We start from the raw sequence: 56,106 nt of genomic DNA, 5'->3' as shown, positions 1-56,106 counted from the left end.
ATCGACGCGCTGCGCGAGCTGCCGCGCAACGTCGCTTGGCAGTGGTTGTGGCCGCGGCGCATTCGTTCGCATGACTGTCCGCATCATAGCAACGCACACGCATTCCGCCAGTACGACCCGGCCGATCCTCGCGGACGTTCGCCGCCGTCCCTCTTGCGCACCGCGGCATTCTTCTTCATGATCGCTGCAAAGGCGGCTGCGTCGGCAGCGCGCTTCTATCCGTCGGCATGCCTGTCGATCCGCGTCGCCGGACGCACGATCAAGGAGACTACGATGTGGTATTTCACCTGGGTTCTCGGCGTAGGTGTGGCTTTGGGCTTCGGCATCATCAACGTGATGTGGCTCGAGACCAATGGCAAGTTCGCCCGCGACCCGCAACACCCGGATGCGCCGCTCCCTGAGGACCGGCCTTCGTGACTTTGCTGGTGTTTTTTTGCGGTCATGCGGGCACCGGCAAGACCACGCTCGCGAAACGGCTGATCGGTCCATTGATGCAGGCAAGCGGCAGCCCGTTCTGCCTGCTCGACAAGGACACGCTCTACGGCGGCTACAGCGCCGCCGCGATGGACATGCTGAGCGGCGATCCGCACGACCGCGACAGCCCGCTATTCCTGCAGCATCTGCGCGACCCCGAGTATCGAGGCCTCATCGATACCGCGCGCGACAATCTCGAACTCGGTATCAGCGCGCTGGTGGTCGCGCCGCTGTCGCGCGAAGTGCGCGAGCGGCGGTTGTTCGATCGTGCATGGCTGGGTGTCGCGCCGCAGGTCGAACTGCGTGTCGTGTGGGTCCAGACGTCGGAGGAGACGGCGCGGCAACGCATTGTCGCGCGCGCCGATCCGAACGATGCGTACAAGCTCGCGCACTGGGACGAATACCGGCAACGCCGCTTCGAACCGGCCGGCGCCGCGGCCGTCGATCTGCTGAAGTTCGACAACACCGCGCCGACCGCTGCGGACGATGACGCGCTGGTGGCGCGGATCGTCGCTTAGGGGTACGTGATTCGCCGTGAGGGGCGCTCTGAAGGCTCGCGGTTTGGAGCTGAGGTTTCGCGGCGCTGTTTCGAATTTTCAGGCTGATACCGCGTGCTGCACCGTAGCTTCAGCGCCGCGCAAAACTCCCCACCTCGCAGCGAACAAAAAAATGCCCCGCAAAGCGGGGCATTTCCACAATGTCGACAACCAGGCGGCGACCGAGCCGCCACGGCATCACACGCTTCAAACCGTCGCCAGCGCCTCCAGCGACTGCCCTTCATACAGCTTGCCGAAGCGGTTGCCGAGAAACTCCGTCAGCGACACCTGCTCCTGACGCACGAAACCTCGTTGCGGCAGCTTGCGCTCGCGGAACAGATCGAGCACCGCGCACATCGCGCCGGCGGTGGTGATCTGGATCGCGCTCATCGGCACGCCGCAGACGGTCTTCGCGAAGATCTTGCGGGTGAACACTTCCTGCACCAGTTGCCCGTCGCGCATGCCGCTCACCGTGATGAACACCAGCACGACGTCCTGCGCGGTCGACGGCACCGAGCGGCGCATGATCGTCTTCAGCGTGTCGCGGTCGCTCGACAGACGCAGGTCTTCGAGCAGGAACTGCATCAGGTTGCGATGGCCCGGATAGCGCACCGACTTGTAGTCGAGCGATTCGACTCGACCCGACAGCGTTTCGCACAGCGTGCCGAGGCCGCCGGAGGTGTTGAACGCCTCGTATTCGGTGCCGTCGAGCGAGAAATGTTCGAGGCCTTCGAGCGGCTGCACCCACTGCGTGCGGCTGTCGCGAATCGCTTCGCAGGGCTGACAATATTCGTTGATCAGACCGTCGACGCTCCACGTCAGGTTGTACTTCAGCGCGTTGGTCGGGAATTCGGGCAGCGCGCCGACGCGCATCTTCACGTCGCGGATTTCGCTGAAGCGGTTCGCGAGTTCGTGCGCGGCTATGCCGATGAAGCCCGGCGCGAGACCGCACTGCGGCATGAACGCGTGCTCGGCGTCCTCGGCGATCGCGCGAATCGCGTGGGTCGCGCGCACGTCCTCGGTCAGATCGAAATAATGCACGCCCGCGCCCTTCGCCGCCGACGCGACGTTCACCGCGAGGTAATACGGCAGCGCGTTGATCAGCACGTCGAAGCCCTCGATCGCGGTACGCAGCACGGCGGCATCGGCGGAATCGACGCGGCGCGTCGGAATGCCCTGGGCGGCGAGCTTGTCGAGCGCGTGCTGATCGCGGTCGAACGCGACGACTTCGTAGTCACCGGTTTCGCGCAGCATATGGGCAATGGTATGGCCGATCAGGCCTGCGCCAACGATAGCTACCTGCATCTGTTTTCTCCTTGTTATCCGTGTGCTGTCTCTGAGCTGGAAAGTGCGCCGCGTCTTGCGCGCAGCGCCTACGGGCCGAACCCTTGAATGACAGTGTAGGCACAAGCAAAAACAGTTCATACGCGCAAAATGCTGCGGTATGACCAACAGGTTCGACGTTATGACGAACCCATCAGGCAATTCGTCGAAAAAGCGTAAAAAAGCCGTTAACGTGCAAGCGAGGCATACGGTGGCAACGGCGGTGTCGTCACACCGTGCCGCGATCGATCTTGCGCGCCAGAATGATCGACGTCGTGGTCCGCTCGACCCCTTCGAGCCCGCCGATCTGATCGAGCAGATCGTTGAGCCGCTCGGGCGAGTCGGCGCGCAGCCACGCGACGTAGTCGAACTCGCCGCTCACCGCGCACAGCAGTTGCACCTCGGGCATCTTGCCGAGCCGCTTCTGCACGGCCGGCCCATGTTTCGGCGCAATGATGATGCCGACATACGCGACGATGCTCGAATCGAGCACGTCCTGGCCGAGCCGCACGCTATAGCCGGCGATCACGTTGCTGCGTTCGAGCCGCGCGATGCGCGCGATCACCGTGGTACGCGCAACGCCCAGTTGTCGCGCGAGATTCGCGACGCTTTCGCGCGCGTTGGCTTGCAGAAGCGCAACGAGGTTGCGGTCGAGGTCGTCGAGCTGGTCGAGGCGCGGAGGTCTCATCGATGGGATCGGGATTGATGGGGAATGCGCGGATTATCGCGCGTCTGACGCGGCGGCGGCGCTATGTCGCGGTGCGTTGTCACATCGGCGCGGCACACTGTCGGGTGGCCACATGTGGGCCGCACAGGTGAGCCGCAACCCTGCAAGTCGACGCGAGTGGACGCGCGCCCACTCAGATCGATGAAGTCCGCGCAAGCCGTTTCCCTTTCGTTTCGGTTGTAAGCGTTTGTCGCACAGGAAACGGATTGCACGGATATCGTGTTACTAATAGCGGCGACGGGCGAATGCGGCAGCCGGTCGCCGTGCGCCGCCATTCGCCGCCGGCACGTGACGACTACCCCGCCACGCGTCGTGTCCCAATACGAACAGACATCAGGAGTTTCGATGAAAAAAGCACTGGTAATGCTGGCTACGGCCGTTTCGATGGGCGGTGCGTTCGCCCAAACCGCCGCCCCCGCTTCCGCACCGGAGAGCACCACCGCGGCGCCCGCCGCCAAGGCCGGCCACGAGCGCAACGTCGAAGACCGCATCGCCTATCTGCATTCGCAACTGAAGATCACGCCGGCGCAGGAACCGCAATGGAAGGCATTCGCCGACGCGATGCGCAGCAACGGCGAAACGATGGGTCAACTGTTCCAGCAGCGCAAGGCCGCCACCAACGTGACCGCGCTCGACGACATGAAACAGTACGCAACGATTGCGCAGGCCCACGCCGACGGTATGAAGAAGCTGGTCGACGCGTTCGACCCGCTGTATAGCAGCCTGTCGCCGGAACAGAAAAAACTCGCCGATGCGACGTTCCACCGTGGCGGCCCTGAAGGCGGCCGTCCTCATGGACATCATGGCAAGGGCAAGGCCGGCAAGCCGGCTGCCGAAGCCGCCAGCGACGCAACCGTGAAGCCGTAAGCAGCACTGCGCGACCGCGACGGACATGACGACGTCGCGGTCGTGCCTCCCGCACTATCGATCGAACGTGGTTGGGGATCGAAACGGCCCGCTGGCGCCATCCATCTGGCATGATGCGGGGCGCAGCGCTCGGTCCGTCTGATTCGATCGGCGCGACGCTCGACGCACGCCTCGCCCTCGTGCGACCCGGCACACCCTCCCCAACTCTTCCCTGCTTCATGACCGATCTCAGCAATCTCGATCTGCGCAACGATCCGCACGCGCAACGCGTCGTCAAGGACGAAACGGTCCACGTCGAATTCGCCGCCGCCGAAGGCCAGTTGATGAGCCTCGAAGGCCCGAACCGCTACGTGCGCGGCGATGCGCTGATCACCGGTTCGACCGGCGACCGCTGGGTTGTGTCGCGCGAGCGCTTCGACGCCAAATACCTGCCCGCCGATGCGGCCGTCACGCACGGTGAGCCCGGTGCCTATCGCAACCGTCCGGCGGTCGTGCTTGCGCGTCGGATGGACGAAGCGTTTTCGCTCGCGCGTTCGGCGCAAGGCGGCGACGTGCTGCGCGGCGCGGCCGGCGACTGGGTCATGCAATACGCGCCCGGCGACTACGGCGTCGTGCAGGCCGCGCGTTTCGCGAAGGTGTATCGGCTCGCGGATTGAGCGGGCTGTGCCCTACGTCTAAAGCGGTTTCAACCGGCATCGGCCGAATCGGCTGAACGCGCCCGATCGGCTCGCTTCAAACCGCGTCGAACCGCTCCATTGAATTTCACGCGAATTCGTCGCCGAGATCCACCGTGACCTCGCGCGGCACCACTTCGCCGTTCGCATACATCTCTTCGAGCGAGCCGAGGCTTGCTTCGACGTACGCCCGCAGCACCGCAAAACTGCGACCGCGCAACCGCGCCGGCATCACCCGATAACGCGCGAGCGCGGCCGGCGCAATCGCCACCGTCATCTCGATGCGGCGCGCGGTCGAGCCAAAGCGCATTGCAACCCAATGAACCGTCAGCGTGGGCGTGCCGTCTTCGGCAGCACGCTCGATGAATTGCGTCTGCTCGGGAAACAGATCGCTGATGACGCGCGCGAGCTCTTCGAACTCGGGATGCGCACAGTCGTATTGGTAAGCTTCCATGGAGGCGGCCGGGAAAAAGTGTCCTGATGTCGTACCGGGGGGACCCCGGAACGTAGGCGCATTTTAGAGAAAGGCTGGCGGGATAGCGAGGCGGGCGGGATTGCCTGGCTCGTTGCTTGCCGGTTTGTTGGCCTCTGGTTCGCTACCCGCCCGTTCGCGATATGCGGTTTGTTCCCAGCCGGTGCATTGCCTGCCGGTTTGCTGCCCGTCGGTTCGCTGTCTGTCGGCTCACTGCCAATCGTTCAGCGCCGCTTCAAGCCGCGACCGCCACCGGTCGTCGATAAACCCGAATCAACCATCCGGCGATGAACACCGCCGCCACCGCGTAGATCGTATCGACCGCCGCGAGCGGTAGCAGCCGCGCCTGCGACATCGCGGCAGGCACGTCGATCAGCGCGTGCAGCACGATCGCAAGCGGCAGGATCGCGCGTCGGCCGGCGCGCACGCCACGCCACATCAGCACCGACAGGCCGATCTGAAACACCAGCGCCGCCACGCGTTCGAGCGCGAAGATGCCGGCCAGTTGCGGCGTCAGACTCGCGAGAATCAGATGGACGCGCATCACCGATTCGGGCGGCAGATTACCGAGGTAGCTGTCGAGGCTGCCGCGGTTTTCCATCACGGCGAACACGAGCCACTGGAACTGCACCACCACGCCGACCATCCACGCTTCCGCGCCGCCGTGGCCGAGACCGTAGCCGAGCGCGGCACCGTCGTCGGCACGCAACGCGGCGGTGCGCTCGGGGGCGCTTCGGCTGGCGCGGGTGCGAGTGCGAGCATGGGCGCCGATGCGTCTGCGCTCGTTGGCGTTGGCGTTGGCGTTGGCGTTGGCGTTGGCGTTGGCATCGGTATTCACGCGAGCTTGCTCAACGGCCTGCATATCGACATTAACGGCAGCATCCGTACCGTCGTTCGCCGTCGCCTTCCAGCTCACCGCCGGCCGCGTCGCGCGCCTGATCAGCAGCCGCATGCCGAGAAAGCGCCCCACCTCCTCACAGATGCCCGCGACCAGCGCGCCATACACGACGAACGCGAGCGGCTGCGACAGAAACGCCGCCGTCGTGGCGTTGCCGCGCAGCAGATAGTCGTGCAACGCGCGCTCGATCACCATCGCAAACAGCGCGAACACCGCGACGCCGGCGATCGCGTCGCGCGGTCTCAACGCGAGCGGCCGACGCAACTGCCGGTAGATCAGGAACGGTAAGACGGCGATGACGAGCGTGGCGAGCGCGAGGCTCGCGAGGGTAAGCGGTGCGACGACCATGAGTGTCCTTGCGGAATTGCTTGCAGGCTTCCTGCCATATCCGGCGCGCAACCGCTGCGCGCCGCAGCCCCGAATGATCGCAGATTGCTCGCGAATCAGCGCGCAGTCGATGCACGCACGATCAGTTCGCCCGCCAGCAGGCAATCGCGCGCGCGGGTCTGCGCGCCTTCGATGCGTTCGTGCAGGAACTCGACCGCCCGATACCCGATCTCGTAGGTCGGCTGACGGATCGTCGTGATGCCGGCGAGTTCGGCCCAGTCGGGGTCGTCGATGGAGAGAAGCGCGACGCGGCTTTGCCAGTGCGCGCCGTAACGCGCTTTCAGATGCAGCGCGAGCCGCAGCGCGACCGGCGCGTTGGCCGCGAACAGCGCGACGCGGGGTGCTGGGGGGGCGGGATGATTGGCAGGATCATCGGTGGCGTGCCTGCCAGGACCGTCGGCCGTGTCGTCGACGGAAGCCGTAGCCTTAGCCTTAGCCGCAGCCGCAGCAACGGCCGAAACAGTCGACGCAGCGGTAGCTGCAGCGTTCGCCGAAGCGGCACCGTCGGAGTCGCTCGCCGCCTCGTCGATCGCGTCGCGTGCTGCGCTGCCCGTTGCGTCTCCTGCCGCGTCGCCCACCGTCAGGCTCCCCGCATCGATCGCCCGATCCAGCTCCGCGAGGCACCGCTCGACCTCCACGTCATCCGCGAGATCGAGCATCAGCGTGTGAGCGCGCGCGCGGCCGTCATCGCGCATCGCACGCTCGAACGCCCGCACACGCAAGAGCCGCGAGCTGACCTGCTCGAACGGCTGCACGACGAACCAGATTTCGTCGAAGCCCTGCTCGAGCAGATGCCGCGCGCCGAGTTCGGCCGCGGCGCGGTTGTCGAGACCGACCATATCGGCGACCAGCCCTTCAACCTGCCGATCGACCAGCACCGCGGGAATCCCGCCATCGCCGACCGGCCGCAAGGTCTCCTCGCGCACGCCGAGCGCGTTGACGATCACGCCTTCCACCCGATACGTGGTCAGCAGTTGCAGATAGCGCCGCTCCATCTCGACTTCGTTCGCCGCGTGGCAGATCAGCGGCATCAGGCCCAGCGCGTGACACGCGGCCTCGACGCCTTGCAGCACTTCCACCGAATATGGGTTGGTCAGATCGGCGACCAGCATGCCGATCAGCCGGTTGCGGCCGCGCTTCAGGCCGCGCGCCATCTGGTTCGGCTGATAGTCGAGTCGCGCGATCGCGGCTTCGATGCGCGCGCGCAATTCCGGCGACAGCGCGCTCATCTCGCCGTTCAGATAGCGCGAGATGCTGGTCTTACCGGTGCCGGCTTCGCGCGCGACATCGGTGATCGTCGCGCGGCGCGTGGTGGTGGGTGGACCGTTGGGAGGGGTATTGGGTGGCGTGGCGTTCATGGGTTCATCGCTGATATCGATCTGCTGGCGAGGGGCGCCAGGCGATCCGCTTCGGCGCGTCGGTCACAGCACGCCGCGCGAACCGCGTCGAGCGTGTGTCGGGATTCAACTCGTTGCTCAAGTGTGTCTCCCAGCAGATGCCGAGGTTCGCTCGTGTCGGTCTGCACGCGAATCGCGCGCCACCTCGCCGCAAGCGTAAACAACACAAGCACAAACGAGGGCGTAAAACGCAAGCGCACCGCGAGCTGATTCAGGCACACGCACGTCTCCGCGCGGCGTAGCGGTGCAACGCAACGTACCGCCGCGCGACACCAGGCCGCCCCACCGCACAACTCACTTCGCGAGCACCTCGCGATTGACGATATTCGTCGTCAACGTCCCCGCGAGCGCGGCCACCAGATTCTCCGCCGCATTGCGCGCCATCGCGTGACGGGTCTCGTGCGTCGCCGAGCCGATATGCGGCAGCGCGACCACGTTCGCCATGCCCAGCAACGGCGAGTCGGCCGGCAACGGCTCAGTGTCGAACACGTCGAGTCCCGCGCCGTGAATCGTACCGTTTTGCAGCGCCTCGATCAGCGCGGCTTCATCGACGGTCGCGCCGCGCGACGCGTTGATCAGGATCGCGCTCTTCTTCATCGCGCGCAACTCGGCCGCGCCGATCAGATGCCGTGTCTGCGGCGTCAACGGCACCTGCAGGCAAACGAAATCCGACTCGGCCAGCAGTTCGGCCAGCTCGACGCGGCGCGCGCGATACGCCTGTTCCGCATGCGGATTCGGATGACGGTTCGTGTACAGCACCTTCATGTTGAAGCCGAGCGCCGCGCGTCGCGCGACCGCACCGCCGATCCGCCCCAGCCCGACGATGCCGAGCGTCTTGCCCTGCACGTCGAGCCCAAATTGCGCGGGCCCGATGCTCGCTCGCCACTGCCCCGCCTTGACCCACTCGGCCAGTTCGACCACGCGCCGCGCGGACGCGAGGATCAGCGAGAACACGGTATCCGCGGTCGATTCGGTCAGCACGTCCGGCGTGTGCGCGAGCACGATGCCGCGGCGCGTGAGGTCGTCGACGTCGAACTGGTCGTAGCCGACCGAAATCGTCGACAGCGCCTTCAGGCGGCTCGCGCCTTCCAGCATCGCGGGCGTGATCTGCACACTCGCGCCGATGCCGCCATCGGCATCGCGCAGCGCCGCGACAAACGTATCATGCCGTGATGGATCGACCTGCACGATCTGTGCATGCTGTTGCAGGTACGCGAGCACATCCTCGGGCAGCGACTTCCAGGCGACGATCTTCTTCATCAGCTAATTTTCCTTGCGACGGTGGGGCGAGCGGGTTCGCGCGCTTCGGCCGCGGCCGGCTTGACGGCGAGCGTCAGGATCACCGCGGCGACGAGCGCCACGCTCATGAATGCATACGATGCGGCCGGCGTGCCGGTCGCGCCGTTCAGATAGCCGACCACGTACGAGCCGACGAACGAACCGAGCGCGCCCATGCTGTTGATCAACGCCATCGCGCCGCCCGCGACGTTCCTCGGCAACAGCTCCGGCACGATCGCGAAGAACGGACCGTAGGGCGCGTACATCGCGGCGCCCGCGATCACCAGCAGCGCATACGAGATCCAGAAGTGCGACGAACCGAGCGCATACGACGCCGCGAACGCGATCGCGCCGACCAGCAGGAACGGCCACACGAACACCTTGCGGCGGTTGAGTTTATCCGATGCCCACGAAGCCGCAAGCATCGCGATCGTCGCGGCCAGATACGGCAGCGCCGACAGCCAGCCGGTTTCGACCATGCCGAGCGACGAGCCGTTCTTCAGGATCGACGGCAGCCACAACACGAAACCGTACACGCCGATGCTCCAGCAGAAATACTGCGCGCACAGCTTGATCACCGCGGGCGTGCGAAACGCCTCGCCGTAATTGCGCACCGGCTTGATCGCGGCCTGCTCGGCGCGCAGCGTCTGCGCGAGTGCGTCCTTTTCCTGCTGCGTGAGCCACGACACCTGCTCGGGCTTGTCCTTGACGAGGAACCACCAACAGATCGCCCAGACGATCGCGGGCGCGCCTTCGGCGATGAACATCTGGCGCCAGCCGAACGAATGCACCAGATACCCGGACACGACCGACATCCACAGCACCGTGACCGGATTGCCGAGAATCAGGAACGTGTTCGCGCGCGAGCGCTCGCTCTTCGTGAACCAGTTGCTGATGAAGATCAGCATCGCCGGCATCACCGCCGCTTCGACCACGCCGAGCACGAAGCGGATCGCCATCAGCGACGGAATATTGCTGACCATCCCGGTCAGCGCCGCGCAACCGCCCCACAGCACGAGGCTCCAGAACACCAGCTTCTTCACGCTGCGGCGCTCGGCGTAGATCGCGCCGGGAATCTGGAAGAAGAAATAGCCGAGGAAGAACAGCGCGCCGATCAGCGACGCGAGCCCTTTGCTGATGCCGAGATCCTGGTTGATGCCGGCCGCCGCCGCGAAGCCGAAATTCGCGCGATCCAGATACGCGAGGCTGTAGGTAATGAACACGATCGGCATGATCGTCCACCAGCGGCGAATCGCAAGCGATGAGGTCATGAGTGTCTCCTTGTAAGGCGTCCCGAAACGATGATGAAAAAATCGGCGCTGCGGGCGCTCTTGTTGTTGTCGAGGTTGTTGCCAAAGTTCATTGCCGACGCGGGTCGCGAATGTCTATCGCTATCGCGACCCGCGCGGGGGTGCAGCCGTTGCCTCCCGATGCCTGCAGCGCTGCTGCGGGCGGGACCGGTTCGCTCAGGTTCCAGTCAGGGCCACGCCCGAATCACGTTCGCCGATCACGTTCGCGAATCACATTCGCCCATGCGTCAAGCCGCACTCGCGATGCGCGTCACGGCAGCCAGCTCCAGCGCGTCGAGTTCGGCCCGACTCGGCAGGCCTTCCGAATCGCCGATCACCTGAATCGCAAGCGCGCCGATCCGGTTGCCGCGCGCGACCGCCTGCGCGAGCGTGCGGCCTTCGAGCAACGCGCTGATCACGCCGACCGCGAAGCCGTCGCCCGCGCCGACCGTATCGACCACGTTCGCGACCGGCTGGCCGACGATCGTCGCGGAATCGGTCGCGGTGCGGTAATACGCGCCCTCGGCACCGAGCTTGACGATCACGCCGCGCGCGCCGCGCTCCAGATAGAACCGCGCGATGTCCTCCGGCTGCGTGTAGCCGGTCAGGATCTCGCCCTCGCCGATGCCGGGCAGCACCCAGTCGGCCAGCGCGGCGAGCGCGTTCAGACCGTCGACCATCGCATCGCGCGACGGCCAAAGCGTCGGGCGCAGGTTCGGATCGAACGAGATGGTCTTGCCTGCCGCACGCATTTCGCGGGCCAGGTGGAACGCGAGTTCGCGCGAACTCGCCGAGATCGCCGGCGCGACGCCGGTCAGATGCAGATGGCGCGCGGACAGCACGTAAGCGGCGACGTAGTCGTCCAGCGACAGATGGCTCGCCGCCGAGCCCTTGCGGAAGTATTCGACCGCCGGATCGCTGCCGTCGACGGTCTTCGACTTCAGCTGGAAGCCGGTCGGATAGCGCGCGTCGGTGCTCACGCATTGCTGGTCGATGCCCTCTTTCGACAGCGTGTCGCGCACGTACTGGCCGAACGAATCGGCGCCGACGCGGCTCATCCAGCCGACCTTGAAGCCTAGCCGGGACAGGCCGATCGCGACGTTCAGATCGGCGCCGGCGACACGCTTCGTGAACTGTCCCACGCCCGCGAGCGGACCGGTTTCGGCGGCGACGAACATCGCCATCGCTTCGCCGTAGGTGATGACGTCGAGGGCGGAATGCGGGTGGGTCATGCGGGGCTCCTGGTGGCGCTGTGTGCCGGGTGGCGCTGTCGGCGGCGGTTGCCGCGCAGTTGCTACGCTGCCGAGTGGCTCCGGGTGAGCGCAGTGCCGGTTACGGGTCTTACGGGTGTTACGGTGATACAGGTCGCTTCGCGCGACGTTGCCTTGTCCCGGGTTTGCGCCGCGTGGCGCGGATACTGCGTGTGTCGTGGGCCGCTGCCGATCGGTGTTGCCTTCTCGACGGTCGCGGTTCGCCGTGTGTCGCGCGGGTGGACGGTGATCCACGGCATCGTGCCGTTGCATCGATCCGCACACTTCCGTGTGCCACCCGCCAGCGCTAAACCTGCGCGAGCCAACCCACGTAATGCGCGGCATCCTGATCGATTCGCGTCGCGTCGAACGGAAACTCGATGCCGCGCGGCACATCGCGCGGCAAGCTGTCGAGCACCGCGCGAAATCGCGCGTCGTCGGCGGCCGGCGCGACCGGGAAGCGTCGCGCGCCCTCGCCCGCCGCGGTCTTGCAATGGATGTACTCGACATGCGGCGCCAGCCGTGGCGCCAGTTCGAGCGGGGCGACGTCGAGCCACGCCCAGTTGCCGATGTCGAACGTCATGCCGAGCAGCCCCGCGCGACCTTCGCGGGCAAGCGCATCGAACAGCCCGAAAAACTGCGCGGGCGAACCGCCCCGGGCCAATTGCCCGTTTTCGACGACGAGCCGCGCAGTCGCTCCATCCGCCCGTTGCGCGCGCCCGGCCCGTTCCGCCAGATGCGCGGCAATCGCCGCACCGTGCGCATCGCCAGCGAAACCACCGAGTTGCAGCTTCACGAAACGCGCGCCGAGCGCGGCCGCTTCATCGAGCGCGAGACGCAGCGCGCCGTCATCGAGCCGGCCATCCGGCGTGTACAGCTCAGCGGGCGTGGAGAACACCGACCACAGCCCGAGCTCGCCCAGTTCGACGCCGAGCGCGCGCAGCTGTTCGGGGTGGGCATCCGCCTCGCTTGCGAACAGCTCGCGGCGTACTTCGAAACCCGCCGCGCCGGCCCGCTTTGCCGCTTGCGCCCACTTCAGATGACCGTCGGCGCGCACCGCGTTCATGCCGAAGGCGCTGGCCACAATCACGATCTCCATTGCATAACCCTGTCGAATCCACTCATTCTGCCGCGAAATTCGCTCTTGGAACCGGTTCCAAAAGCGTTTCGAAAAAAAGCGCCGAGGCGCTTACGATGCCCGAATAGTGCGCGGGACCGCCGCCGCGCACCATAGAGGAAATCCCCAGGCAATCCCTAGGTGAAGGGGCATGGACTAGGTGGATAGCGGGCGGATTCACGCCGCGCCCACGGGTTCACGGCTGGCCGCCGCCGACAAGTCGCGCATTCATCGCCGGTTTGCTCGCGCTTCTTTCGCGCTTCCTGATACTCGCGCCGTTCCTGGTCGGCCCAACGCCGCCTCCCCTGCGTGCCGCAAACGCATGCCCGCGCCCGCCCTCAGCGCGGCTCGGTGCCGTTGTCCGCCAGACACATCGCCAGAAACTGCTCGACCACGCGTGACGGCGCGCTCGCGTGCGGAATCAGGATGGACAGCCGCCGCGTCAGCGGCTCCGGACTCAGCGACAGCAGCCGCAACGCGCCGTTTTCGTGCCGCATCGACATCGCCGACACGAAGCCGACGCCCATGCCCGCGCGCACCGCCTCCTTCACCCCTTCGACGCCGGCAATCTCCAGCGCCACCCGCATCGGCACGCCGGCCCGCGCGAATTCGCGCTCGATCGCCTGCCGCACGCCCGAGCCTTCCTCGCGTAGTACCAGTGGATACGCGCCGAACGCCGCCAGCTCGATGCGCCCGCCGTGGTCCTCACCACTGTCCTGGCCCTGGCTCTGCTGCGCGAGCGGATGCGAGCGCGGCAGGATCGCGACGATCTCGTCCTCGCGCCACGCATGCACGGCCGTATCCGGCGGCAGCCCCTCGCCGGGCGGGCCCTCGACCAACGCGATATCGACCGATCCAAGCGCGCCGACGATGTCGGTCGTGTTGCCGTCGGCGGTATGCACGATCACGTCCGGGTAGCGGCGATGGAATTCCGCGATCAGATACGGCAGCAGGTAGCTCGCCGGCGTCGTGCTCGCGCCGATCCGCAGCGTGCCCTGTTCCAGGCCGCGCAGCGCGTCGCGATACGCATGCGCCTGGCGGTAGGTGTCGCGCAAGCGCGTCGCGTAATTCGCCAACTGCTCGCCGGCGGGCGTCAACCGCACGCCGCGGCCGTCGCGTAAATACAGCGGCTCGCCAAACTCGTCCTGCAACTGGCGCAACTGGCCCGACACCGCCGGCTGCGACAGATGCAGCGCCACCGCCGCACGGCTGATGTTGCGATGCTCGGCGACAGCGGCGAACGTTATAAGTTGATCCGGGGTCATCTCGCTTAAATATCAATTCAACCGATACTTCACATTCTAAATCATGATTTTTCATATCGATATATCTAATTTAGGATTAGGCCCGTTGAAGTCATACCTCAAGCCGGGCTCCCGATCATGTCCACCTCCGCCGCACCACTCACCGCAGCCTCCCACGTACACTCGACGCGCGGCCAGCTCAACGGCGTGCTGTTCGTCGCGCTGTTCGCTGCCGCCGTTACGCGGATCGCCGCGATTCCGGCCATCGCCGGCCTCGGCCTGAGCCCGCTGATCGTCGGTATCGTGGCCGGCGCGATCTACGGCAATGCGTTGCGCGACGGCATGCCGGCCAGCTGGGCGGCCGGCGTCAACTTCTCCGCGCGCAAACTGTTGCGCATCGCGGTCGCATTCTTCGGGCTGCGCGTGAGCCTGCAGGAAATCGCCCAGGTCGGCCTGCCCGGTCTCGCGGAATCGGTGCTGATCGTGGTCAGCACGCTCGTGCTCGGCACCTGGGTCGGCATGAAGGTCATGAAGCTCGATCGCGACACCGCGCTGCTGACGGCAGCCGGCAGCGCGATCTGCGGCGCGGCCGCGGTGCTCGCGTTCGAATCGACGCTGCAGTCGACGCCGCACAAGAGTGCGATGGCGGTCGGCAGCGTGGTGCTGTTCGGCACGCTGTCGATGTTCCTGTACCCGGTGCTGTTCAATGCCGGCTGGCTGCATCTCGATACGGTCGGCGCGGGGCTCTTCTTCGGCGGCACGATCCACGAGGTCGCGCAGGTGGTCGGCGCGGCGAGCAACGTGAGCCCGGAGGCGACCCATATCGCGACGATCGTCAAAATGACCCGCGTGATGCTGCTGGTGCCGGTGCTGCTGGTGGTCGGCCTGTGGGTGAACCGTGCGGCACGCGGCGACCGGCATACCGACGGCGCCGCCGGCCACGCACCGCGCAAGCTCGCGATTCCCTGGTTCGCGCTCGGTTTTCTCGCCTGCGTCGTGATCAACTCGCTGCACGTGCTGCCGGACCACGCGACCTCGACGCTGAACCTGCTCGACACCTTCGCGCTGACGATGGCGATGACCGCGCTCGGTATCGAAACCCGCATCTCGCAGATCCGCGAAGCCGGACCGCGCGCGCTGACCACCGGCCTGATTCTGTATGTCTGGCTGATTGCCGGCGGACTGGGGATCACATGGACCGTCCAGCACCTGTTCGGCTAAGCCGCGCCCGCCCTCATCGCCACCCCGCCGCGCGCGGGGTTTTGCGCATTCTCGCGCCCCATCCGGGCCGATCCCACGGCATACTCGTTGCTGCGAACTTTGCTCCCGCAACCCGCCCCCGTGCGGCGCCGCTCTCACCGTTCACGCGCCGCGCCCGGGCGACCGGAATGAGGATCGATCGATGAGCCTGGAACTGTATTACTGGGATGGCCTGCAGGGCCGCGGCGAATTCGTGCGGCTCGCGCTGGAGGAAGCCGGCGTCGACTATGTGGAAGTCGCGCGCGGCAAGCCGTCGAAGGGTCTCGGCACCGAGGCGATGATGGACGTGCTGCAAAGCCCCGACGAACCGTATCCGCCGTTCGCGCCGCCGTTTCTGAAGGACGGCGATCTGGTGATCTCGCAAACCGCCAACATCCTGTTCTATCTCGGCCCACGGCTGAATCTCACGCCGGCGGTGCAGAGCCTGCGCTACGTCGCGAACGGCCTGCAACTGACGATCGCCGACGTCGTCACCGAAGCGCACGACACCCATCACCCGCTCGCGAGCAGCCTCTACTACGAGGACCAGAAAGACGCCGCGAAAGTGCGCGCGCACGACTTCATCGACCATCGGATCCCGAAGTTCATGTCGTACTTCGAGCACGTGCTGAAACAGAATCCGGCCGGCGACAGCTTCATGGTCGGCGACGCGCTCAGCTACGTCGACCTGTCGATGTTCCAGCTGATCGACGGTCTGCTGTATGCGTTTCCGCGCGCGCTGCAGCGCTTCGGCGAACACTATCCGCGCCTCGCCGCGCTGCACGACAGCGTGATCGCAAGGCCGAAGATCGCCGCGTATCTGGCTTCGAACCGACGCATCGCGCACAACGAATCGTGCATCTTCCGGCACTACCCGGAACTTGACAAGGCAGCGACTTGACCCGCGCCGCCGCTCCCCGTGCGTCCGCCGCCGCGCGCCCGCCATCCCAGGCGGGCGCGCCGTTGTTGTGGCGCACGTTTTTCAACCCTCCCTCACACCCCGTACCGCCGACGTGCTCTCATTCCTGCTGAAGCTGCGCACCCGCGCCCAACGCCTTTTCCGTCTCTCCGACGCCCACACGATGCTGGTCTGGTCGGTCGTGGTCGGCATCGCCGGCGCGTTCGCGACCATCCTGTTTCGCAAGGCCATCGAACTGCTGCAGTTTGCGATGTCAGGCCGCTCCGGCAGCTTCGTCGAAATGGCTCGCAGCCTGCCGTGGACCATGCGCATCTGGCTGCCGGCCGCGGGCGGCCTGATCGCGGGCTGCTTTCTGCTGATCGCGCGGCGTCACGCGGACAAGAACACTCACACCGACTACATGGAAGCGGTCGCGATCGGCGACGGCGTGGTGCCGGTGCGGCTGAGCCTCTGGCGCAGCGTCTCGTCGCTGTTCACGATCGCGAGCGGCGGCTCGATCGGCCGCGAAGGTCCGATGGTGCAGCTCGCGGCGCTCGCGTCGTCGCTGATCGGCCGCTGGGTTCACTTCGATCCGCCGCGGCTGCGCCTGCTGGTCGCGTGCGGCGCGGCGGCCGGTATCACGTCCGCGTATAGCGCGCCGATCGCCGGCGCGTTCTTCGTCACCGAAATCGTGCTCGGCTCGATCGCGATGGAAAGCTTCGGACCGGTGCTGGTGTCGGCGGTGGTCGCCAACATCACGATGCGCGAATTCGCCGGCTACAAGCCGCCGTACGAAATGCCGGTGTTCCCGACCGTGACCGGGCTCGAAGTGCTGCTGTTCGTCGCGCTCGGCGCGCTGTGCGGGGTGCTGGCGCCGCAGTTTCTGCGACTGCTCGATGCGTCGAAGGCGAACTTTCGCAAGCTGCCGGTGCCGCTGCCGTTAAGGCTCGCGATCGGCGGTTTGATCGTCGGCATCATCTCGATCTGGGAACCCGAGGTGTGGGGCAACGGCTACAGCGTGGTGAACTCGATCCTGCATTCGCCGTGGGCGTGGTCCGCACTCGTGCTCGTGCTGGTCTGCAAGCTTGCGGCGACCGCGGCGACGGCCGGCTCCGGCGCGGTCGGCGGGGTCTTCACGCCGACGCTGTTCGTCGGCGCGGCGGTCGGCTCGCTGTTCGGCCAGGGCATGCACGAGTTGTGGCCGCACGCGACGTCGGCCGATTATGCGTACGCGATGGTCGGCATGGGCGCGTTCCTCGCGGGCGCAACCCAGGCGCCGCTGATGGCGATCCTGATGATCTTCGAGATGACCCTGAGCTATCAGGTCGTGTTGCCGCTGATGCTGTCGTGCGTCGTCGCGTATTTCGTCGCGCGCGCGATCGGCAAGACCTCGATGTACGAAATCACGCTGCACCGTAACCGCGAGGAGCAGGAGCGCTCACGGCTACGCGCGACGCAGATGCGCGAGCTGATCCGGCCCGCGCAGACGGTGGTGCCGCCCAACGCGACCGTGCACGACATGACGCGCGTGTTCCTCGAATATCCGGTCAAGTATCTGTACGTCGCGAACGATTCGGGCGCGTTTCTCGGCGTGGTCGCGCTCAAGGACATCACCTCCGACCTGCTGGAGCGGCGCGAAACGTCGATGAAAACCGCCGCCGATTATCTGCAGCCGCATTTCGACGTGCTGACTCCGGACATGTCGCTCGGCGCGGCGTTGCAGCATTTCATGGCGTTTCAGGGCGAGCGGCTGCCGGTGGTCGAAAGTGCCGCGCATCCGAAGCTGGCGGGCGTGGTCTACAAGACCTCGCTGCTCGACGCGTACTTCCGCATGAATCCGTCGCGCTAGGCGGCGGGGCCATGCCGGATTCGGGGCTGGGCGGCCGGCGCCTGCGTCATGGCCGCGCCGGCCGCCGCCCCGCGCTATCCGGCTTGTCGCATTCGTGCCATCATCCGGAATCTACAATTCGGTTTTGTGCAAATGCGCGCGCGTTGCAGGATTTGCCACCTAAGATGGTAATTGAGCGCGGGCCGCGCATCGCCACGTCGCCGGTAGCTTGATCGTCCTTTCGACGCGGGGACGGCATGGAGTTTGCTCAACTGTCAGCGCCGCATGAGCTTAGGAGGTCGGGTGATGAAAACCTCGACACTGTTGACCATGGTGACGCTGTCCGCCTCGTGTTTTGCCGCGCCGGTTCATACCGCGCCGGACAGCACGGATTCCGCCACTCTCGCGCAGCGCGCGAACGCCGCGCCGGTCGCGCCGCCGGCCCCGGATGTGGCGGCCACCGACGATCGTCATCCGCAGCAATGGGAGCACATTGCGTTGCCGAAGTCGCGCCATCTGGAGCGCAGCCTCACCGGGCAGAACGAGCATCTGACGACCTGAGGGTTGGGGATCGGTATCGTTTGGAAGCGGTCGCACGGTAAGGGCGTGGGCGCGTGTGGCCGGTCATTCGTGTGATAAACCGCAACGCAATCAACGGGAGCATGCGCATGACGGCCTCGGGCATCCCCAGCGAATCGATCGATCTGCAGATCAGCGATCTTCTTCGCGAAGTCCCGTTTCCCACCAACAAGGATGCGCTCGTCGACGCCGCGCGCGAAGCCGGCGCGAGTAACGAAGTGCTGGCGATGCTCGACGGCATGCCGGAACAGGATTATGTCGATATCGAATCGGTGACACGGCTGATCGGCGGCAGCTTTAGTCCCGGGCTGGGGATCTAGGCGCGGCCAAGATTAGCCGTAGAGGGTGCGGGACGTGCCTGCTCGCGGCCACCGCGCCTATAAAACCACGCGGCAGACCGCATTTCGCGCGTCTCCTGCCTTTTGTCTCCTGCCTCCTGTCTCCCTCCACGCGCCCGTTCAGAACTGCGACGACGCCGCGATCCGTGTCCGCGCTACGCGCGGCAGACGGCGCGTCGTTTCATGTTCGTGTGTATCGGGCGCTTCATCGTCCACGTCGGGAACCGCCGGCTCGGCCGGCCTGGCCACCACCGTCCGCACCGACGACGCCCCGCGCGTAGACGGCAGCGGCGCACTTTCCGGCTGGAAATGCTCGACCAGATGGTCGATAAACGTGCGCACCTTCGCCGGCAGATGCAGGCGGCTCGGGTACGCAATCGTGAGCTCGATCGGCGGCAGTCGATACTCGTCGAGCAGGCGCACCAGCCGCCCCGACGCCAGGTCGCGCCCGATCAGATAGCTCGGCAGAATCGCGACGCCCATGCTCAGCAGCGCGAACTGCCGCAGCATCTCGGTATTGTTCGCGGCGATCGCATTGGGCGGCCGCACGCGCACTTCGCCGTTCGGCCCCTTGAACACGCGCTCCTCGCCGCCCTGCTCGGCCGGCCGGCTCAGACACGGATGCCGGAGCAGATCTTCCGGGCGCGTCGGCATACCGTGCTGCACGAGATAGGCCGGCGTCGCGCAGACCGTCATGCAGCCGGTCGTGAGCCTGCGTGTGACGATGCTCGCGCTGCGCATATGCCGCGAAGCCAGAATACCGACGTCGAAACCCTCTTCGACCAGATCGACGTGGCGATCGGCCAGCGTGACGTCAGGCACGACCGCCGGATAGCGGGCCGCGTACGACTGCACCAGCGGCGCGAGACTATGCAGCCCGAACACCACCGGCGCGACGATCCGCAGCGTGCCGACCGGCTCGTGATTGCGCGCCACCACCATCTGCTCGACGCCTTCGAGGTCCGTGAGAATGTGGCGCACGCGCTCCAGATAGGTCGCGCCGGCTTCGGTCAGCGACAGACGGCGCGTCGTGCGATTGAGCAAACGGGTGCCGAGCCGCGACTCCAGATCCGCGACGTGCCGGGTCACCACCGCGCTGGACAGTTCCATCGCGCCCGCCGCGCGGACGAAACTACCGAGGTCCGCGACCTTGACGAACACGCGCATCGACTGCAGTTGATTCATGGGACGACTCCTGCCTCGTTAAGCCGGGCCGGCGACAGTGCTGCCGCCTGCGTCGGCCCGCGCGGCACGGGTGCGGCGCGGGCTTGCCCAACGAAATCGATTCTATCGACCCGACATGTCCCAACCCTGACCCAGACATGACATTTTTGTCAGATTTAGGGGGCTTCGTCTGCCGCTTCACTATTGCGGCGTCTATTGTGGGTTTTGACTAGGTATAAACCCTAGTTCGCTGGTAACATAGCGGCCAAAGGAAATTACCGCTATGCCACATCGTTTTCAGCTTCTGGAAAAAATCGCGTTTTCGCTAGTCTGCTGGTCCGCCGCGGCAAGCTCGGCCTACATCGCTTACGAGCGTTGTCCGGACATCAAGGTCGCGCTGCACGCCGGCGAGAAAATCCTCAGCACCAGCGGCCAGTACGCATTCGCGTGCGCCGCTCCGGCCGCCGACATCTGCGCCCAGTTGCCCACCGACTGATCTGTTCTGATTCTTTGTCGTATCCGACGCGCGATCCATCCGGGTCGCGCGTTTTTGCATCACACATCGCGCCCAAACACCACACGCGAGAAAAACCCGGCCAGCACCTTCTCGGCCATCTCCGTCGGCACATTCTGCGGATCGACCGTATAGAAAAACTGCACGCCGTCGCACAGGCCCAGCAGCCCGATCGCGAGTTGTTCGGGTTCCATCGACATCGGCGTACCCACCCGCGCCGAGAACTCCCGCACGTACGCGCTCAACTGCTCCAGCTTCTCGTGCATGAACGCGTTAAAGCGCAACCGGAAACGGCCGTCGCGCACCGCGAGCAGTTTCGCCTCGACCCACAGCAGAAAACACTTGTTCTCGCGATGCAGCGTGCTGTAGTAGTGCAGCACTCGCGTCTGCATCTCCTCGGGCGACGCCGCGCTCTCGAAGATGGCGTGCAGGCCGGCCTGCATCGCCTCGTGGTCACGCCGCAACAGTTCCAGAAACAGCTCGCTCTTGCTACGGAAGTTCGAATAGAACGCGCCGCGCGTATAGCCGGCCGCCGCCGCGATGTCTTCGACGCTCGCCGCGACGAAGCCCTTCTTCATGAAAATTGCCCGCGCAGCGTCGAGCAGGCGCTCCCGCGTCTGATCCTTGCTTTGCTCTCTTGTCAGTCTTTGCCGTTTCATGCGCATCAGTCTAGCATCGAAGAGAATTCCAATTCATTCGCCCATTCAGATACAGGTATGTATTAAAATTCAAAACGTCATTTAAAGCCATAGCCGTATGCGAATTACATGATTCTGCGTACGGTCTTCTCTGGCGGGCCGCTGCGGCTTGCCGTGTTCGTTCGCTGTCTCCAGTTGGGGTAATTGTGAAGCGTCCCGGTTCTCCCGCATCGTCAGCGATGCGCCAGCAGTCCTCGCCTCACCTCTCCCGCGGTTTCTCCAGTTACGGCTGCGCGCTCGCGCTGGCGGCCCTCGTCGCGCTCGCGGCCTGTTCGAAGAAGGAAGCCGCGGCGCCCGCGCCGCGTCCCGTGGTGGCCAGCATCGTGCATCCGGATGGTCAGGCGTTGCAGGCGGGGTCGCTGCCCGGCGAAGTGCAGGCACGCTATTCGACGCCGCTGTCGTTTCGGGTCGGCGGCAAGATCATCGAACGGCGCGTGCGGCTCGGCGACACGGTTAAGAACGGTGAAATCGTCGCGTTGCTCGATCCCGCCGATGCGCAGAAAAATGCCGCCAGCGCCCAGGCACAGCTCGACGCCGCGCAGCACAACCTCGTCTATGCGCAACAGCAGCTCGAGCGCGACAAAGCTCAGGCGAAAGAAAACCTGATCGCGCCAGCCCAGCTCGAACAGACCACCAACGCGTACGCGTCCGCGCTCGCGCAGCGCGATCAGGCACAGCAGCAGGCCGCGCTCGCGAAGAACCAGTTGCAATACACGACGCTCGTCGCCGGTCACGCAGGCGTGATTACCGCCGAACAGGCCGACACCGGCCAGAACGTCTCGGCGGGCCAGGCCGTCTACAACCTCGCGTGGAGCGGCGACGTCGACGTACTGTGCGATGTGCCCGAAAGCGCGCTGGCCGCCTTCGCGGTCGGCCAGAACGCCAGCGTGACGCTCGCCGCGCTGCCGGGCCGCAAGTTCAGCGCACGCGTGCGCGAGTTGTCGCCGGCCGCCGATCAGCAAAGCCGCACGTGGCGCGCGCGTCTCACGCTCGCACAACCTGGACCCGACGTGCGCCTCGGCATGACCGCCGACGTCACGCCGGCCGTGCCACTCGCCACCGCGGCGGCTCAGCACGGCCTGTTCACGCTGCCGGCCACCGCGCTGTTCCACGAAGGCCGGCAACCGGCCGTGTGGGTCGTGCGTGCCGCCGACAACACGCTCGAACTGCGCCGCGTAACAGTCACGCGCTACGACGAACGCACGATCGTCGTCAGCGAAGGGCTCAAGGACGGCGAAAGCGTCGTGCTGCAAGGCGTGCACACGGTGAGCGCAGGCGAAAAAGTCCGCGCGATCGCGCCGCTGCATCCCGAGGACTTCGCTTCATGAGCTCGCCGCACGAAGAAGGACGCTTCAACCTGTCCGCGTGGGCGCTGCGCCATCAGGCGCTGGTCGTGTTCCTGATCGCGCTCGCCACCGCGTTCGGCATCCTCGCGTACACGCGGCTCGCGCAATCCGAAGACCCGCCCTTCACATTCCGCGTGATGGTGATCCGCACCTTCTGGCCCGGCGCCACCGCGCGCCAGGTGCAAGACCAGGTGACCGACCGCATCGGCCGCAAGCTGCAGGAAACGCCGTACATCGATTTCGTGCGCAGCTACTCGCGCCCCGGCGAATCGCTGATCTTCTTTTCGATGAAAGACTCGGCGCCGGTGAGCCAGGTCCCCGAGACCTGGTATCAGGTGCGCAAGAAAGTCGGCGACATCGCGTCGACGCTGCCGCCCGGCGTGCAGGGCCCGTTCTTCAACGACGAGTTCGGCGACGTCTACACCAACATCTACACGCTCGAAGGCGACGGCTTTTCCGCCGCGCAACTGCACGACTACGCGGACCAGTTGCGCTCGGTGCTGTTGCGCGTGCCGGGCGTCGGCAAGGTCGACTATTTCGGCGATCCGGACCAGCACATCTACATCGAGATCCCGAACACGCAGCTCACCCGTCTCGGCATTTCGCCGCAGCAGCTCGGTCAGGCGATCAACGCGCAGAACACCGTCGCGCCGGCCGGCACACTGACCACCTTCGACGACCGCGTGTTCGTGCGCCCGAGCGGCCAGTTCAACGACGTGAAAGCGCTCGCCGACACGCTGATCCGCGTCAACAACCGCACGTTCCGGCTCGGCGACATCGCGACGATCAAGCGCGGCTACGACGATCCGATCGTCACGCAGATGCGCTTCGGCGGCCAACCGGTGCTCGGCATCGGCGTGACGATGCAGCCGGGCGGCGACGTGATCCGCCTCGGCAAGGCGCTCGACCAGCAGATGACGCAATTGCGCGCGGCGCTGCCCGCGGGTCTGAAGCTCGTCGAAGTGTCGAGCATGCCGCACGCGGTCGCGCGTTCGGTCGACGACTTCCTCGAAGCGGTCGCCGAGGCGGTCGCGATCGTGCTGGTCGTGAGCCTCGTGTCGCTCGGCGTGCGCACCGGCATGGTCGTCGTGATCTCGATTCCGGTCGTGCTCGCGGTGACCGCGCTGTGCATGTATCTGTTCGACATCGGCTTGCACAAGGTGTCGCTCGGCACGCTGGTGCTCGCGCTCGGGCTGCTTGTCGACGATGCGATCATCGCGGTCGAGATGATGTCGGTGAAGCTCGAACAGGGCTGGAACCGCACGCGCGCCGCGGCCTTCGCGTACACCAGCACCGCGTTTCCGATGCTGACCGGCACGCTCGTGACCGTGTCCGGCTTCCTGCCGATCGCGCTCGCGAAATCGAGCACCGGCGAATACACGCGCTCGATCTTCGAGGTGTCGGCGATCGCGCTGATCGCGTCATGGCTCGCGGCGGTCGTGCTGATTCCGCTGCTCGGCTATCACCTGCTGCCGGAGCGCAAACGTCACGAGCATGAGCCGGAGGACCACGAGCACGATATCTACGACACGCGCTTCTATACGCGTTTGCGCGGCTGGATCGGCTGGTGCGTCGAACGACGCTTCGTTGTACTGGCTATCACGGTCGCGCTGTTCGTGCTCGCGATGGCCGGCTTCACACTGGTGCCGCAGCAGTTCTTCCCGAGCTCGGACCGCCCTGAACTGCTGGTCGACGTGCGCCTGCCCGAGGGCGCATCGTTCGATGCCACGTTGCGCCAGGCCCAGCGCCTCGAAAAGATTCTGGTGGGCCGCCCCGAGATCGATCATTCGGTGAGCTTCGTCGGCACCGGCGCGCCGCGCTTCTATCTGCCGCTCGACCAGCAATTGCCGCAGCCGAACTTCGCGCAGTTCGTGATCACCGCGAAGTCGGTGAAGGATCGCGAGAAGCTCGCGCAGTGGCTCGAACCCGAATTGCTCAACAACTTCCCGGCGGTACGCACGCGCCTGTCGCGACTCGAGAACGGGCCGCCGGTCGGCTATCCGGTGCAGTTCCGCGTGAGCGGCGACGACATCGCGACCGTGCGCTCGATCGCCGAACGCGTCGCCGCGACGCTGCGCGCGGACCGCGGCACCCGCAACGTGCAGTTCGACTGGGACGAACCGGCCGAGCGCTCGGTGCGCTTCGAGATCGACCAGAAACGCGCGCGCGAACTCGGCGTCACTTCGGAGGACGTGTCGAGCTTCCTCGCGATGACGCTGTCCGGCTATACGGTCACGCAGTATCGCGAGCGCGACAAGCTGATCAGCGTCGATCTGCGCGCGCCGCGCGCGGAACGCGTCGACCCGTCGCAACTGACCGCGCTCGCGATGCCAACGCCCAACGGCCCGGTGCCGCTCGGCACCCTCGGCCATCTGCGCAACGACCTTGAATACGGTGTGATCTGGGAGCGCGATCGTCAGCCGACCATCACCGTGCAGTCCGACGTCGCGCCCGGCACGCAAGGCATCGACGTCACGCACGCGGTGGATCGCGCGCTCGCGCCGATTCGCGCGACGCTGCCGGTCGGCTACCGGATCGAGATCGGCGGCTCGGTCGAGGAAAGCGGCAAAGGCCAGGCGTCGATCAACGCGCAGATTCCGATCATGGTAATCGCGGTGCTCACGCTGCTGATGATCCAGCTACAAAGCTTCGCGCGCGTGCTGATGGTCGTGCTGACCGCGCCGCTCGGTCTGATCGGCGTGGTGCTGACGCTGCTGCTGTTCGGCCAGCCGTTCGGCTTCGTCGCGATGCTCGGTGTGATCGCGATGTTCGGCATCATCATGCGTAACTCGGTGATTCTGGTCGATCAGATCGAGCAGGACATCGCGTCGGGGCACAAGCGTTTCGACGCGATCGTCGGCGCCACCGTGCGGCGCTTCCGGCCGATCACGCTGACCGCCGCCGCGGCCGTGCTCGCGCTGATTCCGCTGCTGCGTTCGAACTTCTTCGGCCCGATGGCGACCGCGTTGATGGGCGGCATCACCAGCGCGACGATCCTCACCCTGTTCTATCTGCCCGCGCTGTACGCCGCGTCGTTCCGCGTGCGCACCGACGAGCGCGAGCCGCCGACGCCTGCCGGCGCGACGCACACGGGTAACTGAGCATGAGTACGAGCAAGAGCATGAGTATCTCGACACGGTCCGCACTGTCCGCCCGGCACCGCGAAGCGTTGTGGACGCGGTTGCCGGATTCGCCGCGTTTGCGGCATTGGCCGCATTGGTCGCATTTGCCACGACAGGCCCGCACTGCGCTCGCCGTGAGCCTCGCCTGTGCGCTCGCCGCCTGCTCGTTCGGGCCGAACGGCGACGCGCCCGCGATGCCGCAGCCCGCGCACTACGGCGCCGAAGCACTGCCGACGCAGACGGTGCCCGCGCAAGGCGTCACGCAACAGTTCGTGGCCGGCGCCAAACCAGTGCCCGAATGGTGGAAGCTGTATCGCTCCGATGTGCTGAACGCGCTGGTCGACGAAGGCCTGCGCAACAGCCCGACGCTGGCCGCGACCGACCACAGCCTCGCGGCCGCGCGCGAGCAATTGCGCGCGCAGGTCGGCAGTTCGCTGCTGCCGACCATCGACGCCGGCGGTCAGGCAACGCGCAATCGCGCGCTCGCGATTCCCGAGGCGGGGCCGAATACGTTTCTATACAACGTGTTCGTCGGCCAGTTGCAGGCGCACTACACGTTCGATCTGTTCGGCGCCGCGCGTCTCGCGAACGCGGCGCTCGCCGCACGCGTGAACGTGCAGGTCTATCAGCTCGATGCGGCGCGCCGCGCGCTCGCCGCGAACATCGTGACCGCGACGATCACGAGTGCCGCGCTGCACGCGCAGATCGACACGACCGAACGACTCGTGACGCTCGCCAACGACCAGGCACGCGACACCGCGCGACGCTACGAACTCGGCGCGGTGTCGCACGCCGATCTGCTGAGCGCGCAACAGAATGCGGCGAGCGTGTCGGCGAGTCTGCCGGCGTTGAAGCAGCAGTGGCTGACCACGCGTCATGCACTCGCGGTGCTGATCGGCCGCACGCCCGACGCCGCGCCCGACGACATCGCGCTCGCGCAATTGCACGTACCCGAGCAGGTACCGGTCGTGGTGCCATCCGAATTACTGCGCTCGCGGCCCGACATCCAGGCCGCCGATGCCGGACTGAAGGCCGCGGCAGCCGACGTCGGCGTGGCGACCGCGCAGATGTTCCCGAGCCTGTCGCTGTCGGCATCGATGGGACAAGGCGGCTTTAGCTGGCCTGTCGCGCTGTCGGGCGCGGGCGCGATCTGGAGCATCGGCGCGTCGCTGTCACAGCCGCTTTTTCATGGCGGTGCGCTGCTCGCGCAACGACGCGCGGCGCTCGAGACCTACGACGCGACCGTGTCGCAATACAAGCAGACGGTGCTTGCCGCGTTCCAGAACGTCGCCGACACGCTGGCCGCGCTCGAGCACGACGCGCAATCGCTGGATGCCGCCAACGTCGCCGCGCGCTCCGCGCAAGGCGTATTCGACGACACGTCGGCGCGTTACCGGCTCGGCGCGCTGCCCGTTGCCTCGACGCGTTCGAGCGAACAGCAATGGCGCAACGCGCAGCTCGACGAGATTCGCTATACGAGCGCGCGGCTCACCGATACGGCGGCACTGTTTCAGGCGATGGGAAATCCACCGGTCGATCAAACGGATGCGGCGTCTGCTGCAGCGTCAGCTTCCGTTGGCACAACGAACGGAGACCCAGCGAACGGAGACCCAGCGAACGGCGCCCCAGTGAATTAAGCCTGGGATTCCGTATTAACGACCGCCGACTTATCCCCAATTTATGTTGAATAGCCTGTTGAAAACTCTCTGATAAACGCGCTAACGCATTGAGCGAACCAGGATTTGTTTGACGCGGCGCGAAATGAACCAGCGCGTGCTGGAGCGTGGATTTTGAACGGTTGATTTTTCTTGTGATGAAGAGGTTGGGATGCCTCAATGTCAAGTGCGCGAGAGTGATACCGATGAATCGGTGTGGCAGCACGACACGCGCAGGGACGTTGAGCGACATCCCCACCACAGGTAGGAAGCGGAATTCTCTCCTCGCGAGCATCCTGACCAATGACGGAGGTGTGCTATCAGATTCCTGCATGCGTGAAGCGCAACTGCACTCACCCACTCCTCGAACTTTCAAACTCAGACGCCAGACGAGCAAGAGCTTCCGATAGCCCTCCCAACCGTTGCGCTTCCAAAGCAAGATACGTTTATGACAAGACAAATTCCCTGATCCAGAAACAGGCGAATTGACTTCTTCAACGTGGAAACATCACTCATGAAGAGGCTAGACAGCTAGTTGAAGTTCATCTAGCCGCTCTTCATAAAAATTAACCGTCGAATATTTAACCTCAATATCTGAAGAAAGATAACTTGAGTTATTATCAATCCTGCTGCAAATGAAATGCGCAGGGAATCTATTAATAGCAGTCCAGTGTAAAGGTAGGAAATTCCAATTCCAGCATATTGGGTTTAGCCACGAGGTGAATATCCTGATGGATAATAAGACAGGCAACATCACGGGGCCGCGTAACCATGTTCCGATGAATCTGGAAAAGGAATTCGACGCCACTAGCCCTTATCTTTATAAAGCCATCGCCACAGGGCAAACATTAAAACCGGCAGAGTTGAAGTGGTATCAAATCAACGACGCGGGCCAGGAAGAGGTCTATTTCATCATGTTGTTTGAGGGGGTAAAGGTGGCGGGCGTCAACCCTGGAGTGACGAACACCAAACTTGCTGCCATGTCGCAACTCAATCATGCTGAATCGGTCGGCCTGTTGTATGAGCGCATCACTTGGCACTATACGGACGGCAACATCGAGTTCACGGACAGTTGGAACGAGCAGGCATAAGAATGGCTCTACATGGAAAATTTGTAGTCGACAATTCTCCGACCTTGATGCTCGCAATGTCTGGCGTCGGAACGTTCCCAGCATTCTCCGGGGACAACGTTTATCGCAACAGAGGTGGATGCACGGCTATCGTGGGGAAAGGACCATTGCCCGCCGGAAAGTATTGGATCGTTGCGCGGCCGACTGGCGGAATAGGCTCTCGATTAGAGGCCTTGATGAAAGATACATGGAATACCATTATCGGAAGGCCATCTCATCATGATGAATGGTTCGCCCTTTATCGGGACGACGGAACGATAGATGATTGGACGTGGGTAAATGGCGTCAAGCGTGGTGACTTCCGGCTGCATCCGGCTGGTGGTTCTGGCGTCTCCTTCGGATGCATCACACTGAAGAGCGGCGTGGATTTCAACAAGCTTCGACAAGTGCTTCTTCATACCACCACTGTCCCAGCCGGCAATTCTGGATTACGTGCTTATGGATGGATCGAGGTGACGACAATTGGCGATACTTGTCCGTAGAATTTTAAAGCTCTGTCTTTTTGCCGCATTCTTTGTTTTATCTGTGCGGTATGTCCACACCTACCCATTACCAATGCCTATGGAGCAGCAAGGTATTTTGATCGAAATCTCGGATAGACTCGGAGTGGCCGATTACGAGTTGCTTTACATCATTGCAATGACGGCTCTGGATCTGATTGTGACGATCATGCTTTATGCATTGACAATCAAACTGTGGCGAATGTGGCGAAGAAGTAGTGCTGCGTGATTTTGACTGGCCCCTTTGCAGGGGCCTTTATTTTGAGAGTAAAGGCCGCTGAGAGCCGTCGTTGATGAATTAATACGTCACTCCAAAACGGGAGTGGTCACCGACACATCTTTCCAGGTTAAAGAGTAGCGCTGTCCGAGCCCTGGAGGGTGTTAGGCACTTTGGATAATCGGCTCAGTATCAACATGGCAAAGACGACGAAGTGCAGACCAGCCAAGGTTTCGGGCAGGCACTGGTAATCGCGAGCCAGTCGCCCGAACCGGTTGAGCCAGCCGAAACTGCGCTCGACCACCCAGCAACGCGGCAGCAGCACGAAGCCCTTTTTCGCCTCGGGCAGCTTGATGACATGCAGTTCAATACCTCCGTTACGCGCGGCCTGCGCGGCATCCTCGCCTGTATAGCCTTCCGTTACCTGCTGAACCTGACGGGCAAGCTCGGCCACCTGCGCGCGCTCCTGCTCGTTGGCTGGCGTAATATGCACAGCCAGCAGATTGCCGGCTCTTCAGTCTGCCTTTTCTGGCGGAATGGCTATTCATCGCAAGACAGCTAGTCGTCAAATTTTCGCTGACTACGCACCTTGCTCCACCAGTAGACCTGCACAACCGCAGCGAATCCCAGCACGATTCCGGCCGATGAAATAAGGAAAGCCAGGTCGGACTTTTGCGAGGCAGTCTCTACCCCATACATCCGTACCGACCAGTTCCATATGGGGTTTGAAAAGTTCAGCGGCGTCTCCGGATGCATGATCCACCAGATTGCATTGGCAAAAATCGCAACCGTCAGGCATTCGCCCACCGCGAGGCAGATCAGGATTCTTTTCATACCACGGTCAATTCGCCATACGCTTTCAACTGCGACCCAGGTACTGCCACCTTCGGCGTATCGGTAAATATCGAACGGATCCGATGCCAGTCCGCAAGTCGATCAATTGTTATGCAACCTTCGCTAGAACATCAATAATCAGGCGATGTCAGAGAACGCATTGTATGCATTGATTTTTTTGATAAGAAATCAATTAAATCGAACTTGCCATACGACAAATTCGGCTTTGCACAATATATTTAGATAGAGCTTCCAGTAGCACAACGCTCCGCACGAAAACGACAAGCCCCTACTTGCGCAGCGCTGTCCGCTGCGCAAGTAGGGGCTTGTCGATCCTGGAGTAAGACGGCGGCCACCTTAATGGCACATGGCCGACGCGACTTTTATTGGAACACCCCAAAGCCGCGCCGGACAAGCATTACATCATCACGGCTTATTCGACTCGAACAAATCCATAATCTGCTTCTTCTCGCTCGACGACACGCTCGGCGGCGGCACCGTCGGCGGCGTCATGCCTGCCGGCCCCACGCCACCGACCGCATCGCTCGCGCCCGCCAACGGGTTGCCCGAATCGAGGCCGATGCTCGCGATAAAGCCATGCCCCGGCATCATGTCAGTGAAGAACAGCTCGCCGTCCGCCACCGTCACGCCGTCCGGCTGCTGCGGCTCGGCCTGCGGCACGCCACGCAACGCGCGCTGCATGTACTCGACCCAGATCGGCAGCGCGAGCTGCGCACCGAACTCTCGGCTGCCGAGGCTCTTCGGCTGGTCGTAGCCCATCCACGCCACCGCCACCAGCGACTGCTGATAGCCGGCGAACCAGCCGTCCTTCGCGTCGTTGGTCGTACCGGTCTTGCCCTGCAGGTCCGAGCGCTTCAGCACGTTGGTGCCCGCGCCCGTGCCCGCCGTCGCGACCGAATGCAGCAAGCTGTTCATGATGTACGCGTTACGCGGCTCGAGCGTGCGCGGCGCGTCACGACCCGCGACGAGCGGTTGCGCCTTCGACAGCGGCGTGCCGCGCGCATCGGTGACTTCGTTGATCAGATACGGATTGATCCGATAGCCGCCGTTCGCGAACACCGAATACGCACCGGCCGACTGCAGCGGCGTGACGAGGCCCGCGCCGAGCGCCATCGGCAGATACGGCGGGGTCTTGTCGGCGTCGAAGCCGAAGCGCTGCGTCACGAAGTCCTGCGCATACTTGGTGCCGATGAACGACAGGATGCGGATCGACACGAGGTTCTTCGACTTCTGCAGCGCGAGGCGCATCGGCATCGGACCGTCCGGCTGATCGTCGTCCTTCGGCTCCCATGCATCGCCGCCCGGCGCGCTCGGCGGGAAGTACAGCGGCGCATCGTTGATGATGGTCGCCGGTCCGAGACCCTTGTCGAGCGCGGCCGAATAGATGAACGGCTTGAAGCTCGAACCCGGCTGGCGCCAGGCTTGGGTCACGTGGTTGAACTTGTTCTTGTTGAAGTCGAAACCGCCGATCAACGCGCGGATCGCGCCGTCCTGCGGCGTCAGCGACACGAGCGCGCCTTCGACCTGCGGCAGCTGGGTGATCTGCCAGTTGCCCTTGTCGTCGGCGATCAGGCGCACGATCGAACCCGGCTTGATGCGCTGCGCCGCACTCGCGCGCGCGCTCAACGCGCCGGCCACGAAGCGCAGGCCGTCGCCCGCCACCGTCACCTGGGTGCCGTCGACCAGTTGCGCAACCACCTGCTTCGGGCTCGCCCCGGTCACCACGCCGGCGATGATCTCGCCGTTGTCCGGGTGATCGGTCAGCGCGTCGTCGATGGTCTGGTCGCGGTCGTCGCCGGCCTCGGGCAGTTGCACGAAGCCCTCCGGTCCGCGATAGCCATGGCGCCGTTCGTAATCCATCACGCCCTTGCGGACCGCGCGATACGCGGCGTCCTGATCGGCCGAGTCGATCGTCGTGGTCACGTTCAGGCCGCGCGTATAGGTTTCGTCCTTGTACTGCGCGTACATCATCTGCCGCACCATTTCGGCGACGTACTCGGCGTGCACGCTGTACTCGTTGCCCGGATTCTTGGTGTGAATCTCTTCCTTCACCGCCGCGTCGTACTGGTCGCGCGTGATGTAGTTCAGCTCGAGCATGCGCCGCAGGATGTACTCCTGACGGATCTTCGCGCGCTTCGGATTGACGACCGGGTTATACGCGGACGGCGCCTTCGGCAGACCCGCGAGCATCGCGGCCTCGGCGAGCGAGATGTCCTTCAGGTCCTTGCCGAAGTACACGCGTGCGGCCGCGGCGAAACCATACGCGCGCTCGCCCAGATAAATCTGGTTCATGTACAGCTCGAGAATCTGGTCCTTCGTCAGCGCGCGCTCGATCTTGTACGCGAGCAGCATCTCGTAGATCTTGCGCGTGTAGGTCTTTTCGCTGGACAGGAAGAAGTTGCGCGCGACCTGCATCGTGATCGTGCTCGCGCCCTGCGACGCCCCGCCATGCGCGAGGTCCGCGAAACCGGCGCGCAGAATGCCGACGAAGTCGACGCCGCCGTGTTCGTAGAAGCGGTAGTCCTCGATCGCGAGCACCGCTTTTTTCATCTGGTCGGGAATGTCCTGGAAGCGCACGAGGCTGCGGCGCTCCTCGCCGAATTCGCCGATCAACACGTGATCTGCGGTATAGACGCGCAGCGGCACCTTCGGCCGATAGTCGGTCAGCGCGTCGAGCGAGGGCAACTGCGGCCCCATCACGACGAGCGCATAACCGAGGATCAGCGCGCCGATCACGGCCACGGTCGCGATCAGGCCGACGAACCACAACACGAGCGACGCGCCGAACGAACGGCGGCCACGCTCGGCATCGCGCGAAGCGGCATTGCGTCCAGGAGTGCGTTGATAGGAGTCCCGGTCTTCACCGGCCGGAGAATGCGAGGAGTGCGGTCGTTTGATGATTGGCATGACTGGAGTAATGGGCGTGCAACAGCACGCCTGTCTGCACGCGCTCGCGGCGCGCGCATGGGTCGTGTTCGACATCCTGGCCGGGACGTACGCCGCCCTGCGGACCTTGCCCCCGGCCGGCCGCACGGCACGCCTCGGACGATGTCCGGCGCAACGTAACAGCGCATTTTAAAGAAATCGGCGGCAGTCCAACGCAGTTTTTTTGTAAGAATTCCCTTCGCGCGACGCCTTTTTATAGTAAGGGTCTGTAATTTCGGGCAATGCTTCACGATGCTCGCACGCGACGCGTGATTTATGCGGGGTTATCAACAGAAAATGTCGATATAGCTGTGGACAATCCGCTCGCAAACACTACAACTCATTGATGTCACGGGATTTTCGCGCGGCGCACGTTTCGCGGCGACGCAACTCGTCATATGATGAAGCCGGCGCACGCGAGCACCTCGACGCGCGCCACGGGGATCCCAACGGCGGGTCCAATGCGGGGTCCGGCACCGTTATCCGGAGACACGCCGCGACCCGCTCATGCCGTCCAGCCTGCGAGCCGATCATGACCAAGCCCAGCGAGCGCATCGTCGTATTCGTCACGACCGCGCAGAAACGCGCGATTACCGCGACTGCGGAAGATCTGGGCATCAGCGTGAGCGAGCTGATGCGGCGCGCGGTACTGAGCTTCGGTGCGACCAGCGAGCAGGTCAAGGCGGCGAGCATCGTCGACCGGTTACGCGCGCCGCGCGCGCCCGATGCGTTGAACGCGGCGCTGCAACGTGTCGCCCGCGGCACGCGCCACGCGCGCGCGACGTTGCCGGCGACGTTGCAGGCACGTGATGCGGATGCTGCCAATCCATCTTCCGATAACCCGGCGTCGCCTGACGCTGCGGCTCATGCGAATCCGACCCACGTCTCCGGCGCGAAGGCGTCCGCCGAGCCGGCCCATCCCGATGGCTCCGATCACGCGGCACAGTCGCCGCTCGCCGGGCACACATTGACGCCCTCGCCCGCTAGCGCGCATGGCGCTCCGCTGCTGCCCGCCGGCGTCGCCGCCGCGTTGGCGGCCGAACAGGACGAACAGGCGGCGGCCACCGCCGAAGCCGTCGCGCGGCTGACTGCGGCACGCGCTGCGGAAGGCACCGTGGACGGCGCCGAAGCCGACGCCGCCGTCGCACAAGCGCAGCCCGATCCGCCGGTGCGTCTGCGCAATTCGCTGAAACGCCGCCGCACCGACAAAGTCCCCGACGACGACGAACCGCACGGCGATCCGAGCACCGAAGGCGGTCACTTTGCGTAACACAAGGCATGACGAAAAATTACATTGCGCGACGCGCGTCGCGAGGCCGGTAAATTGACCATCCATCGTCTTACATTGCCTTGATTAGCGCCTGGATTCGCTCCTGATTGGCGCCCGCTGTTGCATATCGTTACATCGTCGCGGAGGCACTCGATGGCTTGTCGACAACGCACGCCCACACGCCGAATCCACGCTTTTTACAGCGTCGCAGCAGCGCTTACACGCCGACATTGCACCGACATTGTTTAACCCTGTTCCGTCAAGACGATGGTGTAATATCCGCCGTCAAGTCCATGCGCTCCATCATGCCCATCGCGGCTTTTCCTCCTCGACATCTCTCCCGGTTCCGGCCTCGCGCCCGAACAATCCAGGGGCGCGCTATTGCAATCCGCGAGTGCGCCCCGAACTCCGGTCCGAACGCTGCGCAGCTTCGCGCGCGGCGGCGTAAAGTAGCAGTTCAAAGCAGTCGCGGCGCGCGGACATCGTCGGCGCCGCTTACATTCTCTGGAGGTTTTCATGTCGCTTTTTGACAGCATTTCGCGCACGCTCAAAGGTCTTCTGAACGATGCGGCCGACTCGGTGCAGGATCCGTCGCGCGACTCGCGCCAGATCGTGCGCGAACTCGACGACAGCATCGGCCGTGCCGAGAACTCGCTGATCGAGATTCAGGCGCAGGTCGCCACTCAGCAAAGCAAGCGTGATGTTGCCGCGGACAAGGCGAAGAAGTATGAAGACGGCGCGCGCCGCGCGCTGCAGTCCGGCGACGAAGCCCTCGCGCGCGAAGCGCTCGGCGCGCAGGCCACAGCCGAAGCCGAACGCGATGCGTTGGCGAAGGAACTGACTTCGCTGGAGCCGTCGGTCGCGCAACTGAAGAGCCAGATCGACGACATGCGCTCGCGCCGCAACGACCTGAACGCGCGCTCCAACATCCTGCAGGCGAAGCAGCAGATCGCCGAGGCGAAGGACGTCGCGGCCACCGCGTTGGGCGGCATCGGCGGCAAGAATCTGTCCGAGGATTTCCAGAAGCTCGAAGACAAGGTCGCGCTGTCGAACGCGCGTTCGGACGCGCGCCTGAATTCCGCCGACGTGAAAAGCGGCAAGGCGCTCGACGACAAGCTCGCGGAGCTGGACCGCGGCCCGTCGATCGACGATCGTCTCGAAGCATTGAAGAAGCAGTTGAACACGCCGGCGCAGTAAGCGTGCATCGAAAGCCGCGCTGAAGCGCACTGCCGCCACACGCGGCAACAGCAGTTCATGCCGGCACGGCCGTTCGCGGGCGCGCCGGCATACCGGCCGCCGCAAGCGGCCACCGCAATCGACTGATGGAGACGGGCGCACCGCGCCCGGTCCGTATATGAAAAGACTTTTCGCAACCGCTTTCGCTTCGCTGATGCTGGTGTCGGCCGCCGCGTTCGCGGTACCGACCGCGCAGCAGATCGAATCGGCGATGGCGCAAGGCAACTGGCAGCAGGCCGACGCCGGCCTCGCCGAGGTGCTGCAGGCCCATCCGAACAACGCCCACGCGCACTACCTGTATGCACAGGTGCTCGATCGCGAAGGCCGTTACGCCGAAGCGCTCGACCAGGTCCAACAGGCCAGAACGCTCGATCCGCAGCTCCGCTTCACCGACCCGGGCCGCTTCGCGCAGACCGAAGCGCGCCTGCGCAGCGACGCGGAACGCGCGGGCGGCAACGTCACCCGCCACGCCACGAATCCGTTCGCCCAGCAGAATGCGCCTGCTGTGCAGCAACAGTCGGCGATGGTGTCGCAAGCGCAACAACCGCATGGTCCGGGGGTGGGTATGTGGATCGGTATCATCGTTCTGATTGCTGTGATCGCACTCGTGCTGCGCTGGACTTTGCGCCGCGCCCGCAGCCAGGAAGACACGCGCGCCGACGACGATCGTCGCGCGCAATTGAAACGCGCCACCGACATGCTGAACGCGGTGCGCTCGCTCAAGCTCGACGTGAAGCTCTCCACCGCGGCGGGTCACGAGCTGCTCGAGAAAGACGTCGAGGCAACCGAAGAGCAGTTGCGCGGCGTCGTCGAAACGCTGTCGAACGGCAAGAATCCGTTGCCGCCGTATGCGCTCGACGAATTCGACCAGCGCATCGCGAGCTTGCGCGCGCGTGCTGACGGTCGGCCCGATCCGACCGCCGCGTCGGTAGGCAGCGGCCAGTCGGCGTATGCACAGGAAGCCGAGCGCCTCGGCAACCAGCCGCCTTATCCGCAGCAGGCGCCGTATCCGCAACAGCAGCCGCAGGTTGTCGTTCAGCAAGGCGGTGGGCTCGGCGGCGGAATGGGTGGTCTGTTGACCGGCGTGTTGCTCGGCGAAGCGCTGAATCATGGTCGTGACCGCGTGATCGAGCGCGACGTGATCGTCGACGACGACGAACTGCGTCGGCGTGGCGGCGACGGCGGCAATCTCGACTTCGGTCAGGGTTCGAACGACTGGAACGACAATGGCGGCGGTGGAATCGATATGGGCAGCAACGACGATTCGGGCGGCTGGACGGATACGTAAACGTAATCGGCTGGTGCACGCCAATCGCATTACAACGTGTTGAATGAAACACAGGCTCCGCTCAGGAGCCTGTTTTTTTGTCTGCCGGTTTTGCGCGCCACTTCAAACCCGAGCCGACTCCGCCTCCCTACCCACCTCGTGCTGTGCAAGCACCGCCGCCCCCGCAAACAGCCGGACGATGAAACGCTCCGCGTAATCGACCAGCGCTTCGCGACGGCCCACGTCCGTGTCGAGATACTCGGCGGACAAATGAAAGAGCTGCAGCACGATCTGCGTACAGACTTCGTCGACGGTTTCGCGCGCAAGTAGCGGCATCAGTTCGAGTTGCACGACGTCGTCGGCCATTTCCGCCGAAATCTCGTGCAGGTTCGCGCGTACCGCTTCGCGCAACGCCGGCGACGTGCCGTGATATTCGGCGAGCGCGCTCAGAAACGCCTCGCGGTTTTCCTGGGCGAATTCGAAGAACGCAATGCACGCGCGCCGCGGCACGCTGTGCGGTTCGTCGTGCGCGGCCAGCCAGCGCTCGCGCCGCAACATCGGCCGCAGACGCCGGCTGACCGATTCGACGGCTTCGCGCGCGAGGTCGTCGAGCGCGCTGAAATGGCGGTAGAACGTGTTCGGATTGAGCCCGGCTTCACGGGCCAGCTCGCGCAACCCAAGGCTCGCGAAACTGCGGCCGCCGGCGGTCAGCCGCAACGCGGCTTCGATCAGCTTGCGTTTGCCGGGCGCCAGTTCCGGTCCGGCATCGGACGAGGTTGCGGGAACGGTAGTCATCGTGCTTCCAATCCGCACGCGCGGTGCGCGTTTAATAACAGCACTCTAAACGATCTTGACGCGATGTGTACAGTTGTCTACTCTGCGTTTTACCTTATTTGTAGACAGGTGTAGACGCCGGCGTTGCGCTTGCCGGGCGGTGGACGTGGCGCCCAGGGTCGCGCCGCCGCCTTGTTTGCCGTTTTCTGCGCCTGCTTTCGCCTGCCGCTTTCGCCCCATGCCGGAGACCGTCGTGACGCCTGCCCCTTCCGCCTCTTCGGTTTCATCCGCCGCGCCGCGCATCGCGATCGTCGGCAGCGGCTTTGCCGGCATCGGCATGGCGATCCGTCTGCAGCAGATGGGCATCACGTCGTTCACCGTCTACGAAGCCGCGAGCGGTATCGGCGGCACGTGGCGCGACAATACCTACCCCGGCGCGGCCTGCGATATCCCCTCGCATCTGTATTCGTTTTCGTTCGAGGCGAATCCGACGTGGTCGCGCGCGTTCAGCGGCCAGGCGGAAATCCTCGCGTATATCCAGCATTGCGCGCGCAAGTACGGCGTCGAGCGCTACGTGCGCTGCAATGCGAAAGTCAGCGCCGCGCGCTTCGACGAAGCGCGCCAGCTCTGGCTCGTCGACATCGATACGCTCGGCACGCGCGAAACCATCGAGGCGGACGTGCTGATCGCCGCGAGCGGTCCGCTGTCGCGGCCGGCGCTGCCTCGCATCGCGGGAATCGAGCGCTTCGAGGGCAAGCTGTTTCATTCGGCGCGCTGGGACCATGCGTATCCGCTCGACGGCAAACGCGTCGCCGTGATCGGCACCGGCGCGAGCGCGATCCAGTTCGTGCCGCGAATCCAGCCGCGCGTCGCGCATCTGGCGCTGTTCCAGCGCACCGCGCCGTGGGTGATGCCGAAGCCCGACAAACCGATCGGCCCGCGCGCGCGGTGGCTATTCCGCACGCTGCCATTCACGCAGCGCTTCGTTCGGAGTGCCATCTACTGGCAGCTCGAATCGCGGGCGATCGCGTTCGTCGTCAATCCGAAGCTGATGAAGCTGCCGATGAAGTTCGGCCTCAGCTATCTGGAGCGGCGCGTGCCGGACCCGGCGCTGCGCGCGAAGCTCACGCCGAACTACCGGCTCGGCTGCAAGCGTGTGCTGTTGTCGAGCGAGTACTACCCGGCCGTGAGCCAACCAAACGTCGACGTCGTGACGAGCGGCATTCGCGAAATCGTCGCCGATGGCCTCGTCACCGACGACGGCGTGCATCATCGCGCGGACGCGATCATTTGCGGCACCGGCTTCCAGGTCAACGACGTGCGCGCGCCATTCGAAGTCACCGGTCTCGACGGCACGGACCTGAGCGCGCTGTGGCTGCGCGACGGTCCCGAGGCCTATCTCGGCACCAGCATCGCGAACTTCCCGAATTTCTTCATGATCGTCGGCCCGAATACCGGCCTCGGCCACAACTCGATGATCTACATGATCGAGTCGCAACTGCAGTACATCGTCGATTGTCTGCGCGTGCTGCGCCGACAGAACGCCCGCACGATGACGTTGCGCGCCGACGTGCAGCGCGATTTCAACGCGCGTCTGCAACAGGAGATGCGGCATTCGGTGTGGACGAGCGGTTGCCATAGCTGGTATCAGACGCACAGCGGCAAGGTCACCGCGGTGTGGCCCGGCTTCACGTTCAGCTTTCGCAAACGCACGCGGCGCGTGCGGCCGCAGGATTACCGCTTCGCGCGTTGACGCGCGCCAGCAGGAACGATGCACGAAGACGCCGGATCGCGCGGATCGAGCCGCGCGTGTTCGTGCTTCGCGAGTACCTCGAGAATCAGAACGATAAAAGCTGCACAACAAGGGAGACAAACCAGATGACAGGCATCGATTCCACCACGCCCACCACCGCCGCGGCATTGCCGCGCCGCTCGCTCGCCGCTCGCCTCGGCATCACGAGCGTGTCGCGCGCCGATTTGCGACGCCGTTATACGCAAAGCGGCTCGCAGTTCGTGACGATCATGGGCGCCGACGTGCACTACGTCGACGAGGGCGAAGACCGGCGCGGCACGATCGTGATGATCCACGGCTTCGCGTCGTCGTTGCATACGTGGAATCGCGTCGCCGACGAACTCAAGCGCGAGTATCGCGTGATTCGCCTCGATCTGCCGCCGTTCGGCGTGACCGGGCCGTTGCGCTCGGCGCGCGGCACGACCGAAACGATGGATCTGCCGACCTACCGGCGCTTTATCGACACGTTCATGCAGGCGCTCGGCATCGAGCGCGCAACGCTGATGGGCAATTCGCTCGGCGGGCTGATCTCGTGGGATTACGCGCTGCGCCATCGCGGCGCGGCCGAGCGGCTGGTGCTGATCGATTCGGCGGGTTTTCCGATGAAGCTGCCGGTCTACATCGCCCTCTTCAACAGCGCGCTCGTGCGGGCCAGTTCGCCGCGGTGGCTGCCGGAGGCTATCGTCAAGAGCGCGGTCCGCAATGTGTACGGCGACGCGCGCAAGATCGACGCGCTGGCGCTGCGCCGCTACGTCGAGTTCTTCCAGGGCGAAGGCACGCGTCAGGCGATCGGCAAGATGGTACCGACGCTCGACTTCCGCGAAGTCGACACCGACGCGCTGAAAACGCTCGACGTCCCCACCCTCGTATTGTGGGGCGCCCAGGATCACTGGATTCCGCCCGCGCACGCCACCGAATTCGCGAGCCGCATTCCGGGCGCGCAATCGGTCATGTATGCGGGGCTCGGCCATATCCCGATGGAGGAAGCGCCCGAGCGCGTGCTGAGCGATCTGCGGGCGTTTCTCGATGCGCCTCTGCCAGCACACACGAATGCGCAAACGCCGATGCACGCATCGACAGACGGCGCAACGCGTCGCGCGGCCGTTTAAAAGAGCAGGCAACGGTAGGCCTCATACGTCAGCCGGCCTGCACACGGATCGGCTGATGCATCGGCTAACGGATCGGCAAATGCATCGACTAACGCATCGCTCCAGCCTCACCGTCAGCCGCCCCCACCGCTAAGCAAACGCAACAGGTCCCACAGAAACTTGCAGATCATCACGATCAGTTCCCACAGGCGAAACAGCGGCTGCCAGTCCAGCACGCGCGGAAGGGACTCAATCAGGGACTCGATCATTGCGAGCATCGTTATGGTTGGAAAAAATCATGGCCGCGCGCCGCGGCCTCTCTGTTCATCATAGCGACTGCGGGATATCCCGCATCAAGTCGCGTGAAAGTTCGTCGTAAACATCCAGGAAAGCCTCATCCACCAGAGCGCCGTCTCCTTCGGGATGACGGCGCGCTCGTATTGGCGCGCCGCTGCCGTCGATCCGCGCCGATCGCGCCATCAAGGAGACCTCCATGACGCGCTTCAGTTTTCGCCGCGCGGACCGTGCGCCCACGGTCGTCCGCGATATCGCCACTCAGGCCGGCAAACTGGGCATCGAAATCTGCGACGTGTCGGGTCACGTCGACGAAGTCGCCGCGCGCGTGCAGCGCCAGGCGCAAGTATGCCGTGCGCTGCGCGAATCGGCCGCACAAACGCTCGCGGGCAATCATCGGATCGCCGCCGCCGCGCGCGAAATGCGCAACGTGTCCGCCGACGCCGCGACCGGCGTGCAGGAATCGCAGGCGACGCTCGAAGCGTCGCTCGCCGACATTCACGGCCTCGTCGAAGGCGTGACGGTCATCGAAAGTCAGATCGGCGCGCTGCGCAGCGCGCTCGCGCACGTGAGCCGCGTGTCGGAGGAAATCTCGCTGATCGCGCGGCAAACGCACCTGCTCGCGCTGAATGCGGCAATCGAAGCCGCGCGCGCCGGCGAGTCGGGCCGCAGTTTCGCGGTGGTGGCCGCCGAGGTCAAGAACCTGTCCGCGAAAACCGCGCAGGCGACCGGGCAGATCGAAACCACACTCGCGCAGCTCACCCAGCAGACCGAGCAGCTGATCAACGAAGGCTCGGTGAATACGGCACGCGCGCATCGGGTGCGCGAAGGCACGCGCAGAATCGGCGACGTCGTGCATGCAACCGGCGACGCGATCGCGCAACTGAACAACGAAGCCGGCCAGATCGCGACGCTGACCGGCGAGATCGAAACACAGTGCGATGGGCTCGAAGCGCAGGTGCTCGAAATGGCGAGCGGCGTCGAGGATTCGAGCGAGAACTTCGCGCAGGCGAAAAACCGGCTCGGCAATCTGCTCGGCGTGTCGGAGACGCTGATCGAACTGAGCGCGGCCACCGGCGTCGAAACCGCCGACACGCGCTTTATCGACGCGGTGCAACGGACGGCCACCGCGGTCGGCAAGCTGTTCGACGCGGCCATCGCGCGCGGCGACATCGCGCTCGGCGATCTGTTCGACTCGCACTACCTGCCGGTGCCGGGCAGCAATCCGCCGCAGTTCGTCACGCGCTTCACCGCGTTCACCGACCGCGTGCTGCCGGCGCTGCAGGAACCGCTGCTCGATCTCGATGCTCGCGTGGTATTTTGCGCGGCGGTCGACGTACGCGGCTATCTGCCGACGCACAACCTGAAGTTCTCGCTGCCGCCGCGCGACGACGTGGTCTGGAACTCGGCGAACTGCCGCAACCGTCGCATGTTCAATGACCGCACCGGCATCGCGGCGGCCTCGCATACGAAAAAGTTTCTGCTGCAGACCTATCGCCGCGACATGGGCGGCGGCCAGTTCGTGATGATGAAGGATGCGTCGGCGCCCGTGTTCGTCGGCGGCCGGCATTGGGGCGGCGTGAGGCTCGCGTACAAGGTCTGAGCGCGGCATGAAACGATGACATGGCGCCGCGCGTGCCTCGCGCGACGCCCGTCCCTCGGCTGCGTCAGGTCGCCATCACCGCGCGTTTGCGCTCGGCGCGCTGCATGAAGAAGTTGGCCGCGACCACGCCGACAGTGACCACCGCGATGAACAGCGTCGCGAGTGCGTTCATCTCCGGATTCAGGCCGAGCCGCACGCGCGAGAACACCACCAGCGGCAGCGTCGTCGAACCGGGACCGGACAGGAATGCGGACAGCACGAGGTCGTCGATCGACAGCGTGAACGACAGCAGCCAGCCCGACACCAGCGCCTGCGAAATCAGCGGCAACGTGACGAAGAAGAACACCCGCAGCGGCGTTGCGCCGAGATCGAGCGCGGCCTCTTCGAGCGACGGGTTCAGCTCGCGCACACGCGACTGCACGATGATCGCCACGTACGAAATACACAGCATCACGTGGCCGATCCAGATCGTGAAGATGCCGCGTTCGGCCGGCCAGCCGATCCAGCGCGCCATTTCGATGAACAGCAGCAGCAGCGAGATGCCCTGAATCACTTCCGGGATCACCAGCGGCGCGTTGATCATGCCGGTGTACAGCGTGAAGCCGCGAAAGCGGCCCATGCGCGCGAGCACGAAACCGGCCCACGTGCCGATGATCACCGACGCGAACGCCGTCAGCAACGCGATGCGCAACGACAGCCACGCCGACGCGATCAGCTCGTCGTCGTGCAACAGCGCCGCGTACCAGCGCGTCGAAAAGCCCGACCATACCGTGACCAGTTGCGATTCGTTGAACGAATAGACGATGAGGCTGACGATCGGGATATACAGAAACAGAAAGCCGATGCCGAGCGCGATCAGCTGCAACGTGCGATTCGGCTTCATTGGCGGCCCTCCTCCAATGCCTTCGCCTGCGCACGCTGGAACAGCGCCATCGGCACCAGCAGCAGCAACACCATCGCGCAGGTGACGGCGGAGGCCATCGGCCAGTCGGCGTTGTCGAAGAACTCATTCCACATCACGCGGCCGATCATCAGTGTGTTCGCGCCGCCGAGCAGCTCCGGAATCACGTACTCGCCGACCGCCGGAATGAACACCAGCAGACAGCCCGCGATGATGCCGTTCTTCGACAGCGGCAGCGTGATCTGCCAGAACGCCTTCCACGGCTTCGCGCCGAGGTCGTACGCGGCTTCGAGCAAGGTCAGGTCCATTTTCACGAGGTGCGCGTAAAGCGGCATCACGAGAAACGGCAGATACGAATAGACCATGCCGATGTAGACCGCCGTATTCGTGTGATACAGCTCGATCGGCGAATGAATCAGGCCGATCGACATCAGGAAGTTGTTCAGCAGTCCGTTGTTCTTCAGGATGCCGATCCAGGCGTATACGCGGATCAGGAACGAAGTCCAGAACGGCAGCATCACCGCCATCATCAGTAGATTGCGAGTCGCCGGATTCGAGCGCGCGATGTAATACGCCATCGGATAGCCGATCAGCAGACACAGCAGCGTCGAGATCGCCGCGACCACCACTGAGTTCACATAGGTCGCGAAGTACAGGCTGTCGGTCAGCAGAAACGCGTAGTGCGACAGATCGAGCGTGATGTGAATCGCGCCTTCCGCGAAATTGACCAGCTGCGTGTACGGCGGAATGCCGAGCTGCGAATCGGCGAAGCTGATCTTCACGACCAGCAGGAACGGCACGAGGAAAAACAGCAGCAGCCAGATGAACGGCCCCGCCACCACCGCGGTACGGCCGGTCAGCTTCAGACGCCGCACCGGCCACGCGAAGAACGAAGAAAGCGCGGCTTTCATGACGTCAGCACCACGCCGGCCGATGCGCTCCAGCGCACGTACACTTCGTCGCCCCAGGTGGGCGGATCGATTTCGGTGAGCACGAGGCTCGTCACGTTCGCGATCACGGTCTTGCCGCCGTCGAGCTTCACGTGATACAGCGAATAGCCGCCCATGTACGCGATATTCGTGACGACGCCCTTGCCCCAGTTGTACGCGCCTTCGGGCGGCTTGCGCGTGAGCGCGATGCGCTCGGGGCGCACCGAGATCGTCACCGGCATGCCGAGCGGACCGGTGATGCCGTGATTGACGTGCAGGCGGCACGGCAGATCCGGCGTTTCGATGAACACGTGATCGGGTTCGTCCTCGACCGTATGGCCGTCGAACAGATTGGTCGAGCCGATGAACTCCGCCGAGAAGCGGCTGTTCGGATACTCGTAGACTTCGTGCGGCGTGCCGAGCTGGACGATCTGGCCTTCGCTCATCACCGCGAGGCGGTCGGCCATCGTCATCGCTTCTTCCTGATCGTGCGTGACCATCATGCAGGTCACGCCGACCTGGTCGAGAATGTTGACGAGTTCGATCTGGGTGCGCTGGCGGATCTGCTTGTCGAGCGCCGACATCGGTTCGTCGAGCAGCAGCAGCTTCGGCCGCTTGACGAGCGACCGCGCGAGCGCGACGCGCTGCTGCTGACCGCCCGACAGCTGATGCGGCTTGCGCTTCGCGAAGCGGCTCATCTGCACGAGTTCGAGCGCATTGGCGACGCGCTCTTTAAGCTCAGCCTTCGGTACGCCCTCCTGCTTCAGCCCGAACGCGACGTTGGCCTCGACCGTCATGTGCGGAAAGAGCGCGTACGACTGGAACATCATGTTGACCGGCCGACGATACGGCGGCAGTTGCGCGAGGTCCTCGCCGTCGATCAGGATCTTGCCCGAAGTCACGGTTTCGAGCCCGGCCATCATCCGCAGCAAGGTCGACTTGCCGCAGCCCGAGCTGCCGAGCAGCGCGAACAGCTCGCCCTTCTTCACCGACAGATTGACGCCCTTGACCGCGACGGTCTCGCCGAACTTCTTGACGACGTCGACGATCTGGATGAACTGGTCCGCTGCGTCGCCCGTAACGACGTTCGGGCCCGACGGCGACCTGGCCGCTCCGGCCAGCGCACCCGGCTGGTCACTACTCATCATAATGCTGCTTCACTCCGGCGTTTGACGAACAAAGCCCCCGGTGAACACCGAGGGCTTCATGATGATGCTGATCCCTGCTGCGTGCCGCGCTTAGCGGCCGGACTTCAATTCGGTCCACAGCCGCGTTTGCAGCCGCTGGATTTCCGGCGGCAGCGGCTTCAGCAGGAACAGCGTCTTGATGGTTTCCGGCGACGGGTACACGGCCGGATCGTTCGCGACGTCCTTGTCCACGTACTTGCGCGCTTCCGTATTCACGCTCGGGTAGTACACGGCGTTGGTGATCGCGGCGTGCACCTGCGGCGTCTCGATGTAGTTGATCCACTCGTGCGCGGCTTCCTTGTGCTTCGCGTCCTTCGGAATCGCCATCACGTCGAACCAGACCGGCGCGCCGCCCTTCGGAATGTAGTACTCGATCTTGTACGGCTTCTTCGCTTCGGCCGCGCGATGCTTGGCGATCACGACGTCGCCCGACCAGCCGTACGCGAAGCAGACGTCGCCGCCGACGAGGTCGTTGATATAGCCCGACGAGTTGAACTGCGTGATGTACGGGCGGATTTTCTTCAGCACCTCGAGCGCGGCGCGGTAATCGGCCGGGTTCGTGCTCATCGGATCCTTGCCCATGTAGTGCAGCGTGGCCGCGAACATCTGGTCGGGCGCGTCGAGCACCGACACGCCGCAGGCCTTCAGCTTCGAGATGTTTTCGGGCTTGAACAGGATGTCCCAGCTATCGAGCGGCGTGTTCTTGCCGAGGATCTGCTGGACCTTCGTGACGTTGTAGCCGAGGCCGGTCGTGCCGTAGGCCCAAGGCACCACGTACTTGTTGCCCGGATCGGCGCCGGCGACGAGCGCCATCAGCGACGGGTCGAGGTATTTGAGGTTCGGCAGCTTCGATTTGTCGAGCGGCTCGAAGATGCCCGCGGCGATCTGCTTGCCCGCGTAGTTGCTGGTCGGCACGACGATGTCGTAGCCCGAGTTACCGGTGAGCAGCTTCGCCTGCAGCGTGTCGTCGCTGTCGTAGTTGTCGTATTTGACCTGGACGCCGGTCTGTTTCGTGAAGTTCGGGATCGTGTCCTTCGCGATGTAATCGGACCAGTTATACACGTTGAGCTGCGTGTCTTTCGCCGTGGCCGTCAACCACGGTGCCGCGCACAAGACCAGCGCCGCCACCTGCCCCATTACCCGTCTTTTCATCCCGTTCTCCGATCCCGTCGTCACTCAAGCCGCGGCGTCGCGCGCAGCCCCCTGAAAACCCCGAAAACTACCACCAAATATTGCCCGCTCCAAAAAAAACCTGGAGCTGTCGCGCAAACGGTACAGGCCGAGGCCGCACCCCTGCAAAATCGGCGCAATTTTAACGGGTTATCGGCGCGTGTCCACCGAAAAATACGCGTGCGGCGACGCCATCGCTACGGCGCGACACCGCTGCTGCGCGCGGGATGCGGGCGGAATGCGGGCGTTGTGGCGAGTCGCTGTTACCTCGTTGTTATCTGCCTGTCAGGTCGGTGACGGCGGTCCGCCGACGACGCGTGCCGGGCGACGCTTGCGGGCAGCGTTCAGGGCTACCGCCGGGAGCGGCGCGGTGCGGTGCGGCGCCGTGCCGTGCCTGCCGAGGTGTTGTCCCATGTCGGCCGGCCGCTTCGCCCGTTGAGGGCACACGCTTCCCACGACGCCCGCGCCGGATTCACGCGATGCAATGCCATCGCGACCGCCGCAATGCTCCTATCATGATCTTTTGATGCACGCCGCTGCGCCCCGGTTTGATGCACGCCGCGCCCCGGTCGGACGCAAGCCGTATCCGGTCCGGCGGTGCACAATGGTTGCTCGCGGCCCGGCGTGGCCTCGACCGGAGCGCGGCACAGCCGTCGCGCCCCGCCGGTCGCCTGTCTGCGCCAGCGATGGGCATGTGGCTTGCAAGAGGATGTGCTTCCGACCTCAGGCACCGATGAACACCAATCCTTTCGCGTTGCGTCCGAACCGCCGCCGGCGTGAGCCCGGGGAACCGACGCGCCCGGCCCACTGGCTGTCGTTTCTCGGCGCCGGCGCGCTGATCGCGGTCGGCTATATCGATCCCGGCAACTGGGCGACCGCGCTCGGCGCCGGCGCGGGCTACGGCTATAGCCTGCTCGGCATCGTGCTGCTGGCGAGCCTGATGGGGATGCTGATGCAGTGGCTGTCGTCGCGCCTGGGCGTCGTGACCGGGCGCGATCTCGCGCAGTTATGCCGCGAGCACAACGGCCGACGCTCGACGCTGTTCCTGTGGCTGACCAGCGAAGTCGCGATCATCGCCTGCGACGTCGCCGAGGTGGTCGGCAGCGCGGTCGCGCTGCAATTGCTGCTCGGCGTGTCGCTGACGGTCGGCGTGCTGATGTCGGCGGTCTGCACGTTCGCGCTGCTCGCGCTCCAGCACAAAGGCGGCCGCCGGCTGGAGGCGGTGATCGCCGCGCTGATCGGCTTCGTCGGCCTGTGCTTCGTCGTGCAGCTCGCGCTCGCGCGCCCCGACTGGCACGCGGCGCTCGCCGGCACCGCGCCGAGCCTCGAGCTGATCCGGAACGCGGGCATGCTGTGGCTCGCGGCGGGCATCGTCGGCGCGACGGTGATGCCGCACAACCTCTACCTGCACTCGGCGCTCGTCAAACATCACGCGCCGGACGGCAGCGACGCGCAGATCAAGGTCGCGCTGCACGTGGTCAACCTCGATACGTTCGGCTCGCTGGCGTTCGCGTTCGTGATCAACGCGGCGCTGCTGATCGTGTCGGCGGCCGTGTTCTACGCGAGCGGCCATCGCGACGTCACCGATCTCGCCGATGCGCATCGGCTGATCGCGCCGCTCGTCGGCAGTCACTGGGCCGGCATCCTGTTCGCGACGGCGCTGCTCGCTTGCGGGTTGAGCGCGACCGTGACCGGCACGCTGGCCGGGCAGACCGTGATGGAAGGCTTTTTGCGGCTGCGGCTGCCGCGCTGGAAACGCGCGCTGCTCACGCGCGCGCTCGCGATCGGGCCGGCGCTGCTCGCGGTCGCGCTGTTCGGTCCGCATGGCTCGAATCAGCTGCTCGTCGCGAGTCAGGTGGTGCTGAGCCTGCAATTGCCGCTCGCGGTCGTGCCGCTGATCCGCTATGCATCCGATGCGACTCTGATGCGCGGCTGGCGCGTGCATGGCGTGCCGCTCGCGTTTGCGTGGCTGTCGGCGGCGTTCATCATCGTGCTCAATGGGGCGTTGCTGTGGCAACTGGCGATGGGGGCGTGAAGGAGGGAGGCGGCGGCCACGGCGGGGATGGCCGAGGGGATCGCCGCGCACTTCGCGTGATGCGGCGTGACGTGGCGCATCGCTACCGGACACGCACCGCGCATCGGTTAACATAGCGGGACTTCGCCTCCGCGCTTCAAGGTTTCCGATGACTTCGAATCTCCACGATCTTCCCGACAGCCCCTGTATCGGCGTCTGCTCCACCCTCTTCGACGAGGTCTGCAAAGGCTGCGGGCGTACCGCCGCCGAAGTGTCCAACTGGGTGTTCCTGAGCGACGAGGAAAAGCGCGCGATCTGGGTGCGGATCGAACAGGAAGGAACGGCGATGCGGTTTCAGAACGATAAGGTGTAAGCGGTTTTTCGCGGTATCCCGTGGGTCGCGTGTCGCACCTCGCCTGCATGACACGCGATGCAATCTGCCGGGACGTTAGTTCTTAGTTGCCACTGCCCGGTCCGATCTCGGGAAGCGCCTGCAAACTGACGCGCTCGATCGTGTAGCCGGCAGCGGCGAGTCGCTCGAGTATCGAAGCTTTGCCGGAAAAATGCCCCGCCGCATGCAAACGAAGCGGCTTCGATGACCTCAACTGCCCATCCGCGCCGAATCGGCGATCGCCTGACTTGTGTCCTTTTGTGCGTCAGGCATAAAAACAACAAGGCCCGCATCGGCAGATCGCCGATGCGGGCCTTCGGAACTCGCTGAAAACCAGCGCCCGGACGCTTACTCCACGCCCTGACTCGTCAGGAAGTCCTCGTAATTACCACCGAAGTCGTTCAACGTCCCATCGGTCTTCACTTCGATGATCCGGTTCGCGAGGCCGCTCACGAACTCGCGGTCGTGCGACACGAAAATCAGCGTGCCTTCGAACTTGTCGAGCGCGATCTGCAGCGATTCGATCGACTCCATGTCCATGTGGTTGGTCGGCTCGTCCATCAGCAGCACGTTGTGGCGGCCGAGCATCAGCTTGCCCCAGATCATGCGGCCCTTCTCGCCGCCCGACAGCACCTTCACCGACTTGCGGATGTCGTCCGCGTTGAACAGCAGCCGGCCGAGCGTGCCGCGCACCATCTGCTCGTCGTCGCCCTCCTTGCGGTAGTGGTCGATCCAGTCCATCAGCGTGACGTCGTCCGGAAACTCTTCGTACGTGTCCTGCGGCATGTAGCCGACATTCGCGTTTTCCGCCCACTTCACCGTGCCGTGGTCGAGCTGCAGATTGCCGAGCAGCGAGCGCAGCAGCGTGGTCTTGCCCGCGCCGTTCTCGCCGATGATCGCGATCCGCTCGCCCGGCTGCACGCTGATGCTGAAGTTGTTGAAAATCGAGCGCTCGTATTTCTTCGAAATGCTGTCCGCGACCACCGCGATGTTGTGCAGCTTCTTCTCGAACTCGAAGCGGATGAACGGGTTCTGCCGCGATGACGGCTTGAATTCCTCGATCTTGATCTTGTCGATCATCTTCAGACGGCTGGTGGCCTGACGCGCCTTCGACTTGTTCGCCGAGAAGCGGCGCACGAAGTCCTGCAGGTCGGCGACGCGCTCCTTCGCCTTCGCGTTGGCGTTCTGCTGACGCTCGCGCGCCTGCGTGCTGGCGAGCATGTAGTCGTCGTAGTTGCCCGGATAGACCTTCAGCGTGCCGAAGTCCATGTCGGCCATGTGCGTGCAGACCTGGTTCAGGAAGTGTCGATCGTGCGAGATGATGATCATCGTCGAGTTGTACTGGTTGAGCACGTCCTCCAGCCAGCGGATCGAGTTGATGTCCAGGTTATTGGTCGGCTCATCCAGCAGCAGCACGTCCGGCTTCGAGAACAGCGCCTGCGCGAGCAGCACGCGCAGCTTCCAGCCCGGCGCGACATTGCTCATCGGGCCGTTGTGGTCTTCGATCGCGATGCCGATGCCGAGCAGCAGTTCGCCCGCGCGCGCTTCGGCGGTGTAGCCGTCGTACTCGGCGAACTTCGCTTCGAGTTCGGCGGCGTGCATGTAGTCGTCGTCGGTTGCGTCGGGGTTCGCGTAGATCGCGTCGCGCTCGGCCATCGCAGCCCACATTTCGGCGTGGCCCATCATGACGACGTCGAGCACGCGCACGTCTTCGTACGCGAACTGGTCCTGGCGCAGCTTGCCGAGGCGAATGTTCGGCTCGAGCATCACGTTGCCCGAGCTCGGTTCCAGGTCGGAACCCAGAATTTTCATGAAGGTGGACTTGCCGCAGCCGTTCGCACCGATCAGGCCGTAGCGATTCCCTCCCCCGAATTTGACCGAGATGTTCTCGAAGAGGGGCTTCGGCCCGAATTGCATGGTGATGTTGGCAGTAGACAGCACGGCGCGTCCCTTTGAATGTGATATCGGCGAAAAACCCAATATTTTAGCAGATTTAGAGAATTCAACCGGCGAGAATCCGGGCCGCCCCGCTGCCTTTACCCGCCAGGCCCGCGCGGGGCGTCGCGCGGCGTCTGCAAAATGTCGATGAACGCCGAAAAATCCGCGTCGGCGAGCCCCATGGCCGCGCCGAGCCGCAGCAACTGCTGCACGGTCGATGCCACCGGCATCGGCGTGCCGGTCTCGTAGGCCGTCGCCGCGACCGTGTCGACGTCCTTCTGGAACGTGCGCAACGCGCCGATCGGCGGCTGGCCGCTTTGCGTCATGCGCGGCACGAAGGTCTGCAGCAGCACGGAATCGGCCCAGCCGCCGGCGAGCGCCTCGGTGAGCTTCGCGGCGTCGATGCCGCTGCGCTGCGCGAGGCTCACCGCCTCGGCGATGGCCGCGACGGTCGCGGTGACGATCGCCTGATTGCACAGCTTCGCGGTCTGACCCGCGCCGGCCTCGCCCATATGCGTGACGCGGGCGGCGTAGGCATCGAGTAACGGGCGTACCGCGGCGATATCGCTCGCGGCGCCGCCCGCCATGATCGCGAGCATGCCGGCCGTCGCGCCGCCGACGCCGCCGGAAACCGGCGCGTCGACCCAGCCGATCGACAACTCGGCCGCGCGCCGCGCCAAGGCCCGGGTCGCCGCCGGCGGGATGCTTGAATGATCGACGATCCAGCGCAGCCTGCGCGGCGTCGCCGCAGCGCCGTCGAGCAACCCCGCCGGGCCGAACACGGTCTGTTCGACCGCCGCCGCGTCGGCGACGCATAGCAGCACCGCGTCGCAGCGCCCGACCAGCTCGCGCGGCGTATCGACGACCTGCGCGCCGTCGGCCTGCAAGGCCTCGGCTTTGGCCCGCGTACGGTTCCAGACATGCACGGAATGCCCCGCGCGCAGCAGATGCCGGATCATCGGCGCGCCCATCAGGCCGGGGCCGCAAAAACCAGTTTCCACGTTCGAACCTCGTCGGTAATCGGATTGAAGGGCGGATTGAATAGCGGATTGAATGAAGGATCGCATCGCGCGGACATGATAACGGCCGCGCGCCGTCGCGCCATACCGGGCATGCGGCGTGCGGCAACGACGATTCGGGCGGCGGCGTTTCAGACGGTCACGGCGTAGCGCGAAAGTGCGTGCCACGACGTGGCGCCGCGCTTGTCGCCGAATCCGTCGCGAATCCGTCGTCGAATCTGCCGCTGCATTTGCCGCAAAAGGCACCGCCACACATGACCGCCGCACCAATGCAATCCAGCCTGTCGTTTTCCGGCGCGAACCGTTACCTATACTTTTCTGAACAACGCATTGCCGAACACCGAACAGCGTTTTTTCGACCCGCGGCGCCAACCAAGGAGAACATCCATGTCTGAGCACGTTTACAAGAAGATCGAACTGACCGGCTCGTCGACCAAGTCGATCGACGACGCGATCACCACCGCGATTGCCAAGGCATCGACAACGTTGCGCAATCTACACTGGTTCGAAGTCACGGAAACGCGCGGCCAGATCGAAGACGGCAAGGTCGCGTACTGGCAGGTGACGCTGAAGGTCGGGCTGCGCATCGAGGACTGACGCGGTAGCTTGAGCGGTCACAGCGGCGCCAGCCGTTAGCTGTCAGCCGTCCCAGCCGCCACGCGAAAGCAACGGCTGCAAAAAAGCTGCGTCCAACCGGAATCGGACGCAGCCTTTTGAACGTGAAGCGGAATTCAGGCGCTCAAGCCATGAACCCGCTTCGCCCGCACATAACGTGCAGGCAACTTACTTCGGCAACGAACCGTCGACACCCTCGACATACCAGTTCAAACGCTGCAATTCCTGATCGGTCAGCGTCTTGCCGGCCGGCACCTTGACCGCGCCCGACTGATCCTTGATCGGCCCCGTGAACACATCACGCTTGCCGCTCGCGAGTTCGTCGCGCTGCGCCGCGACCTGCTTCTGTCCATCGGCCGGAATCACCGACGTGTTCAGATCCTCGAGGTTGACCGCCTTCTGCGGAATGCCCCACCACACCGGATCGTTCTTCCACTTGCCGTCGAGCACCTGCTGGATCACCGCGTTGTAGTACACACCCCAATGCGCGACCACCGAGCCCAGATGCGCATTCGGACCGAACTTCTTCATGTCCGAATCCCAGCCGAACGCGTGCACGTGCTTCTCCGACGCGGTCGCGAGCGTCGCGCTCGAATCGGTGTTCTGCAGCAGCACGTCGGCGCCCTGGCCGATCAGCGTTTCGGCGGCCTGCTTCTCCTTGCCCGGATCGAACCAGCTGTTGATCCAGATAACCTTGGTGTGCACCTTCGGATTCACCGACCGCGCGCCGAGCGTGAACGCGTTGATGTTGCGCACCACTTCCGGAATCGGCACCGACGCGACGAAGCCGAGCGTGTTGCTCTTCGTCACGTAGCCCGCAGCGACGCCGGCAAGGTACGCGCCTTGGTACATACGCACGTCGTAGGTGCCGAAGTTCGGCGCCTTCTTGTAACCGGTCGCGTGCAGGAACACGGTGTCCGGGAAGTCCTTCGCGACCTTCAGCTGGAAGTCCTGGAAGCCGAAGCTCGTGCCGAAGATGATCTTGTTGCCCTTGTTGGCGAGATCGCGGAACACGCGCTCGGAGTCGGCCGATTCTGGCACGTTCTCGACGCGCGTGATCTTGATCTTGTTGCCGAATTTCGCCTCGACTTCGCGCGAGCCCTGGTCGTGCGCGAAGGTCCAGCCGGCGTCGCCCGGATTGCCGATGTAGACGAACGCGACGCCCGGCACGTCGGCCGCTTGCGCGGTCTGCGAGAGCGGCGCTGCCAGCGCGAGCGAAGCCGCGCCCCACGCGAAGGCGGTCAGCAGATTTCTTCTCTTCATGTTTTCCCCTGTCGTGTTGAACTCGTGTTGAAGGAATGATAGTGAGCGAATAAAAACGCGGCGCCGTCAGCCGGCCGAGAAAAACGGCTTGCCGAGCGACGCGGGCGCATTCAGACGGATCGTGTTCGGATTGCGCGAAATCAGCGCGAGCACGACGATCGTCGCGACGTACGGCAGCATCGCGAGGAACTGGGTCGGCACCGGCACGCCGATCGCCTGCGCGTAGAACTGCAGACCCGTCACCGCGCCGAACAGCAGCGAGCCGATCAACAGACGCCCCGGCCGCCACGTCGCGAACACAACCAGCGCGAGCGCGATCCAGCCGCGGCCCGAAGTCAGATTCTCCTGCCACAGGTGCAGATTGACGATCGAATAGTAGCCGCCCGCGAGCCCCGCCATGCCGCCGCCGAACGCGACCGCGCCATAGCGCACGCCGACCACCGGAAAGCCGACCGAATGCGCGACCTGCGGCGATTCGCCGACCGAGCGCAGCACCAGCCCGGCGCGGGTGCGATACAGGAACCAGCCGATTACCGCGAACATCAGGAACGCGAGGTAGTCGAGTGGCGTGAGCGTGAAGAGCGCGGGGCCGAGCACCGGAATCTTCGAGAGCCCGGGAATGGTCCACGTGTCGATCGTCGCGCGCACCGCGGCCGACGTGTACGGCTTGCCGACATACGCGGACAGGCCAATGCCGAAGATCGTCAGCGACAAACCGGTCGCGACCTGGTTGGCGAGCATCGTCAGCGTGAGGAAGCCGAACAGTAGCGACATCGCGAGACCGGCGCCGATCGCGGCGAGCACGCCGAGCCACGGGTTGCCGGTAATCGCGGTGACCGCGTAGCCGCTCACCGCGCCCATCAGCATCATCCCTTCCACGCCGAGGTTGAGCACGCCCGATTTTTCGGCGACGAGTTCGCCCGCGCCCGCGAACATCAGCGGGATCGATGCGGTAATGGCGCTCGACGTGAGCGCACTGGCTTGCTGGATATCCATATAAGCAGTCTGAAAGCGGATGAGCGAGCTTAACGGACCGCGGCGGCCGCCGAACGGCGCCGCACGCGGTAGTTCACGAACAGGTCGGCGCCGAGCAGGCAGAACAGCAGCAGCCCCTGGAATACGCCGGACAGCGCCTGCGGCAGCTGCAGCGAGGTCTGCACCGCTTCGCCGCCGAGATACAGCAGCGCCATCAGCAGACTCGCGAGCACGATGCCGAGCGGATGCAGCCGGCCGACGAACACGACGATGATCGCGGTAAAGCCATAGCCCGGCGACCACGTCGCCTGCAACTGGCCGATCGGGCCGGCGATCTCGCCCATGCCGGCGAGGCCCGCGAGGCCGCCGCTGATCAGCAGTGACGTCCAGATGGTTTTCGTGTCGGAGAAACCGGCATAGCGTGCAGCGAGCGGCGCGAGTCCGCCGACGTTCATCCGGTAGCCCGCGAAGCTCTTGCGCATGAACAGCCACACGAGCGGAATCGCGATCAGCGTGACGAAGATCGACGCGTTCAGGCGCGTGCCGCGCAGAAACTTCCAGTGCCAGTCGCCGTACAGCGTCGGGTACAGCGCGTCGCCGCTGAACATTTCCGACAGCGGGAAATTCATCCCCTGTGGATCGCGCCACGGCCCACTCACGAGGTAGATCAGCAACTGCGTCGCGACATAGGTGAGCATCAGGCTCACGAGGATTTCGTTGGTGTTGAAGCGGCTCTTCAGGAACGCGGGAATCGCGGCCCATGCCATCCCGCCGAGGATGCCGGCGAGCATCATCGTCGGCAGGATCCACCAGCCGCTCGCCTGATCGAAATAGATCGCGACGCCGCTCGCGGCGATGCCGCCGAGCAGCATTTGCCCTTCAGCGCCGATGTTCCACACGTTCGCGCGATAACCGAGCGCGAGGCCGAGGCCGATCAGGCACAGCGGCGACGCTTTCAGCAGCAGCTCGGACCAGCCGTTGACGCTGGACAGCGGCTCGATGAAGAACGCGTGCATCGCCTGCAGCGGGTCGCGGCCGACGAGGCCGAAGATCAGGAAGCCGATCGCGAGCGTCAGCACCGCGGCGATCAGCGGCACCGCCAGCTGCATCGCGCGGGACGGTGAGGTGCGCGCTTCGAGTCGATAGGGAAGCATCATGAGTGGCGTGTCATTGTTCGGGTTCTGTTCTTCAAGGTCCGCATGCGCGTGCGTGGTGAGCTTGGTGGGCTGGGTAGGCGTGATGAAGCGGCAGGCCGGCGCTTCGCGTCATAGACGTCACGCATGCGCCGGCTGATCCGCCGCCGGCGCCGCGCCTTCGCGATCGCCGAACAGCCCCGCCATCCAGCGACCGATCTCCTCCGCATTGGTCGCGCCGGTCGCGCGCACCGGCGAGAGCCGCCCGCCCGCGAGCACCGCAAGACGATCGCAGATATCGAACAG

At 64.7% G+C, this 56,106-nt stretch carries 52 protein-coding genes and 1 pseudogene (1 of these 53 cut by a window edge); 25 read left to right on the top strand and 28 right to left on the bottom strand.

Annotation, left to right across the window (positions count from 1 at the left end; translation table 11 throughout):
* Positions 1–273 precede the first annotated feature (273 nt).
* The gene (cydX, locus tag HHL14_RS09600) at positions 274–417 is read left to right on the top strand and encodes a cytochrome bd-I oxidase subunit CydX (protein WP_169497607.1); all 144 of its coding nucleotides are present in this window, start codon (positions 274–276) and stop codon (positions 415–417) included.
* Positions 414–992: an AAA family ATPase gene (locus HHL14_RS09595; RefSeq protein WP_169497366.1), complete on the top strand. Its 579-nt coding sequence runs from the start codon at positions 414–416 to the stop codon at positions 990–992. The genes cydX and HHL14_RS09595 overlap by 4 nt, the downstream gene beginning before the upstream one ends.
* A gap of 225 nt (positions 993–1,217) precedes the next feature.
* Here the strand turns inward: HHL14_RS09595 and HHL14_RS09590 are convergent, their stop codons facing one another.
* Together HHL14_RS09590 and HHL14_RS09585 are read right to left on the bottom strand one after the other, a co-directional pair.
* Entirely contained in the window at positions 1,218–2,315 is a 1,098-nt protein-coding gene (locus tag HHL14_RS09590) for a saccharopine dehydrogenase C-terminal domain-containing protein (protein WP_169497365.1), read from the bottom strand.
* A gap of 247 nt (positions 2,316–2,562) precedes the next feature.
* Positions 2,563–3,021, bottom strand: a complete 459-nt coding sequence (locus HHL14_RS09585) for an Lrp/AsnC family transcriptional regulator (protein ID WP_008922942.1) — start codon at positions 3,019–3,021, stop codon at positions 2,563–2,565.
* A gap of 384 nt (positions 3,022–3,405) precedes the next feature.
* Between HHL14_RS09585 and HHL14_RS09580 the strand changes: the two genes are divergently transcribed.
* Positions 3,406–3,927: a Spy/CpxP family protein refolding chaperone gene (locus tag HHL14_RS09580; protein WP_169497364.1), complete on the top strand. Its 522-nt coding sequence runs from the start codon at positions 3,406–3,408 to the stop codon at positions 3,925–3,927.
* A 218-nt stretch (positions 3,928–4,145) separates the two neighbouring features.
* A complete protein-coding gene (locus tag HHL14_RS09575) occupies positions 4,146–4,583 on the top strand; it encodes a PGDYG domain-containing protein (RefSeq protein ID WP_169497363.1) in 438 nt (145 codons plus the stop codon).
* A gap of 106 nt (positions 4,584–4,689) precedes the next feature.
* Here the strand turns inward: HHL14_RS09575 and HHL14_RS09570 are convergent, their stop codons facing one another.
* The 8 genes from HHL14_RS09570 to HHL14_RS09535 form a co-directional block, all read right to left on the bottom strand.
* Entirely contained in the window at positions 4,690–5,055 is a 366-nt protein-coding gene (locus HHL14_RS09570) for a DUF3022 domain-containing protein (RefSeq protein WP_169497362.1), read from the bottom strand.
* Positions 5,056–5,308: 253 nt separating this feature from the next.
* The gene (locus HHL14_RS09565) at positions 5,309–6,319 is read right to left on the bottom strand and encodes a YhfC family intramembrane metalloprotease (RefSeq protein WP_169497361.1); all 1,011 of its coding nucleotides are present in this window, start codon (positions 6,317–6,319) and stop codon (positions 5,309–5,311) included.
* A 95-nt stretch (positions 6,320–6,414) separates the two neighbouring features.
* Complete coding sequence (locus HHL14_RS09560; protein WP_169497360.1) at positions 6,415–7,716, bottom strand: LacI family DNA-binding transcriptional regulator; 1,302 nt, start codon at positions 7,714–7,716, stop codon at positions 6,415–6,417.
* A gap of 333 nt (positions 7,717–8,049) precedes the next feature.
* The gene (locus HHL14_RS09555; RefSeq protein ID WP_169497359.1) at positions 8,050–9,015 is read right to left on the bottom strand and encodes a 2-hydroxyacid dehydrogenase; all 966 of its coding nucleotides are present in this window, start codon (positions 9,013–9,015) and stop codon (positions 8,050–8,052) included.
* On the bottom strand, positions 9,015–10,304 hold the full coding sequence (locus HHL14_RS09550; protein WP_169497358.1) for an MFS transporter: 1,290 nt from the start codon (positions 10,302–10,304) through the stop codon (positions 9,015–9,017). The genes HHL14_RS09555 and HHL14_RS09550 overlap by 1 nt, the downstream gene beginning before the upstream one ends.
* 266 nt (positions 10,305–10,570) lie before the next feature.
* Positions 10,571–11,554, bottom strand: a complete 984-nt coding sequence (locus HHL14_RS09545) for a sugar kinase (RefSeq protein ID WP_169497357.1) — start codon at positions 11,552–11,554, stop codon at positions 10,571–10,573.
* Positions 11,555–11,879: 325 nt separating this feature from the next.
* Complete coding sequence (locus tag HHL14_RS09540; RefSeq protein ID WP_169497356.1) at positions 11,880–12,671, bottom strand: sugar phosphate isomerase/epimerase family protein; 792 nt, start codon at positions 12,669–12,671, stop codon at positions 11,880–11,882.
* Positions 12,672–13,027: 356 nt separating this feature from the next.
* Complete coding sequence (locus HHL14_RS09535) at positions 13,028–13,954, bottom strand: LysR family transcriptional regulator (RefSeq protein ID WP_169497355.1); 927 nt, start codon at positions 13,952–13,954, stop codon at positions 13,028–13,030.
* A gap of 117 nt (positions 13,955–14,071) precedes the next feature.
* Between HHL14_RS09535 and HHL14_RS09530 the strand changes: the two genes are divergently transcribed.
* From HHL14_RS09530 to HHL14_RS09510, 5 genes are all read left to right on the top strand, one after another.
* On the top strand, positions 14,072–15,154 hold the full coding sequence (locus tag HHL14_RS09530; RefSeq protein ID WP_169497354.1) for a YeiH family protein: 1,083 nt from the start codon (positions 14,072–14,074) through the stop codon (positions 15,152–15,154).
* A 181-nt stretch (positions 15,155–15,335) separates the two neighbouring features.
* Positions 15,336–16,073 (top strand): glutathione S-transferase, encoded by a 738-nt coding sequence (locus HHL14_RS09525; RefSeq protein WP_169497353.1) that lies wholly within the window; start codon positions 15,336–15,338, stop codon positions 16,071–16,073.
* Positions 16,074–16,185: 112 nt separating this feature from the next.
* A complete protein-coding gene (locus HHL14_RS09520; RefSeq protein ID WP_169497352.1) occupies positions 16,186–17,919 on the top strand; it encodes a ClcB-like voltage-gated chloride channel protein in 1,734 nt (577 codons plus the stop codon).
* A 285-nt stretch (positions 17,920–18,204) separates the two neighbouring features.
* Positions 18,205–18,459 (top strand): hypothetical protein, encoded by a 255-nt coding sequence (locus HHL14_RS09515; protein ID WP_169497351.1) that lies wholly within the window; start codon positions 18,205–18,207, stop codon positions 18,457–18,459.
* A 107-nt stretch (positions 18,460–18,566) separates the two neighbouring features.
* On the top strand, positions 18,567–18,797 hold the full coding sequence (locus HHL14_RS09510) for a DUF2795 domain-containing protein (RefSeq protein ID WP_169497350.1): 231 nt from the start codon (positions 18,567–18,569) through the stop codon (positions 18,795–18,797).
* A 138-nt stretch (positions 18,798–18,935) separates the two neighbouring features.
* Here the strand turns inward: HHL14_RS09510 and HHL14_RS09505 are convergent, their stop codons facing one another.
* Positions 18,936–20,000: a LysR family transcriptional regulator gene (locus tag HHL14_RS09505; protein ID WP_169497349.1), complete on the bottom strand. Its 1,065-nt coding sequence runs from the start codon at positions 19,998–20,000 to the stop codon at positions 18,936–18,938.
* Between the two features lie 262 nt (positions 20,001–20,262).
* Between HHL14_RS09505 and HHL14_RS09500 the strand changes: the two genes are divergently transcribed.
* The gene (locus tag HHL14_RS09500) at positions 20,263–20,475 is read left to right on the top strand and encodes a hypothetical protein (protein ID WP_169497348.1); all 213 of its coding nucleotides are present in this window, start codon (positions 20,263–20,265) and stop codon (positions 20,473–20,475) included.
* Between the two features lie 59 nt (positions 20,476–20,534).
* On the opposite strand, the gene HHL14_RS09495 is transcribed toward HHL14_RS09500, so the two are convergent.
* Positions 20,535–21,152, bottom strand: a complete 618-nt coding sequence (locus HHL14_RS09495) for a TetR/AcrR family transcriptional regulator (protein ID WP_169497347.1) — start codon at positions 21,150–21,152, stop codon at positions 20,535–20,537.
* A gap of 218 nt (positions 21,153–21,370) precedes the next feature.
* Here HHL14_RS09495 and HHL14_RS09490 point away from each other — a divergent pair, with 218 nt between their 5' ends.
* The 6 genes from HHL14_RS09490 to HHL14_RS09465 all read left to right on the top strand — a co-directional run bounded on the left by HHL14_RS09490 (position 21,371) and on the right by HHL14_RS09465 (position 29,173).
* Positions 21,371–22,519, top strand: a complete 1,149-nt coding sequence (locus HHL14_RS09490; RefSeq protein ID WP_169497346.1) for an efflux RND transporter periplasmic adaptor subunit — start codon at positions 21,371–21,373, stop codon at positions 22,517–22,519.
* Positions 22,516–25,638, top strand: a complete 3,123-nt coding sequence (locus HHL14_RS09485) for an efflux RND transporter permease subunit (protein ID WP_169497345.1) — start codon at positions 22,516–22,518, stop codon at positions 25,636–25,638. The genes HHL14_RS09490 and HHL14_RS09485 overlap by 4 nt, the downstream gene beginning before the upstream one ends.
* Before the next feature lie 125 nt (positions 25,639–25,763).
* Complete coding sequence (locus HHL14_RS09480) at positions 25,764–27,296, top strand: efflux transporter outer membrane subunit (RefSeq protein ID WP_169497606.1); 1,533 nt, start codon at positions 25,764–25,766, stop codon at positions 27,294–27,296.
* A 653-nt stretch (positions 27,297–27,949) separates the two neighbouring features.
* The gene (gene tssD / locus HHL14_RS09475; RefSeq protein WP_169497344.1) at positions 27,950–28,405 is read left to right on the top strand and encodes a type VI secretion system tube protein TssD; all 456 of its coding nucleotides are present in this window, start codon (positions 27,950–27,952) and stop codon (positions 28,403–28,405) included.
* A gap of 2 nt (positions 28,406–28,407) precedes the next feature.
* Entirely contained in the window at positions 28,408–28,926 is a 519-nt protein-coding gene (locus HHL14_RS09470) for a DUF2778 domain-containing protein (RefSeq protein WP_169497343.1), read from the top strand.
* Positions 28,907–29,173, top strand: coding sequence for a hypothetical protein (locus HHL14_RS09465; RefSeq protein ID WP_169497342.1), 267 nt, complete (start codon positions 28,907–28,909; stop codon positions 29,171–29,173). The genes HHL14_RS09470 and HHL14_RS09465 overlap by 20 nt, the downstream gene beginning before the upstream one ends.
* Positions 29,174–29,291: 118 nt before the next feature.
* Here HHL14_RS09465 and HHL14_RS09460 read toward each other — a convergent pair.
* The 3 genes and pseudogenes from HHL14_RS09460 to HHL14_RS09450 all read right to left on the bottom strand — a co-directional run.
* Positions 29,292–29,669, bottom strand: a pseudogene (locus HHL14_RS09460) (transposase); the annotation flags it as partial.
* Between the two features lie 50 nt (positions 29,670–29,719).
* A complete protein-coding gene (locus HHL14_RS09455; protein WP_169497341.1) occupies positions 29,720–29,995 on the bottom strand; it encodes a hypothetical protein in 276 nt (91 codons plus the stop codon).
* 426 nt (positions 29,996–30,421) lie between these two features.
* Positions 30,422–32,923, bottom strand: a complete 2,502-nt coding sequence (locus HHL14_RS09450; RefSeq protein WP_169497340.1) for a penicillin-binding protein 1A — start codon at positions 32,921–32,923, stop codon at positions 30,422–30,424.
* Positions 32,924–33,473: 550 nt separating this feature from the next.
* On the opposite strand from HHL14_RS09450, the gene HHL14_RS09445 reads away from it, so the two are divergent.
* The 3 genes from HHL14_RS09445 (at position 33,474) to HHL14_RS09435 (ending at position 36,735) form a co-directional block, all read left to right on the top strand.
* Positions 33,474–34,211, top strand: a complete 738-nt coding sequence (locus tag HHL14_RS09445) for a hypothetical protein (RefSeq protein WP_169497339.1) — start codon at positions 33,474–33,476, stop codon at positions 34,209–34,211.
* A 516-nt stretch (positions 34,212–34,727) separates the two neighbouring features.
* Positions 34,728–35,408, top strand: a complete 681-nt coding sequence (locus tag HHL14_RS09440) for a PspA/IM30 family protein (protein WP_169497338.1) — start codon at positions 34,728–34,730, stop codon at positions 35,406–35,408.
* Between the two features lie 157 nt (positions 35,409–35,565).
* On the top strand, positions 35,566–36,735 hold the full coding sequence (locus tag HHL14_RS09435) for a tetratricopeptide repeat protein (protein ID WP_169497337.1): 1,170 nt from the start codon (positions 35,566–35,568) through the stop codon (positions 36,733–36,735).
* A gap of 102 nt (positions 36,736–36,837) precedes the next feature.
* Here the strand turns inward: HHL14_RS09435 and HHL14_RS09430 are convergent, their stop codons facing one another.
* Complete coding sequence (locus HHL14_RS09430; RefSeq protein WP_169497336.1) at positions 36,838–37,509, bottom strand: TetR family transcriptional regulator; 672 nt, start codon at positions 37,507–37,509, stop codon at positions 36,838–36,840.
* Positions 37,510–37,741: 232 nt separating this feature from the next.
* On the opposite strand from HHL14_RS09430, the gene HHL14_RS09425 reads away from it, so the two are divergent.
* Entirely contained in the window at positions 37,742–39,241 is a 1,500-nt protein-coding gene (locus HHL14_RS09425; protein ID WP_169497335.1) for a flavin-containing monooxygenase, read from the top strand.
* A gap of 125 nt (positions 39,242–39,366) precedes the next feature.
* Positions 39,367–40,389, top strand: coding sequence for an alpha/beta fold hydrolase (locus tag HHL14_RS09420; protein WP_169497334.1), 1,023 nt, complete (start codon positions 39,367–39,369; stop codon positions 40,387–40,389).
* A 113-nt stretch (positions 40,390–40,502) separates the two neighbouring features.
* Here the strand turns inward: HHL14_RS09420 and HHL14_RS33525 are convergent, their stop codons facing one another.
* Together HHL14_RS33525 and HHL14_RS09415 are read right to left on the bottom strand one after the other, a co-directional pair.
* Positions 40,503–40,637: a hypothetical protein gene (locus HHL14_RS33525; RefSeq protein WP_268966601.1), complete on the bottom strand. Its 135-nt coding sequence runs from the start codon at positions 40,635–40,637 to the stop codon at positions 40,503–40,505.
* A gap of 58 nt (positions 40,638–40,695) precedes the next feature.
* Complete coding sequence (locus HHL14_RS09415; protein WP_169497333.1) at positions 40,696–40,863, bottom strand: hypothetical protein; 168 nt, start codon at positions 40,861–40,863, stop codon at positions 40,696–40,698.
* On the opposite strand from HHL14_RS09415, the gene HHL14_RS09410 reads away from it, so the two are divergent.
* On the top strand, positions 40,862–42,265 hold the full coding sequence (locus HHL14_RS09410; protein ID WP_169497332.1) for a methyl-accepting chemotaxis protein: 1,404 nt from the start codon (positions 40,862–40,864) through the stop codon (positions 42,263–42,265). The two genes, HHL14_RS09415 and HHL14_RS09410, sit on opposite strands and share 2 nt — an antisense overlap.
* Positions 42,266–42,329: 64 nt before the next feature.
* On the opposite strand, the gene HHL14_RS09405 is transcribed toward HHL14_RS09410, so the two are convergent.
* From HHL14_RS09405 to HHL14_RS09390, 4 genes are all read right to left on the bottom strand, one after another.
* A complete protein-coding gene (locus HHL14_RS09405; protein ID WP_169497331.1) occupies positions 42,330–43,148 on the bottom strand; it encodes an ABC transporter permease subunit in 819 nt (272 codons plus the stop codon).
* Positions 43,145–44,077 carry an ABC transporter permease subunit gene (locus HHL14_RS09400; protein ID WP_169497330.1) on the bottom strand — a complete coding sequence of 311 codons (933 nt, stop codon included), beginning with the start codon at positions 44,075–44,077 and terminating at the stop codon, positions 43,145–43,147. The genes HHL14_RS09405 and HHL14_RS09400 overlap by 4 nt, the downstream gene beginning before the upstream one ends.
* Complete coding sequence (locus HHL14_RS09395; protein ID WP_407945274.1) at positions 44,074–45,243, bottom strand: ABC transporter ATP-binding protein; 1,170 nt, start codon at positions 45,241–45,243, stop codon at positions 44,074–44,076. The genes HHL14_RS09400 and HHL14_RS09395 overlap by 4 nt, the downstream gene beginning before the upstream one ends.
* Before the next feature lie 90 nt (positions 45,244–45,333).
* On the bottom strand, positions 45,334–46,434 hold the full coding sequence (locus tag HHL14_RS09390; protein WP_169497329.1) for a polyamine ABC transporter substrate-binding protein: 1,101 nt from the start codon (positions 46,432–46,434) through the stop codon (positions 45,334–45,336).
* A gap of 751 nt (positions 46,435–47,185) precedes the next feature.
* On the opposite strand from HHL14_RS09390, the gene HHL14_RS09385 reads away from it, so the two are divergent.
* Together HHL14_RS09385 and HHL14_RS09380 are read left to right on the top strand one after the other, a co-directional pair.
* Positions 47,186–48,487: an Nramp family divalent metal transporter gene (locus HHL14_RS09385; protein WP_169497328.1), complete on the top strand. Its 1,302-nt coding sequence runs from the start codon at positions 47,186–47,188 to the stop codon at positions 48,485–48,487.
* Between the two features lie 148 nt (positions 48,488–48,635).
* Positions 48,636–48,839, top strand: a complete 204-nt coding sequence (locus HHL14_RS09380; RefSeq protein ID WP_169497327.1) for a DUF1289 domain-containing protein — start codon at positions 48,636–48,638, stop codon at positions 48,837–48,839.
* Positions 48,840–49,205: 366 nt separating this feature from the next.
* On the opposite strand, the gene HHL14_RS09375 is transcribed toward HHL14_RS09380, so the two are convergent.
* Both HHL14_RS09375 and HHL14_RS09370 read right to left on the bottom strand, forming a co-directional pair.
* Complete coding sequence (locus HHL14_RS09375) at positions 49,206–50,798, bottom strand: ABC-F family ATPase (protein ID WP_169497326.1); 1,593 nt, start codon at positions 50,796–50,798, stop codon at positions 49,206–49,208.
* A 95-nt stretch (positions 50,799–50,893) separates the two neighbouring features.
* Complete coding sequence (locus HHL14_RS09370; RefSeq protein ID WP_169497325.1) at positions 50,894–51,862, bottom strand: NAD(P)-dependent oxidoreductase; 969 nt, start codon at positions 51,860–51,862, stop codon at positions 50,894–50,896.
* 339 nt (positions 51,863–52,201) lie between these two features.
* On the opposite strand from HHL14_RS09370, the gene HHL14_RS09365 reads away from it, so the two are divergent.
* Positions 52,202–52,411, top strand: coding sequence for a dodecin (locus HHL14_RS09365; protein ID WP_169497324.1), 210 nt, complete (start codon positions 52,202–52,204; stop codon positions 52,409–52,411).
* Between the two features lie 186 nt (positions 52,412–52,597).
* Here HHL14_RS09365 and HHL14_RS09360 read toward each other — a convergent pair whose 3' ends face one another.
* The 4 genes from HHL14_RS09360 to HHL14_RS09345 form a co-directional block, all read right to left on the bottom strand.
* Positions 52,598–53,692, bottom strand: a complete 1,095-nt coding sequence (locus HHL14_RS09360; protein ID WP_169497323.1) for a BMP family ABC transporter substrate-binding protein — start codon at positions 53,690–53,692, stop codon at positions 52,598–52,600.
* Between the two features lie 66 nt (positions 53,693–53,758).
* A complete protein-coding gene (locus tag HHL14_RS09355; RefSeq protein ID WP_169497322.1) occupies positions 53,759–54,688 on the bottom strand; it encodes an ABC transporter permease in 930 nt (309 codons plus the stop codon).
* A 29-nt stretch (positions 54,689–54,717) separates the two neighbouring features.
* Complete coding sequence (locus tag HHL14_RS09350; RefSeq protein ID WP_169497321.1) at positions 54,718–55,824, bottom strand: ABC transporter permease; 1,107 nt, start codon at positions 55,822–55,824, stop codon at positions 54,718–54,720.
* Positions 55,825–55,941: 117 nt separating this feature from the next.
* Positions 55,942–56,106 carry the 3' end of an ABC transporter ATP-binding protein gene (locus HHL14_RS09345; RefSeq protein ID WP_169497320.1) on the bottom strand. The gene runs 1,434 nt beyond the window's last position, so 165 of the gene's 1,599 nt are visible here — the last part of the coding sequence; its start codon lies off the right edge, out of view — the gene reads right to left on this strand; it ends in the stop codon at positions 55,942–55,944.

The organism is Paraburkholderia antibiotica, from assembly GCF_012927125.1.
GTDB lineage: Bacteria > Pseudomonadota > Gammaproteobacteria > Burkholderiales > Burkholderiaceae > Paraburkholderia > Paraburkholderia antibiotica.
The sequence above is the reverse complement of the archived record's forward strand: the minus strand, read 5'-3'. Positions and strand labels throughout refer to the sequence as shown.

What these genes read in the sequence shown, in the direction of transcription:
- HHL14_RS09580 (WP_169497364.1), top strand. Translation starts at nt 3,406, where the DNA reads ATGAAAAAAGCACTGGTAATGCTGGCTACGGCCGTTTCGATGGGCGGT.
- HHL14_RS09575 (WP_169497363.1), top strand. Translation starts at nt 4,146, where the DNA reads ATGACCGATCTCAGCAATCTCGATCTGCGCAACGATCCGCACGCGCAA.
- HHL14_RS09405 (WP_169497331.1), bottom strand. Translation starts at nt 43,148, where the DNA reads ATGAAGCCGAATCGCACGTTGCAGCTGATCGCGCTCGGCATCGGCTTT.
- cydX (WP_169497607.1), top strand. Translation starts at nt 274, where the DNA reads ATGTGGTATTTCACCTGGGTTCTCGGCGTAGGTGTGGCTTTGGGCTTC.
- HHL14_RS09495 (WP_169497347.1), bottom strand. Translation starts at nt 21,152, where the DNA reads ATGAAACGGCAAAGACTGACAAGAGAGCAAAGCAAGGATCAGACGCGG.
- HHL14_RS09420 (WP_169497334.1), top strand. Translation starts at nt 39,367, where the DNA reads ATGACAGGCATCGATTCCACCACGCCCACCACCGCCGCGGCATTGCCG.
- HHL14_RS09415 (WP_169497333.1), bottom strand. Translation starts at nt 40,863, where the DNA reads ATGGAGGTCTCCTTGATGGCGCGATCGGCGCGGATCGACGGCAGCGGC.
- HHL14_RS09585 (WP_008922942.1), bottom strand. Translation starts at nt 3,021, where the DNA reads ATGAGACCTCCGCGCCTCGACCAGCTCGACGACCTCGACCGCAACCTC.
- HHL14_RS09525 (WP_169497353.1), top strand. Translation starts at nt 15,336, where the DNA reads ATGAGCCTGGAACTGTATTACTGGGATGGCCTGCAGGGCCGCGGCGAA.
- HHL14_RS09490 (WP_169497346.1), top strand. Translation starts at nt 21,371, where the DNA reads ATGCGCCAGCAGTCCTCGCCTCACCTCTCCCGCGGTTTCTCCAGTTAC.
- HHL14_RS09565 (WP_169497361.1), bottom strand. Translation starts at nt 6,319, where the DNA reads ATGGTCGTCGCACCGCTTACCCTCGCGAGCCTCGCGCTCGCCACGCTC.
- HHL14_RS09360 (WP_169497323.1), bottom strand. Translation starts at nt 53,692, where the DNA reads ATGAAGAGAAGAAATCTGCTGACCGCCTTCGCGTGGGGCGCGGCTTCG.
- HHL14_RS09510 (WP_169497350.1), top strand. Translation starts at nt 18,567, where the DNA reads ATGACGGCCTCGGGCATCCCCAGCGAATCGATCGATCTGCAGATCAGC.
- HHL14_RS09445 (WP_169497339.1), top strand. Translation starts at nt 33,474, where the DNA reads ATGACCAAGCCCAGCGAGCGCATCGTCGTATTCGTCACGACCGCGCAG.
- HHL14_RS09430 (WP_169497336.1), bottom strand. Translation starts at nt 37,509, where the DNA reads ATGACTACCGTTCCCGCAACCTCGTCCGATGCCGGACCGGAACTGGCG.
- HHL14_RS09410 (WP_169497332.1), top strand. Translation starts at nt 40,862, where the DNA reads ATGACGCGCTTCAGTTTTCGCCGCGCGGACCGTGCGCCCACGGTCGTC.
- HHL14_RS09395 (WP_407945274.1), bottom strand. Translation starts at nt 45,243, where the DNA reads ATGATGAGTAGTGACCAGCCGGGTGCGCTGGCCGGAGCGGCCAGGTCG.
- HHL14_RS09570 (WP_169497362.1), bottom strand. Translation starts at nt 5,055, where the DNA reads ATGGAAGCTTACCAATACGACTGTGCGCATCCCGAGTTCGAAGAGCTC.
- HHL14_RS09560 (WP_169497360.1), bottom strand. Translation starts at nt 7,716, where the DNA reads ATGAACGCCACGCCACCCAATACCCCTCCCAACGGTCCACCCACCACC.
- HHL14_RS33525 (WP_268966601.1), bottom strand. Translation starts at nt 40,637, where the DNA reads ATGATCGAGTCCCTGATTGAGTCCCTTCCGCGCGTGCTGGACTGGCAG.
- HHL14_RS09550 (WP_169497358.1), bottom strand. Translation starts at nt 10,304, where the DNA reads ATGACCTCATCGCTTGCGATTCGCCGCTGGTGGACGATCATGCCGATC.
- HHL14_RS09535 (WP_169497355.1), bottom strand. Translation starts at nt 13,954, where the DNA reads ATGACCCCGGATCAACTTATAACGTTCGCCGCTGTCGCCGAGCATCGC.
- HHL14_RS09435 (WP_169497337.1), top strand. Translation starts at nt 35,566, where the DNA reads ATGAAAAGACTTTTCGCAACCGCTTTCGCTTCGCTGATGCTGGTGTCG.
- HHL14_RS09555 (WP_169497359.1), bottom strand. Translation starts at nt 9,015, where the DNA reads ATGAAGAAGATCGTCGCCTGGAAGTCGCTGCCCGAGGATGTGCTCGCG.
- HHL14_RS09365 (WP_169497324.1), top strand. Translation starts at nt 52,202, where the DNA reads ATGTCTGAGCACGTTTACAAGAAGATCGAACTGACCGGCTCGTCGACC.
- HHL14_RS09515 (WP_169497351.1), top strand. Translation starts at nt 18,205, where the DNA reads ATGAAAACCTCGACACTGTTGACCATGGTGACGCTGTCCGCCTCGTGT.
- HHL14_RS09590 (WP_169497365.1), bottom strand. Translation starts at nt 2,315, where the DNA reads ATGCAGGTAGCTATCGTTGGCGCAGGCCTGATCGGCCATACCATTGCC.
- HHL14_RS09380 (WP_169497327.1), top strand. Translation starts at nt 48,636, where the DNA reads ATGACTTCGAATCTCCACGATCTTCCCGACAGCCCCTGTATCGGCGTC.
- HHL14_RS09355 (WP_169497322.1), bottom strand. Translation starts at nt 54,688, where the DNA reads ATGGATATCCAGCAAGCCAGTGCGCTCACGTCGAGCGCCATTACCGCA.
- tssD (WP_169497344.1), top strand. Translation starts at nt 27,950, where the DNA reads ATGAAATGCGCAGGGAATCTATTAATAGCAGTCCAGTGTAAAGGTAGG.
- HHL14_RS09545 (WP_169497357.1), bottom strand. Translation starts at nt 11,554, where the DNA reads ATGACCCACCCGCATTCCGCCCTCGACGTCATCACCTACGGCGAAGCG.
- HHL14_RS09500 (WP_169497348.1), top strand. Translation starts at nt 20,263, where the DNA reads ATGCCACATCGTTTTCAGCTTCTGGAAAAAATCGCGTTTTCGCTAGTC.
- HHL14_RS09470 (WP_169497343.1), top strand. Translation starts at nt 28,408, where the DNA reads ATGGCTCTACATGGAAAATTTGTAGTCGACAATTCTCCGACCTTGATG.
- HHL14_RS09390 (WP_169497329.1), bottom strand. Translation starts at nt 46,434, where the DNA reads ATGAAAAGACGGGTAATGGGGCAGGTGGCGGCGCTGGTCTTGTGCGCG.
- HHL14_RS09485 (WP_169497345.1), top strand. Translation starts at nt 22,516, where the DNA reads ATGAGCTCGCCGCACGAAGAAGGACGCTTCAACCTGTCCGCGTGGGCG.
- HHL14_RS09455 (WP_169497341.1), bottom strand. Translation starts at nt 29,995, where the DNA reads ATGAAAAGAATCCTGATCTGCCTCGCGGTGGGCGAATGCCTGACGGTT.
- HHL14_RS09385 (WP_169497328.1), top strand. Translation starts at nt 47,186, where the DNA reads ATGAACACCAATCCTTTCGCGTTGCGTCCGAACCGCCGCCGGCGTGAG.
- HHL14_RS09400 (WP_169497330.1), bottom strand. Translation starts at nt 44,077, where the DNA reads ATGAAAGCCGCGCTTTCTTCGTTCTTCGCGTGGCCGGTGCGGCGTCTG.
- HHL14_RS09505 (WP_169497349.1), bottom strand. Translation starts at nt 20,000, where the DNA reads ATGAATCAACTGCAGTCGATGCGCGTGTTCGTCAAGGTCGCGGACCTC.
- HHL14_RS09450 (WP_169497340.1), bottom strand. Translation starts at nt 32,923, where the DNA reads ATGCCAATCATCAAACGACCGCACTCCTCGCATTCTCCGGCCGGTGAA.
- HHL14_RS09440 (WP_169497338.1), top strand. Translation starts at nt 34,728, where the DNA reads ATGTCGCTTTTTGACAGCATTTCGCGCACGCTCAAAGGTCTTCTGAAC.
- HHL14_RS09350 (WP_169497321.1), bottom strand. Translation starts at nt 55,824, where the DNA reads ATGATGCTTCCCTATCGACTCGAAGCGCGCACCTCACCGTCCCGCGCG.
- HHL14_RS09370 (WP_169497325.1), bottom strand. Translation starts at nt 51,862, where the DNA reads ATGCGATCCTTCATTCAATCCGCTATTCAATCCGCCCTTCAATCCGAT.
- HHL14_RS09540 (WP_169497356.1), bottom strand. Translation starts at nt 12,671, where the DNA reads ATGGAGATCGTGATTGTGGCCAGCGCCTTCGGCATGAACGCGGTGCGC.
- HHL14_RS09530 (WP_169497354.1), top strand. Translation starts at nt 14,072, where the DNA reads ATGTCCACCTCCGCCGCACCACTCACCGCAGCCTCCCACGTACACTCG.